Origin of the sequence: Microterricola pindariensis (assembly GCF_002936985.1) — a bacterium.
Lineage (GTDB): Bacteria > Actinomycetota > Actinomycetes > Actinomycetales > Microbacteriaceae > Microterricola > Microterricola pindariensis.
Genome location: NZ_MPZN01000004.1, coordinates 1 through 55,679 on the forward strand (window position 1 = coordinate 1; position 55,679 = coordinate 55,679).

The window sequence follows — 55,679 nt, forward strand, 5'->3', positions numbered from 1 at the left end:
CGACGCGCTGCTCGGCAGCGTGCGGGATGCCGAGGCCGCCAGGCAGCGCGCGCAGGCGGCGCTGGCGCAGACACTGCTGGCGGCGCGCAGCCAGCTCGGGGCGGCAGAGGACTTCATCACCGCGCGCCGCGGCGCCGTCGGGGCCGAGGCGCGCACTCGGCTGGCGGAGGCCGGACGGCTGATCGTGCAGGCCGAATCGCTCGGCGCCGCCGACCCCGCGCAGGCGCTCAGCCAGGCCCAGCGCGCCAACCAGCTCGCCGGGGAGGCGATCCGGCTGGCCCAGAACGACGTCGGCGGGTTCGGCGACATGGGCGGAATGGGCGGGATGGGCGCTGGCTCCGGCCGGGGCGGCAACGTCGCGGGCGCGGTGCTCGGCGGCATCCTGATCAACTCGATGCTCGGCGGCGGGGGCTCGCGCGGAGGAGGCGGCTTCGGCGGCGGCTTCGGCGGATCCTCCGGCGGATCCGGCGGTCGGCGCAGCCCCGGCAGCTTCGGCGGCAGCGGCACGCGCTCCCGGCGCGGCTCCGGCGGCCGCTTCTAGCTCAGCAGACCACAACACACCACACCGTAGAAACATTGGGAAGGGAAACACACTATGGCTAAGCAGTCCATCTTCGGTCGCATCGCCCAGCTCGCGAAGGCGAACATCAACGCTCTGATCGACTCCGCCGAGGACCCGAAGCTCATGCTCGACCAGATGGTGCGCGACTACACCAGCAGCATCGCCGACGCCGAGAGCGCCATCGCCGAGACCATCGGCAACCTGCGCCTGCTCGAGGACGACCACCGCGAGGACGTGGAGGCCGCCCGCGAGTGGGGCAACAAGGCCATCGCGGCCAGCCGCAAGGGCGACGAGTTGCGCGCCGCCGGCGACGCGGCCGGTGCCGACAAGTTCGACGCCCTCGCCAAGGTCGCGCTCGGCCGGCAGATCGCCTCCGAGAACGAGGCGAAGGCGGCCGAGCCGCAGATCGCCTCGCAGACCGAGATCGTCGCCAAGCTCAAGGCGGGCCTGAACTCGATGAAGGAGAAGCTGAACCAGCTCTCCTCCAAGCGGGACGAGCTGATCGCACGTTCGAAGACCGCCGCCGCGCAGGCGCAGGTGATGGATGCCGTCAAGAGCATCGACATCCTCGACCCCACCAGCGAGGTCTCCCGCTTCGAGCAGAAGATCCGCCGCGAAGAGGCCAAGGTGCGCGGGGCGAGCGAGCTCGCCGCATCGAGCCTGGACGCCCAGTTCAACGAGCTGGAGGACATCGGCGAGCTCACCGAGGTCGACGCGCGCCTGGCGGCGCTGAAGGCCGGCGGCTCCGCCGGGGCCATCGGTCAGTAGGCGAGTGCACGGGAGGGCGGCCGGTCGACCCGGCCGCCCTCACTGCGTTCTCCCCCCGTGTCTGCCGGCAGCGCACGCCCGCGTCGCGAACGCGCCGCGCAAACCCGCCGCCGGGCAAACTGCCATTGTGTGCGGCTGGAGAGGATACTGAGAGGGTGGCTGTCACCTTTGTTGTTGTGCCCCAGTGGCAAGGCTCCATGTCCGCGCGCGCCATGCGCCTGGCCGACGGGGCCGAGGCGATCCGCGGCGACCTGCCGGCCTCGGCGACGCGCATCGTCGATGTCCCCGCCGAGAGCGGCGACGCCCTCGGCACCGGGGTGCGGCGCTTCTCCGCCCTGCTCAATGTGCGGGACCGGCTGTTGCACAGCCTGGCGACCGTGCCCGACTGGGCGCTGACCATCGGTGGCGACTGCGGGGTCTCGCTCGGCGCCGTCGAGCACGCCATGCGGCGCACCGGCGGCGACCTGGCCGTCGTCTGGCTGGACGCCCACCCCGACCTCAACGTGCCGGACGACTCGCCCTCCGGCGCCTTCACCGGCATGGTGCTGCGCGCCCTCTGCGGCGACGGCGAGCTGCTGCCGGATGCCGCGCACCGGCTGCACCCGGACCGCCTGGTGCTGGGCGGCATCCGCGACGTCGACCCCGCCGAGTCGGCGTTCATCGACGAGAAGCAGATCTCCCGGGTCGGGGCCGAGCAGCTGGATCACCCCGGCCTCCTGCTGGACGCCGTGCGCGCGACCGGCGCGGGCAGCGTGTACGTGCACATCGACCTCGACGTGCTCGACCCCGCCGTCATCACCGGCCTCGCGAACCCACTGCCGTTCGGGCTCAGCCTGGAGCAGCTGACCGGCGCCGTCGCCGCGCTCCGCGCCGAGTTCCCCCTGGCCGGGGCCACGATCGCCGGGTTCTCCCCCGCCTCGCCGCTCGACGCGGAGGGCGACCTGCCGACAATCCTGCGCGTCATCGGCGCGCTCACCCGCTGAGCCGGCCCGGCGGGGCCAGCGAGGCCGGCCAGCGGCCTTAGCCCGCGTCCGCCAGCCGCTGCCGCAGGGCCGGGCGGTCGACGGGCAACGCGGCCAGCAGCGTCGCGGCGGGGTCGGGTTCGTTCCGGTCGAGCACCGCCAGCAGGAGGTGCCGCGAGGTGATCGCCCGTGCCCTCTCCGACACCGCGTGGGCGAGGGCGTGTGTGAGCACGGACTTCGCGCCGGAGGACATCGACCCGCTGGGCCGGGCGAGCACGGCGGGTGCGGTGTGCCGGAACTCGCCCAGCGTGATCCCCACCGCGGCGAGCGCGGATCGGTCGAGTCGGTCGACGGTGTCCTGTGCCGTGGGGGCGTCCACGCCGACGAGCCGCGCCATGTCGTCGTCGGCGAGCAGGGCGAGCAGCAGGTGGTCGGTGCCGATTCGCCGGTCACCGCGTCGTGCCGCCTCGGAGACGGCGTCCTCGACCGCCGCCCTGGCCGAACGGCTGAACCTCTCAAACATCGTTCTCCCGCCTTCCGTACTTCGCGTGCACCGACTGGCGCGTGACCCCGAGGGCATCGCCGATCTGCTCCCAGGACCAGCCTGCTCGTCGAGCCGCCGCGACATGGGTCGCCTCGATGCGCTCGGCGAGCCGGTGCAGCGCCGTGACGGCGCGCAGCCCGGTCGCCGGGTCGGCGGTGCGCAGCTGGTCTACATCAATCGGGTCCATGTCTGTCAGTGTGAACTGACAATCCCGATCTGTCAAGCCAAACTGACAGAGCAACCCGCGGGCGGCGCCAGCTCGCAGGCGGGCGACGCGGGGAGGCGCTGACGCTACGCTGAGACCGTGCGCGCCCTCCTCTTCGACTCCCCGCTCAGCCGCCTCGGCTACCTCTACGCGACCCTCGTCGGGCTGGTCTGGGGCTTCATCTGGAGCACCGGCCGGGTGGAGCGGCACAACGGCCTGTTCGTGTTCCGCGGCCTGCCGACGTGGGCCTTCGGCCGCGGCGGCTCCTGCGTCGGCGGCTGTTACCTCACCGACCAGAACGTGACCCCGGACGTCATGGAGCACGAGGCCGTGCACAAGCGCCAGTGGCAGCGCTACGGCATGCTGTTCCCGCTGCTGTACCTGCTGGCCGGCCGCAATCCACTGAAGAACCGCTTCGAGATCGAGGCCGGCCTGGAGAAGGGCGGCTACCTGCGCGCCCAGCGCTCCAGCCGCTGACCCGTCTCGCTCAGTCGAAGAACTCTGCGGCCTTGGGGATGCCGGCCAGCCGGCCGCCGTCGAGGTCAGGCTCGCCGCGCAGTTCGACGCGGGAGCCCGCGCGCTCCATCTCGAGCACCACGATCTCGTTCTCGCCCGTGCGCCAGAGCGGTGCCGGCGCGTACAGCGTCACCTGCGGCCCGCGCTCCCAGTAGCGGCCGAGCAGGAAGCCGTTGAGCCAGACAAACCCCTTGCCCCAGCCGGGGAGGGCGATGAAGCCGTCCGCCGGCTCGTCCACGGTCAGCGATGCGCGACCGAAGACCGGGCCTGCGCTGTCGGCGGACTCGCCGAAGTGGAGCGAGTCGATTGCGCCGTCCCGGCCGATCTGCAGGGCGGTGCTGGTCCAGCCGTGAATGAAGCGCGCGCCCTGGCGGACGCTGCGGAGCCCCTTGTGCTCGCCGAGCCCGCCCGCGAAGTTGATGCGGCCCTGGTTCTCGACGATGATGACGAGCTCGGTGGGCCGGCCGTCGGTGCGCGCCTGCACGACGAGGGTGTGCTCGGCGTCGTTGCGGTCGATGGTGCCGGCGACAACGCCGTCCAGCAGCACGGTGGCCCGGTCGGCGAGGCCGTCGATCCGCAGGGTGACCTCTCCGGCGTCCAGCAGCGGCGACGCCTGGTACCAGACGAGCCCCTGGTCCTGGCCGAGCTGCTCCATCTGCTTCGGCAGCGCCGACTGCTGGGGCGCGTCGAAGGCGCCGAGCGAGCCGCGCAGCGACACCCACTCGGTGACCGCGGCGTCCTGCGCGCCGAGGCGGGCGGGCAGCGCGGGCGGCTCCGGGAACTCGTGGGTCGCGTAGCGCCGCAGGATCTCGCGGAAGGCGTAGAACTTCTCGGACAGCTCGCCCGCCTCGCCGACGGCGGCGTCGTAGTCGTAGCTCGTGACGGTCGGCTGCAGCATGCCGTCCTCGGTGTTGCAGCCGTTCCACAGGCCGAAGTTGGTTCCACCGTGCGCCATGTAGAAGTTGACGCTGCCCCCGCCGCCGAGGATCTCCTCGAGCGTGGCCGCGGCATCCGCGGCGCCCCGCACGTGGTGCGGCTCGCCCCAGTGGTCGAACCAGCCGTTCCAAAACTCCATGCACATGTCCGGCCCCTGCGGCTGCACCGCGCGCAACGCCTCGAAGGCCTCTCCGGTGCGGGAGCCGAAGTTGACGGTCGCGTGGGCACCCTCCACCATGCCCGCGGCGAACATGCCGGCGATCGGGCCGTCGGAGGTCACCAGCAGCACGTCGATGCCGCGCGAGGTCAGCGCGTCCCGGCAGTAGCGCACGTACTCGGCGTCGTCGCCGAACGAGCCGTACTCGTTTTCCACCTGCACCGAGACGACGGGGCCGCCGTGCGTCGCCAACAGCGGGCGCATCACCTCACAGATGGCGTCGAACCAGCCGTCGACGGCGCCGATGAAGCGCGGGTCCATGGTGCGCAGTGCGATACCGGGCTCCGCCATGAGCCAGCCGGGCAGACCGCCGAAGTCCCACTCGGCGCAGATGTACGGGCCGGGGCGCAGGATCACGTCGAATCCGAGATCGCCGGCCTCCTGCACGAAGCGGGCGACGTCGCGGGGCCCGGTGAAGTCGATGTCGCCGCGGGTCTGCTCGTGCCAGTTCCAGGGGATGTACGTCTCGATCGTGTTCAGGCCGAGCGCGCGCAGCCGGAGCAGGCGGTCGCGCCAGAGCTCCGGACGCACCCGGAAGTAGTGGATAGCCCCGCTCAGGATGCGGTGCTCCTCGCCGCCCCGCCGGAATGCGCCATCCTGCACCGTCAGGATTCGGGAAGCGGATGTGGGGTCGGGCGTCGCGTTCATGGCCATCCTTTGATGCAGCTGGCACGCGCAGCACTGCGCGGCCACTCAAGTCCGATTAGTTCAATGCCAGAATTATTCCGACAGGCCGCGTCAAATGTCAACTCGCCGATCGCCGCGACGGGCTATTTGGACGCGGCGATCGTCGGGTCTTCGAAGACGTCCTCGAGCACCAGCTGCGCGCCACCCCGCGCCGCCGAGGTCAGTCCGAGCTTCGATCCGACGAGGATCGCCGAGCTGCCGAGGTCCATCCGGCGCGCCTCCAGCGCGGCCGTGATCGGCGCCAGGAGGAAGTCGCTGAAGGAGGGGAAGTAGCCGCCGAGCACGATCATCCGCGGGTTCAGCACGTCCACGAGCACGGAGAGCCCGATCGACAGATTCGCGGCGAGCGTCGACAGCGCCGCGAGCACGCGGCCGTCGCCGCTGTCGGCGCGGCCGCGCAGCGCGCGCAGGCGCTCCTCCAACGGCACGGAGCGGTCGTGCACGACGTCGCCCTGATCGGCCGCCAGGGCGAGGAAGGCGTTGAGGCCGACGTTGAGCTCCCAGCAGCCCGTGCGCCCGCACGGGCAGGCGACGCCCTGCGGCCCGATCGGCAGGTGCCCGACCTCCCCGGAGAAGCCGGACCAGCCGCGCATCAGGCGCCCGCCCGCGACGATTCCGGCACCGACGCCGACGTCGGCGGAGAGGTAGAGCAGGTCTTCGATGTCCTGGTTCTCGCGCACCGAGAACTCTGCGACGGCTCCGAGCTTCGAGTCGTTCTCCAGCCTGATCGGCGGGCCGGCCGGGCCGAGCCGGGCCGCGAGCTCCCGCGCAACGGCCACCCCGTGCCAGCCGAGGTTCGGCGCGAACCGCACCGAGCCGGACTCGAGGTCGACGATGCCGGGGGCGCCGATGCCGATGCCGACGATCTGGCCGTCGCGGGCGCGGGCCAGCCGCATCGCGTCCTCGATGAGCCGGGCGAGCTGGTCCAGGACCTCGGCGACCGGGGTGCTGGCGATGTCGAGGGCGGCGACCGCGCTGTGCACGGTCCGGCCGCGCAGGTCGACGACCGTCAGGGCGAGGTAGTCGACGTTGATCTCCATGCCGACGCCAAACACCCGGCCGCCGTCGATGGCGATGGCGGTGCCGGGGCGCCCGACCGCGCCGGTTCGCTCGCGCTCGTCCTCGCGGACGAGGCCGAGGCCGACCAGGTCGGCGATCAGCGTCGAGGTCGTACCCTTGGACAGCCCGGTCTCCGTCGCCAGCCTCGCACGAGAACGCGGGTCGCCGCTGCGGAGGCTGCGCAGCATCAGGCTCATGTTCGCGCGCCGCATCTCGGCCTGATCTACTCGCCCGCTCATCTCGGCCTGCCTCCAGTGGCGATCCGTCGGTGAATCACAATTGTTGAAACTCCATCTTGACAGTGAAGTAATTAGTTCGGGTATTATTCAAATGATTTAGCGATGCTTCGAGGATGAGGCCATTTGGATTCCTCAGAGCACACACCGAGAAAGTGAATCCACATGAAATCAGTTGCTCTTCGCACCATGGGAATCGCCGCAGCCGCGACAATGCTGTTCGGCGTCACCGCGTGTTCCACCGGCCCGGCCACCTCCGGAGAGGAGGCCGGTCCGAATGAGTCGATCACGATCGACTACCTGCACCGCCTTCCCGACGGCGAGGGCATGACCAAGGTCGCCGACATCATCGCCGAGTGGAACACCGCGCACCCCGACGTGCAGGTGACCGCGACCAAGTTCGACGGCAAGGCCGCCGAGATGCTCACCAAGCTCAAGGCCGATGTGAAGGCCGGAAGCGTCTCCTGCCTCGCACAGCTCGGCTACTCCGAGGTGCCCACCATGTACACAGAGGGCATGCTCGAGAACGTCACCGATCTCGCCCAGGGCTACGTCGACAACTTCTCGGCCGGTGCCGTTGCCCTCATGACCGTCAACGGCGAGACCGTCGGCCTGCCGCAGGACACGGGCCCCTTGGTCTACTACTACAACGCCGCCGAGTTCGAGCGCCTGGGCCTCACGGTTCCCACCACGGCCGACGAGCTCGCCGCCGCCACGACCGCTGCCGCGGCCGCCGGCAAGTACGCCGTCGCCTTCCAGCCCGACGAGGCGCAGTACTGGCTCTCCGGCCAGACCGCCGCAGCCGGCGCCGCCTGGTTCACGGCGGAGGACGGCAAGTGGAGCGTCGACGTCTCCGACGCCGGCACCGCGAAGGTCGCGTCGTTCTGGCAGGGCCTGATCGACACGAAGAGCACCCTCGTTGCCAACCGCTGGGGCGACGAGTTCAAGCAGGCGCTGGTCGACCAGACGCTGATCGGCACCATCGGCGCCGCGTGGGAGGCCCCGCTGCTCGCCGGTGACATGGCCGGCTCGGCCAACGAGGGCCAGTGGGCCGTCGTCGAGCTGCCGACCTTCGGCGCCACGCAGATGACGGGCCCCGATGGCGGCTCCGGCGTCGCCGTGATGAAGGGCTGCGCGCACCCGGCCGAGGCGATGGACTTCAACAACTGGTTCAACACGCAGATCGACCCGCTCGTCTCCCAGGGCCTCGTTGTCGCCGCCAAGGGCGCCATGACCACCCCCGACTCCATCAAGTCGTTCTACGGTGGCCAGGACGTGTTCTCGGTGCTCGCCGCTGCGAACGAGTCGCTCAGCCCGGACTTCATCTACATCCCGGGCTTCCCCGCCGTGAACGGTGACATGGTCAAGGCAGCGGATGCCGCCGGCCAGGGCACCGCTCCCGTGATGGACATCTTCACCGCCGCACAGACGTCCGCCATCGCCGCGCTCACCAGCGCCGGCCTGCCGGTCGCGAAGTAACACAGCACCACCTCTGAAACGTCGGCACGGCAGGCACACTCGTGCGTGCCGTGCCGACATCATCATTCCGGACGCACCATCATTCCGGAAGCAACGAGAAGAGCGAGTCGACGATGAGCACGCTAACGCGGCCGACAGCCCCAGAGCGCCTGGTGACCGAGCAACGCGCTCAGGCCAACAGAAGGCGCCGGCGGCGCGAGGGACGCATCGGCTGGGGCTTCTTCGCCCCGTTCGCGATCCTGTTCGTTCTGACCTTCGTGATCCCGATCCTCGTCTCGATCCGGTCCTCCTTCTTCACGGAGAAGGCGGCTGGCGATTCCCTCTACGGCGGCGGCGGGATGGTCGAGACCTTCGCGTTCCTCGACAACTACGCCCAGGTTCTCGGCAACGCCACCTTCTGGGAGGGCATGGGGCGCGTCCTGCTCTTCGGCGCCTTCCAGATTCCGGTCATGCTCGGCGGCGCGCTGATCCTCGCCCTGCTGCTCGATTCCTTCATCGTCAGGCGGGTCGCGTTCTTCCGCCTCAGCTACTTCCTGCCCTACGCCATCCCCGGCGTCATCGCGGCTCTGGTCTGGACGTACATCTTCAGCCCCGGGCTCTCCCCCATCAACCAGACCCTCGGCTCGATCTCCGAGTGGCTGACCGGGTTGCTCGGCAACAACGTCGACCTGACTATCGACTTCTTCGCCCCTGGCACCATCATCGCGTCGATGGCGACGATGACCACCTGGACCTTCATGGGCTACAACATGCTGATCTTCCTGGCCGCCCTGCAGGCCATCCCGCACGACCTGTACGAGGCCGCGCGCCTGGACGGCGCCGGCGAGTTCGACATCGTGCGCCGCATCAAGGTGCCCATGGTCGGCCAGGCCACGCTGCTCGCCGTGCTGCTCTCGATCATCGGAACCGTGCAGCTGTTCAACGAGCCGACCGTGCTCGCCGCGGTGAACCCGTGGATGGGCAATGACTACACGCCGATGATGCTGGCCTACAGCTCGATGATGGGCACGACCAGCCCGTCCGGCGCTGGCCCGGCATCCGCCGTCTCGATCTCGATGGCCGTCATCGCGGGAATCCTCGCCGCCATCTTCGCCCTCGTTCAGAAGCGGAGCACTCGCTGACATGGCCCCCACCACCCAGACTCCCCCGTCGCTGCGGCCCTCGCCGGCGACCCTCGCCATCACCCGCATCGTGCTCATCGCCGCCGCGGTGCTGTTCCTCGCCCCCGTGTACTGGCTGATCGTCTCGTCGACGAAGAGCAACCCGGACCTGATCTCCTCGAACGGGCTGCTGTTCGCCGGCAACAACATCGTCGAGAACTACACGGCGCTCATGTCGTGGACGCAGGGCAACTTCTGGCGCTGGGTCGGCAACTCGATGCTGTACTCGACCGTCGCCGGCGTGCTGGGCACGCTGGTGTCGGTCAGCGCGGGCTACGCCCTGGCGAAGTTCCGGATGCCGGGCAAGGCCGGCATCCAGCTGGCCATCCTCGGCGGCCTGCTGATGCCGATCGCGCTGCTCACCGTGCCGCTGTACATCTTCTTCAACGGCCTCGGCCTGACGAACACGATCTGGGCGGTGATCATCCCCTCCTGCGTGAGCCCGTTCGGGGTGTTCCTCGGCCGCATGTTCGTCGACGCCGGCGTGCCGGACGAGCTGTTGGAGGCCTCGCGCCTGGACGGCTCCGGCGAGGTGCGCACCTTCTTCACGCTCGTGCTGCGGCTGCTGGCGCCGGCGATGGTGACGATCTTCCTGTTCATCTTCGTTGCGACCTGGAACAACTTCCTGCTGCCGCTGATGATGCTCAACAGCGCCGAGCTGAAGCCGGTGACGCTCGGCCTGTACGGCATGATGAGCTACTTCAGCCCGCAGTACGGCGCCGTGCTGCAGGGCGCGCTGCTCAGCGTGATCCCGCTCGTGGTGCTGTTCTTCGTGCTGCAGCGCTACTGGCAGTCCGGGCTGACCGCCGGCGCGGTGAAGGGCTAGCGCGGGCGCGCCCCGTTGCACCCGGCCGGGACGTTGGCTGCATTTCCGCCGGGCGCGCTCCGCTCCGGTTGCAACCGTCGCGGCCCCCGAAAAGTCTCGTGGCACCCGACATACCGGGGGCCGCGAGATTTTTCGAATGCCGCGAGCGCGTGCGGCGTCCGCGGCTGGGCGTTGGAGTCGGCCGGGCGCTGGAGTCGGCCGGGCGCTGCTAGTTCTCGGAGCGGCCGAGCTTCCAGTAGCCCATGAAGGCGACCTGCTTGCGGTCGACGCCGCGCTCGCGCACGAGGTGGCGGCGGAGCCCGGTGATCGCGCCGGCCTCGCCGGCCAGCCAGGCATAGAGCTCGGCGGATGCCGGCCGCTCCGGCACGGCCGGCCCATCCTGCTCGTCCGGCCCTTCCTGCTCGTCCGGCACCTCCCAGAGGATCTCGTACTCCGCGTCTGGGCCGGCCTCCTGCGCCGGCTCCTCCGGCGCACGCTCCCCCGCCGGGGCGGCCTGCGCGCAGCTCTCCGCCCAGGCGTCCACCCAGGCGGTCACGGCCGGCACCAGCGCCCCGCCGAACGGAAGCGGCTCGGAACCGTTGGTGGCGCCGGCGTGCCCGGCGTCGCTATTTCCGGCGTCGGCGTGCCCGGCGTCGGTGCCGCGCGGCAGCCAGGTGATCGCCACCCCGGCAGGCGCGGTGAGCGGCAGGGCGTCGCCGGGGCTCGGCACCTCGAGGAACACGTGCCCGGTGGCATCCGCCGGCAGCCCCTCGAGGATGGTGGCGACGGCGGGCACGGCCGTCTCGTCCGCGGCGAGCAGCAGCGTGCGCGCGGCACCCGGCCGCCACACGTAGCCGTCCGGTTCGGCGCCGCTGGTCGCATCCGGCCCGATCAGGGCGAGGGCGTCACCGATCGCGGCGCCGTGCAGCCAGCGGGTGGCGGGGCCGGTGAGCCCGTGGGTGACGAAGTCGACGTCGACCTCGCGCTCCGCGGCGCGGGCCGCGCGGATCGTGTACGTGCGCCAGATCTCGCCGGGCAGCACCACCTTGATGCGCTGGTCGGCGCCGTACCAGCCCCACTCGTGCAGCTCGGGGCCGGTGAAGGTGACCCGGGTGAAGTTCGGGCTGAGCGGGCGGATGCCGGCGACGGTGACGTCGAACTGACGGTAGCTGGGCTTCATGATGTCCTTCGTGAGCGCCAGAGCAGCCATACGAAGTACGGTGCGCCGACGACGGCGGTGAGCAGCCCGGCCGGCAGCTGGCCGGGGGCGATGACGGTGCGGCCGAGGGTGTCGGCGACGCAGACGAGCAGGGCGCCGAGCAGCGCCGACATGGGCAGCACGAGGGCGTGCCGGCCGCCGACCAGGGCACGCGCGGCGTGCGGGGCGACGAGCCCGACGAAGCCGATCACGCCGACGGCGGCGACCGCGGCCGCGCTCAGGGCGACGGCGACGCTGAGCAGCCCTAAGCGGGTGCGGCCGAGCGGCACGCCGAGGATGCGCGGGGTGTCGTCGTCCTGTGCCAGCACGTCGAGATCGCGGCGGGCCCCGGCCAGGATCGGGGCGGCAATGACGAGCGCGATGAGCACGGGCAGCAGCTGCGGCAGAGTGCGGCCGTAGGTGGAGCCGGACATCCAGGTGAGCGCCTTGGCGGCGTTGTACGGGTCGGTGGCGATGATGAGCATGCTCACGATCGCCCCGGCGGCGGCCGAGACGCCGATGCCGATCAGGATCAGCCGGCTCTGCGCGAAGCCGCCGGCCGCGGCGAGGCCGAACACGATGACCGCGGCGGCGACCGCCCCGAGCAGGCCGCCGGCGCTGACCGCCCAGAAGCTCGCCAGCGGCGCGATGGTGATGACGAGCACGGCGCCGACCCCGGCGCCACCGGTGACGCCGAGCAGGGCGGGTTCGGCGAGCGGGTTGCGGGAGACGGCCTGCACGACGGCGCCCGCGACGGCCAGCGCCGCACCGGCCAGGATCGCGGCGAGCACACGCGGCATCCGCGTGTTGAGCACGAATTCGGTGACCGGGCCGGCCTGTCCGGTGGCCCAGTTGAGCAGGTCGCCGCCGAGCAGCTTGGCGTCGCCGAGCAGCAGGGAGGCGAACGCGACGGCCACGAGCAGCACGCCGGCGCCGACAATGAGGAGGCGCCGGGTGAGCGGCCGGGAGCTCGTGCCGAGGGCGAAGGCGCCCGCGGAGCCGGTGCCGCCGCCGTCGGTGAGCCGGCGGGCGAGGATGACGAGGAACACGGCGCCGAAGACGGTGGTGACGACGCCGGTCGGCACGGCGACGGCGGCCGAGCCGCCGAAGACGAGGCGCAGCAGCACGTCGGCGCCGAGCACGACGATGACGCCCATGATGGCGCCGGCCGGGATCAGGGCGCGGTGGCGCTGCAAGCCGGGGATGCGCGCGGCGAGAAGCCGCACGATGGCGGGGGCGGCGAGGCCGACGAAGCCGATCGGCCCTGCGACGGTGACGGCGGAGGCCGAGAGCAGCACCGCGAGCACGATGGCGGCCGTCTGGGTGCGGCGCACCCGGATGCCGAGCACGCTGGCCGTGTCGTCGCCGAGGGCGAGGATGTCGAGCTTGTGGCCGAGCAGCAGCAGCGCCAGGAAGGCGGCGAGCACGACGGGGCCGAGCTGGGCGACGCCGTCGATGCTGGTCTGGCCGAGGGTTCCGGCGCCCCAGGCGAAGAGCCCGGTGGTCTCCTCGGCGAAGAGCAGCAGCAGCATGGTGGTGAGCGCGGAGAAAGCGAGGGCGATGGCGGAGCCGGCGAGCACCAGCCGCACCGTGCCGCCGCCGTTGCCCCCACCGCCGCCGGCCGCGAGCCCGAGCACGAGGGCGGCGGCGGCCAGGCCGCCGAGGAAGGCGATCAGGCTGCCGGTGAGCAGCGGCACGCTCAGCCCGAACGCGGCGAAGGCGACGACGGCGAGGTAGGCGCCCGCGTTGACGGCCAGCGTGTCCGGTGAGGCGAGGATGTTGCGCGCCACCGTCTGCATGACGACGCCGGCGGTGCCGAGGGCGACGCCGACGAGCAGCCCGGCCAGCAGGCGGGGCACCCGGGAGGCGAGGAGCACGGCGGTCGCCTGCTCCTCGCCTCCGCCCGTGATGACGTGCCAGAGCTGCGCCACCGAGACGGGGGCGGAGCCCTGGCTGAGGTGGATGGCGGCGAGCACGGCGATGAGCACGAGGCCGGCGGCCAGCGTGGCGGCGAGGAGGCCGCGGCGCCCGGCCGGCCGGCCGGCCGGCGTGCCGACATCCGGCCCGAGGCGCGGTGCTGTGCCCTCCCCCGGCACGAGGTGGGCGTCGGGGCCCGCCAGGGGCCGCTGAATCGAGGAGAGCACCGGCGGGTTACTTCGAGACGACGGCGATGACGGCGTCGATGTAGTCGCTCATCGACGACGGGCCGCCGAACATCCAGATGCCGTCGGCGAGGCGGTGCACCTTGCCGCTCTGCACGAATGGCAGCGAGGTCCAGACGGCGTTCGTCGCGAGCTCGTTCTGGTAGACGTCGGCATCGCCGCTGGTGATGTAGAAGAAGTTCACGTCGCCGAGCACGGTGAGGCCCTCGACATCGGTGGAGCCGAGGCCGTAGTCGGCGTCGCCCTCCTCGGTCCAGGCGTTGACCATGCCGAGCTCCTCGGTGATCTCTGCGAGCAGCGCGCCCTGCGCGAACGGGCGGATCGAGACCTGGCCGCTGGAGGCCCAGGCGTCGTTCATGAAGAACTCGGTTCCGGCGAGGCCGGCTGCCTCGACGGCGGCCTTGCCCTCGGCGACCTTGGCCTCGAAGCCGTCCATGAGCACCTCGGCCTGCTCCTCTGTGCCGGTCGCCGTGGCGATGTTGTCGAGGTTTCGCTCCATCTGGCCGATCGCGTCCTCGGCGTTGGCGCCGCGCACGACGAGCACGGGGGCGAACTCCTCGATCTGGGCGATGGCGGCTTCGCTGAGGTCGGTGGTGGTGAGCACGAGGTCGGGGGCGAGGCCCGCGATGGCGTCGATGCTGGGCTCGCCGCGCTGGCCGACATCCGTGACTGACTCGTCGAGGTCCTCCGCCTTGACCCACGTGGAGTAGCCCTCGACGTCGGCGACGCCGATGGGCATCACGCCGAGCGCGACGAGGTTCTCCGCGGTGTTCCACTCGAGCGCGACGACGCGGCTGGCGGGGGCGTCGAGGGAGATGACCTGGCCGCGGTCGTCGGTGACGGTAATGGCCGCTTCGCCGGATGCGGCGGGCGCGGCGTCCTCGCTGGTGCCGCAGCCGACAAGCAGGACCGCGGTCGCGGCGGCGGCGATGGACAGGGCGATGGTGCGCTTGTTCATGGGTTCCTTGGGTGTTGTGGGGTCGGCGAACGGATTCGCCGGGGGATTTCGGGCATGCTGCTGCCCGGCCGGTGCGGGCCGTGCTGCTGCGGGGTGGTGGGAGGGGGCGGTTCCGGAGCGGTTGTGGCGCTAGGCGACCGCTCGTTCGGGGGCGCGCGCGGCGTTGTGCCGGCCGAGCGCGCGGGTGCGCAGCTGGCCGGAGCGCTCGTCCAGCTGCACCTCGACGCGGATGCCGTAGGCGGCGCTGAGCAGCTCGGTGGTGAGCACCCGCTCCGGGGATCCGGCGGCGCGGACCCGGCCGTCGGCCAGCAGCACGACGTGGTCGGCGATGGCGGCCGCCTGGTCGAGGTCGTGCAGCACGACGCCGATCGTGACGCCGTGCACCTCGGCGAGGTCGCGGACCAGGTCGAGCAGTTCGACCTGGTAGCGCAGGTCGAGGTAGGTGGTCGGCTCGTCCAGCAGCAGCACGCCGGTTCCCTGGGCCAGGCAGCTGGCCAGCCAGACGCGCTGCAACTGGCCGCCGGAGAGGCGGTCCACGGGGCGCTCGGCGAGGGAGTCGACGCCGGTGACGGCCATCGCGTGCTCGATGGCGGCCGCGCCATCGGCGTCGCCGCGGGTCCAGCGGCCGCGGTGCGGGTGCCGGCCGAACTCGACCACCTCGCGCACCGACAGCCCGGCCGGGGTCGGCCGGCTCTGTGCGAGCAGGGTCACCCGGCGGGCGAAGTCGCGCTGGCCGAGGCTCAGCGCGTCCAGTGGGTCTGCCCCCTCCGCCGGCAGCTCGATGCGGCCGGACTGCGGGGCGTGCAGGCGGGCCAGCGCGCGCAGCAGCGTGGACTTGCCGCTGCCGTTGGGGCCGACGAGCGCGGTGATTTGACCGGGCGCGAGGGTGATGTCTGCCCCGTGCACAACGGCGGTGCCGTTGTAGGCGAGCGTGAGGTCAATTCCGAGCATGTTTACATATTAGGTAAGCCTTAGCTAACATTGTCAAGCCGAAAGAGGGAATTCCTCAGCGCTGCCGCGAAACTCGCCCAGGCCGCCTGGAGCCCCTCCGGCGCGCCCTCCGTGCGCCCTTAGCACCTCACCGGCACCCCACCGGCGTCTCACCAGCTGGCCGGGTGGCGCCTCTCCCAGTGCACGCGGCGCTCCAGCTGTGCGCCGAGCGCGAGCAGCGTCGCCTCTCCCCCCGGCCGCCCGATCAGCTGCACGCCCATCGGCAGGCCGGCATCCGTCTCGGAGATCGGCAGCACGATCGCGGGCAGCCCGCTCACGTTGAGCATCGACGTGAACGGCGTGTACTGCACCTGCTGGGCGAAGTTGCGCTCGCCGTCGTCGGCGTCGTACCAGCCGATCGGGCGCGGGGTCAGAGCGAGCGCCGGCGTGAGCACGGCGTCGAAGCGTGAGAGCTGGCGGATCAGCGAGCGCTCGTAGCTGGCGAGCGCCTTGAGAGCCTCGGCGAGGGTGCGGGCGCTGAGGGCGCGGCCGCGGTGCATCAGCCAGCGGGTGAGCGGCTCCAGCAGCTCCTCCTGCTCGGGCGTCTCGGCGGGGATGCTTGCGGCCCCGGCCTGCCAAATGGTGCGGAAGGCGGGCGCGTAGGTCTCGTCGGGCTCTAGCGCGGTCTGCTCTATGCCGTGCCCCATGGCCGCGAACGCCGCCACGGCGGCATCCAGCGCCTGCATCGCCTCGGGTGCGATGGTGATCTCGTAGGCGTCATCCCAGGCGGATGTCGTCATCACCCCGAGCTGGAATCGCCCCTCCCCGCGCACCGCCGAGGCGAGGAACGGGCCGTCGCTGCCAGGCGCGCGGAGCGCGAAGTGGTGGTCGGCCGGGTATCCGTTCGGGGCGATCATGGCGTCCAGCAGCAGGGCGGCGTCGGAGACCGTACGGGCGAGCGGCCCCGGCACGGCGAGACCGGCCAGGGAGTCGAGGGCGGCGCCGCCGGGCACCCGCCCGCGGGAGGGCTTCAGCCCGACGAGGCCGCAGGCCGCCGCCGGGATGCGCACGGACCCACCACCGTCGCTGCCGGGGGCGAAGGGCAGCATGCCGGATGCCACGGCGACGGCCGCCCCGCCGCTCGACCCGCCGGAGCCCCGGCTGGTGTCCCACGGGTTCCGCGCGAGCGGGCCCGCCAGACTCTCGGTGTAGCTCGGCAGCCCGAACTCCGGTGTCGCCGTCTTGCCGAGGCTGACGCCGCCGGCCCCGTCCAGGGCCTCGACGATCTCGTCCGAGACCGGGGGCACGAACCCGGTGAAGAGCCGGGAGCCGAAGCCGGTCGGCACGCCCGCGCGCATCTCCAGGTCTTTGTCGGCGAAGGGCAGGCCCCAGATCGGCGCCGGGCCGGGGCCGGATTCCTGTAATTCGGCGGCGCGGCTGCGGGCGGCATCCGCCGTCACGGTGACGAAGGCGCCCAGCTCGGGGTTCAGCCGCTCGATGCGGGCAAGGTAGTGCTCGGTGAGCTCGAGCGGCGAGAAGTCGCCCCTCTGCAGCGCCTGCCACTGGTCGAGTGCGGTGAGATCGTGCAGTTCAGCCATGTCCAGAGCCTATTGCGGATGCCGAGGCGGTGAGCCCGCTCCGCCCACTACTGTTGGTCGCAGCGGGGAGGGGGGGCACTGTGCGACGACTCTTGGATGTCCGCATCACGCGGTGGTATTTCAAGCTCCTGTACGTGGTCGGCGCCTGGCTCCTCGGAATTCCGGTGCCCGCGCTGCTCAACGCACTCCATCTGCCGCCTGCCGCAGTCGATGCAGTGAGCTGGGCTGTTTCACTCGCGAGCGTCCTCCTCGGCGCACGGATCTTCCGCGGCCGCGGGGAGCCGGTCGCGCCCCCTCGACCATGGTGGAAGATGACGGCGCGGCCACGACTCAGCGGCACACTCGGCATCCTCTTCGCCGTGACCCCGGCATCGGCGGCGGCGGTCGCCATCGCCGCGGCGCTCGGCGTGGACGCTGCATTCGGTGCGCTGGACCGCTACACGGACGCCGGACTCTGGACGGGCATTCTCGAGATCACTGCGCTCGCGGCCTTGTACCTCAACTCTGCGGCACGGCTGCGGAGGCTCCCCGCTCTCCCCGCGGAACCGAAGTTCCGAACGCCGAGGGCCCTCCACTAGCTGCCGCTCGGACCCGGGCGGGGACTACTCGACGAGCACGGGCTGGCGTTCGCGCTGGTGCTCCCGCTGGCGCTCGAGGAGGTCGGCCAGTTGGGCGCGGGACTTCGTGGATCTTCGCCAGGGCGTCTCGGCGTCGGTGCGGCCGTTCCGGAGCCAGGGTGGCGGCTTCACGTGCGGGACGCCGTCGATCATCAGGATCCGCCAGCCGCTGGTCTCGATCGTGCGGTGGTGGAACCAGCACAACAGCACCCCGTTGCACGTCTCGGTTTCGCCGCCGTCCCGGTAGGCGATGACGTGGTGGATCTCCGACCACGCCGCCGGAATGCTGCAGCCGGGAATGATGCAGCCGCCGTCGCGGAGGCTGATCGCCCGCCGCTGCGCCGCGTTGAACACCCGGTCGGTGCTGCTCAGGCTGACCAGGCGCCCGTCGTCGCCGATCAGCACGTGCTGCTGCCCGCCGGCGCAGACGAACTGCTCCACGGCTCGCAGCGAGAGTGGCGCCTCGCAGCCCTCAATGAACCCGGACCCGGTTCCCGAGTCCAGGTCGGCCTGCCGCACGGAGACCAGCACGGTCGGGGCGGCCCCGCCCATCGTCGGGGCGTCCGCGCTGCGGGCGGCCCCGTCGATCAGGCTGGCGAAGACGTCGTGCCGGGCCTGCGCGGTGGCGCGCGGGTCTCTCGGGGCGGTCGGGTCGGTGTCGTTGAAGGTGGGCTTCGAGCGCGGGCTCAGGTAGGCGTTCAGCAGCGTCTCGAACTTGGCGTCGATCTCCGGCAGCAGCGCCATCTTGCGGTGCACCAGCCCGTCCCGGGTGAGCCCGCCGCTGATGCCGCGCGCGGCCATCGCCCGCTCCTCGGCCGGGACAGTGCCGTCCTCGTCGAGGACGCTCTCCCAGACGCGGGCCTGGCCGCGGACCTCGTCCGCGGCGAACGGCAGCGCGGACTCGATGGTGGGGCCGGTCGCCGCGGCGACGAGCGCGGTCTCGGCGAGTTCGACGTTGAGGTCGCCGACCCGGGGCCGGATCGGGTCGAGGGTGTCGACGATGGCCAGGGCACTGTCGTAGCCGAGGGTGCCGGACCGGAGTGCTGCGGCAGCTTCGGGGAACGCGGCGGGGAGTGTGTCACCGGTCAGGGCGGAGCGGGCCTTCGTGGCCGCCCCGAGCCGCATCCGTTGCGTGAGGGTGCGCTCGGAAGCGAGCGTCACTCGGGCGAGGAGCTCGACGGCGTTGCGGCAGCCCTTCTTCGCCGAGAGGCGGTCCTCGCCGAGCTCCCGGCGGGAGCGGAACGCGACCTCCCCGGCCGCCCGGATGCGGAGCGCGTCGGCGAGCCGGCCGACGGCTTCGGCCGTCGCGGTGAGCTCGAGCAGGGCGTCGTCGCGCAGCATCCGCTCATCGGAATCGGCGAGGGCGGCGGCGAGGGAGGACTGTGCATCTGCCAGTGCGTCCGTCGCGTTTCCCATGACACCATTTTACGGCGGAAAGCAAGGGTTCGACGAAGAAAATCCCTGATGTGGATAACTTTCCGCGCAGTGTCGGTGGGGTGCGGTAGCGTCGGAAGTGGCGCCGCGTTCGGGCGGGAAACCGGGCTTCGGTCGCTCGTTCCTCGCTCTCTCAGCCGACGCGGGGAGAGGAACGTGGAAGGCGGACGCGCGAGACGCGCGCCGACCGGAGGGAGATCCGGCGGGGCTTGACAAAAGCACGGCTAGCTAGTTGGTTAGTTACATGAGTAACGAACCAGCGGGGCGAATGCGCAGAGGGGGACGATCGTGATCACCGACGAACGACCAATCTTCATGCAGATCGCCGAGCGCGTCGAGAACGACATCATCGACGGCGCGCTGCCCGAGGAGGGCCAGGTTCCCTCGACGAACGAGTTCGCCGCGTTCTACCGCATCAACCCGGCCACCGCCCTCAAAGGCGTCAACCTACTCGTCGACGACGGCATCCTCTACAAGAAGCGGGGCATCGGCATGTTCGTCAGCAGCGGGGCCCGCGAGCGGCTCGTCTCCAAGCGGCGCGATCGCTTCGTGCACGAGTACCTGCACCCGCTGCTCGCCGAGGCGGCCAAGCTCGGCATCTCCCCCACTCAGCTCGGCGAGCTCCTCCGCGACGAGGCCTCCGCCACGGCATCCGCAGCAACACCGACATCCGCCTCCCGGAAGGAGCAGCTCTCATGACCGACACCTCCGCTGTCGTCTCCGTCACCGCGCTGAGCAAGCGCTTCGGCTCCGTCACCGCGGTCGACTCCGTCGACTTCGAGGTGCGCGAGAACACCATCTACGGCCTGCTCGGCCGCAACGGCGCGGGCAAGACGACACTCATGCAGCTGCTCACCGGGCAGGACTTCGCCAGCTCCGGCAGCATCAACGTGTTCGGCGCGAGCCCGGTCGAGAACCCGGACGTGCTCTCCCAGATCTGCTTCATCAAGGAGAGCCAGAAGTACCCGGACGAGTTCCGCGCCAAGCACGTCTTCAAGAGCGCCCCGTGGTTCTTCACCAACTGGGATGCCGCCTTCGCGGAGGAGCTGATCGAGGAGTTCAACGTTCCCCTCAACCGCCCGATCAAGAAGCTCTCCCGCGGCCAGCTCTCGGCGGTCGGCGTCATCGTCGGGCTCGCCTCCCGGGCGCCGCTCACCTTCTTCGACGAGCCCTACCTCGGCCTCGACGCCGTCGCCCGGCAGATCTTCTACGACCGCCTGCTGGCCGACTACTCCGAGCACCCGCGCACCGTCATCCTCTCCACCCACCTGATCGACGAGGTGAGCAACCTCCTCGAGCACGTGCTCGTCATCGACCAGGGCCGCATCATCATCGACGAGGAGGCGGACGCCCTGCGCGGCTCGGCCACCACCGTCGCCGGCACCCGCGCCGCGGTCGAGCGGTTCACCGCCGGCCGGACGCTGCTGCACAGCGAGAGCATCGGCGGGCTGGCATCCGTCACGATTCAGGGCCAGCTGAGCGCATTCGAACGGGCGGATGCCGCCGACTCCGGCCTCGAGCTGTTGCCCGTCTCCCTGCAGCAGCTGATCGTGCGCAGCACGAACACCTCCACCCATGACTTCCAGGCCTCGGCCTGAGCGCCGGAAAGGACATCCCATGACCCGCATCTGGAACGTCGTGCGCCTGCACCTCGTGAACCGCATGGCCTACGTCACGCTGCCCTGGATCATCCTCGGCTCCGCCTTCCTCATCACCATCGCCATCTGGATGATCCTGCGCTCCGTCGGCGTCACCAGCGGCTTCGACGGGTCGGCGAGCAGCCCGCAGTTCAGCGGCGCGCTGCTCTCGATCCTCATCTACCTGCTCGTGGCCGCCGTGATGGCCATCAACCTCACCTTCCCGTTCGCGCTCGGCTTCAGCGTGACGCGGCGCGAGTTCTACCTCGGCACCGCGCTCACCTTCGGCCTGGTCTCGGCCGCCAACGCCGTGGTGCTCACCGTTCTCGCCTCGATCGAGCAGGCCACGAACGGCTGGGGCCTGAACGGGCGGCTGTTCACCGTTCCGTGGGGCGGCGGGGGCACACCCATCGAGCACTGGTTCGGCTTCTTCGCACTGCAACTGCTGTTCAGCTTCGCGGGCGCCGCGATCGCCACGATCTACATGCGCTGGCGCATCAACGGCATGGTCGTGTTCTGGGTGGTCGGCGGAGCCGCCCTCGTCGGTCTGTTCGCCCTGATCGCGTACACGAACAGCTGGGCGGCAATCGGCTCGTGGATGACCGCCAACGGCACGACCGGGATGGCCGCGTGGTCGCTGCTCGTCTCCGCGCTGGCCGGGCTCGCCGGCTACGCGATGCTGCGCCGGGCGACGCCGAAGAACTAAGAGGGTGCCAGAATGCGGGCATGGACAACGACACCGTGCTCGCGCTGTACCCGCTGCTTCTCCCCGCCATCGGCTTCTGCATCGGGCTGTTGCTGCTCTACGGCGTGATCAGGGTCGCGGTCGCGCGGGGGCTGCGCGACCACTACAGGTGGGTCGAGCGCAGGCGCCAGAACTCCCGCGAGCACGTCGGACTCGCCGCCGAGGCCGTGCCGCCGCGCTTCTAGCCTTCGTCGGCGGGCCCGGCGTCGAGGTCGGACTCGCCGGCGAGTTCGGGCCAGAGCTCCGCCTCGATCTCGCTCAGCAACGCGTGGAAGCCGTAGGGCGCCTCGGCGAGCACGCGGCGCCCGGCGATCGGCCCGGCCCAATGCCAGCTTTGGGCGACGTTCACGATCTCGTACTCGAGCCGGGTGCCCGGTGCCGCGGCATCCGCACCCGCCTCAGTGCCGGCATCGGTGCCAGCATCCGCCGGCTCCGCCATCACCCGGTACTCGCCGCGATACCACCAGCCGCCCTGCTGCACGATCTCGTGCCCGGCGGCGTCGACCGTGACGCCGGGCGCGGCTCTCATCTTCTGCTGGATCGCCGAGAAGACGGCATCCGGAGCGGCATCCAGGTGCCCGGCGAAGGAGCGCAGCACGGTGTGGCGCGGGGGGCGGCCGGTCGGAAGCGCGGGGTGGGACTGAGACGAGGGCATCCCCCGATCCTAGTTTCCGAGGCCATGGCACCGGTGCGTGCCGATGGCCTAGTATCGCGATATGAGCGAACTCGGCGCTGCCCACAGGCTTGACCCCCGCCACCGCGCGTGGCTGCGGATCGGCGTGGTGCTCGCCGCGCTGCTCGTGCTCGCGGGCGTGGTGCTGCTGCTCCTGCCGACCGAGCAGACCACCGTCGGCTGGTTCGCCTATGCCCCGCTCCCCGAGACGGTGTTCGTGCCGGATGCCGGCGTGCTCCTGTCCCCGCGCGCGGTGCTCGGCCTGGTGCTCGCGACACTCGGCGCGCTCGCCCTGGCCGCCTGGGGCGGCTGGGCCTTCGCCCGGCGCGGCCTGGCGCGCAGCTAGTCCGGCCAGAGCAGCAGCAGCAGCCAGCCGCCGGGAAAAGCAGGAGGAGAGCACTGCGGCCCCGGCGGGCAGGCTCCGCGGCGCTCTCCTCCTGTTTTTTCGACGCGATCACGGTCGTGCGGGGCCCCGAGGTCTAGCCTGAAACCATGACTCGTTTCGTCTTCAACCCGATGGGCACGACGGTGCTCATCACCGGCGCGAGCAGCGGTCTCGGCGCCGCGTTCGCCCGGGAGTTCGCCTCCCGCGGCGCCGACCTCGTGCTGGTGGCCAGACGGCTGGAACGCCTGGAGGCCCTCGCCGTCGACCTCGCCGAGCGCTTCGGCACGGTCTCGACCGTCATCCCGCTCGACCTGACCGCCCCGGATGCGGTGAACACCCTCGTCGCCGACCTCCGCCAGCGTGACATCCAGGTCGCCACCCTCGTCAACAACGCCGGCTTCGGCAGCTACGGGCGCTTCGGCGCGCTCGAGCAGCAGCGGCTGCACAACGAGGTGCAGCTGAATGTGCTCGCGCTCACCCAGCTCACCCGGGCGCTCTGGCCGGAGCTGCTGCGGCATGCCCGCACCGCGCCGGCCACGGGCGCGCTGATCAACGTGGCGAGCACGGCCGCGTTCCAGCCGGTGCCGTTCATGTCGGTGTATGCGGCGACGAAGGCCTACGTGCTGAGCTTCTCTGAGGGACTCTGGTCCGAGGCGAAGGGCACCGGGCTCAAGGTGCTCGCGCTCTGCCCTGGCCCGACCGCCACCGAGTTCAAACAGGTTGCCGGCAGCGAGGGCGTCTCGTTCGGCGCCCCGCAGAGCGCCGCCGACGTGATCGAGACGGCGTTCCGCGCCCTCGACCGGCGCTCGACGCCACCGCGGGTGGTCAGCGGCCTGGGCAACGCGTTCTCGGCGCGGGCCGTTCGCCTGGTTCCGCAGCGCTCGCTCCTGACGACGCTCGGCCGGGTGACGAACCCGGGGCGACGGGCGGCGCGGTAGACGCGGCGCGCTAGCCGCGGCGCGCTAGCCGAGCGAGAGCTGCATCATGACGATGCCGAGCCAGCGCTCGAACTTGTAGCCGACGCGGCCCATCCGTCCGGTCTCCCGGAAGCCGAACTCCCGGTGCAGCGCGAGGGACGCCTCCGCGCCCTGGTCGGCGATGACGGCGACCATCTCCTTGAGGCCGGCATCCGCCGAGCGCTCGATGAGGTCGGCCAACAGCACCCGTCCGAGGCCCTTGCCCGTGGCGGCCGGGCCCAGGTAGATCGAGTTCTCCACGGTGAAGCGGTAGGCGCGCTTCTGCTTCCACGGCGCGACCAGCGCGTAGCCGAGGATCTGCTCCGTCGGCGAGATCGCGACGACGAACGGCATCCCGAGCTTCTGCAGGTAGGCGAACTTATCGCGCCACTCGGCCAGCGTCATGGCGTCCTCGTCGAAGGTGACCGTCGAGTTCGCCACGTAGTAGTTGTAAATCTCGCGGACGGCAGGCATGTCCGCTTCGACAGCCTCACGCAGGGTGAAGTCGAACGGCGCCTCCGGCGGCTCTGGCTTGCGCAGGCGGCGCGGCAGCGTGCGGCGCGGCTGGTATTCCTCTTCAAGCATGACGCCAGCGTAAACGAGCAGTATTAACGGAAGATTTCGAGCGTCTGCTGCTCGCTGGCAGGGCTTCCGCCGAGCGACCAATCGATCGCCTCCGCGCCCTGCTCGAGCAGCAGCGCGTTGGCCCGGCTGAACGGCCGGGAGCCGAAGAATCCGCGGCGGGCCGACAGCGGGCTCGGGTGCGCAGAGGCGATCACGGGGATGCCGCCGAGCACCGGTTCCAGCGCCTGCGCGTCGTTGCCCCAGAGGATGGCGACGAGCGGTTGCCCCGGCGAGCGCGCGGCGAGCGCCCGGATCAGCTGTTCGGTCACCGCCTCCCAGCCCTGCCTCCGGTGCGAGCCGGCCTCGCCGGGGCGCACGGTGAGCACCCGGTTCAGCAGCAGCACGCCCTGCTCGGCCCAGGCGCCGAGGTCGCCGTGCTCCGGCGTCGGGATGCCGAGGTCGCCCCGCAGCTCGGTGTAGATGTTGGCGAGGCTGCGCGGCAGCGGCCGCACGTGCGGCGCGACAGAGAAGGCGAGGCCCATGCTGTGCCCGGGCGTCGGGTACGGGTCCTGCCCGACGATCAGCACCCGCACGCTCTGTGGGTCGACGCGCAGCGCCCGCAGCACGGCATCCGGGGCCGGCAGGTAACCGGGCTCCCCCGCGAGAAAGCGCTCGAGCCCGGCCAATTCCTCGGCGACGGGCTCGAGCGCGCTCAGCCATCCCTCGTGCACCGCGGAGCGATCGAAGGTGACGGCCACGGGTCTAGACGGAGACGGGCGGCAGCGCCGACCAGGGGAAGACGATCCAGCCGGCCGTCTTGCGGTAGTAGAAGTTGGGCTCCAGCACCGTGTGCGGCTTGGTGTACAGCGTGGCGGTGCGCACCTCCGCGCCGTTCTCGGCCAGGATGCCGAGCACCTTGACCAGGGTGTGACCGGAGTCGGAGACGTCGTCGACGAGCAGCACGCGCTTGCCGGCGAGGGCCGGCGCGTCCAGCATCGGCGCGGCGAGCATCGGCTCGGGCAGGCGCTCGTTCACGCCGGTGTAGAACTCGACGTTGATCGAGCCACAGTTCTTGGTGCCGAGCGCGTACGAGATGGCGCCGGCCAGCAGCAGTCCGCCGCGTGCGACGGCGATGACCACCTCGGGCACGAAGCCGCTCTTCAGCACATCCTCGGCCAGACCGCGCGAGGCGTCGGCGAAATCGGACCATTCGAGAATCTCTTTCTCGATGGTGGTGTTGGATCCTGCGGAGTCGTCTGCATCAAAGGCCATGGAGTAAGGGTAATCGCACTTTCCTGCGCACAATCTTGTGGTGCAGCCCGGATGCCGCAGGCAGTAGCATCCGAGAATGACATCTGCAGCGACGGCGCGACGCGGCGCCCGCACCGCCGCGGGGGTGACGGCGGCCATCATCGGCTGGCTGTTCCTCGTGGAGATCACCAGTGGAATCCTGCAGGGGTACTACGTGCCGCTGATCCCCGACCTGGTCGATCACCTCGGCATCCACGACGCCGACTTCAACTGGTTCGAGGCCGCCCAGCTGCTGCTCTCCGCGCTCGTCGTGCCGATCCTCGCCAAGCTCGGCGACATGTACGGGCACAAGCGCATCCTGCTCGCCTCCACCGTGTTGACCGCCGCGGCCAGCTGGTGGCTCGCCTTCGCCGGCGACTTCTGGAGCTTCCTCGCAGCGTGGGCGTTGCAGGGCTTCTACGTCGTCTGGCTGCCACTGGAGGTGGCGCTGATCTTCGACAGGGGCCGCCGCTCCGGGCGCGGCCCGTCGCAGACGCGGCGCGCCGCCGGGCTGCTCGTCGTCGCGCTGGAGGCGGGTGCGATCATCGGCGCACTCAGCGCCGGCCGCGTGTTCGCCGCGCTCGGCGAGGACGTCACCCTCACCCTGTTCGTGCCGGCGATCGCCGTCACCCTCGTGTTCTTCGCCATCCTGTTCGGCGTGCCGGAGTCCGAGCCGGGCACCGAGAAGCGCTCGCTCGACGTCGTCGGCTTCTCGCTGCTCACGATCGGCCTGCTGCTGATCACCTCGGGTCTCACCTTCATGCGGATCAACGGCCCGGAGACGCTCTGGGTCTGGGCGCTCATCGCCGTCGGCGTGCTCGCCTTCTGGCCGTTCGGCAAGTGGGAGCTCAAGCAGGCAGACCCGGCCATCGACCTGCGCGTGATGCGCCAGCCGACCATGTGGCCGGTGCTGCTGACCGCCGGCCTCATCGGCATCAGCCTGCTCGGCGCGCAGGCGCCGCTGGCCACCTATGCGGGCACCGACACCGCCAACGGCTACGGACTCGGCCTGGACGCCTCCGACATCTCCACGCTCATCGGCGTCTACCTCATCTCGATGATCGTCGGCGCGCTGCTCTTCCCGCTCGTCTCCAAGCGGTTCAGCCCACGGGTCGCCCTCATCGCCGCCGCATTCCTCGTCGCCATCGGGTACCTGTTGTTCATCCCGTTCCACCTCGAGGTGTGGCAGGTGTTCCTCAACATGTGCATCGCCGGCATCGGCTCCGGAGCGCTCGTCGGCGCGCTGCCCGCGGCCGCCGCGGCCGCCGCCCCGCAGGGGCAGACCGGCGTCGCATCCGCCCTCACCAACACGACGAAGACCATCGGCGGCTCGTTCGCGTCCGCCGTCTTCGGCGTCGTGCTGCTGGCGGGGGCCGCCTCGGCTGTCACCTCGACGGCGGCCAGCCTGGCCGGCTACATGGTGGTCTGGGCGGTCTGCGGCCTCGGCGCACTCGCCGCCGCCGTGTTGCTGTTCTTCGTGCCGAAGCTGGCATTCGCCGACCCGGATGCCGCGGCGTCTTCGACCGGCGCAAGCAGCCCAGAGGGCGAACCCGTCCCCCTCCCGCTGGTCGAGTAGGCCCGCCAGAGCCGTATCGAGACCAGACAAGCACCGGTGACGGTTTCGCGGGATTCCTTGGAATCGGCTGCCGCCTTTCGCGACGCTGCGCGTCGCGCCCGCCGCCCTGCGCCAGTTCGTCGGGCTCCGCGCCACACAATGTGGCGCGCAACCGCACCAAGTGGCGCTGGCCAGGAGTCGGCAGGCTCAGCCGCGGGGGCGCAGCTCGCCCTTGGCGACGAGGTGCGGCGCCGACTGGGCGACCGGCTTGACCACGATCAGGTCGAGGTCCACGTGCGCCGGCCGGCCGAGCGCGTGCACGATCGTCTCGGCCACGTCGTCGGCGCTGAGCGGGTTCGGCACCTCGGCGTAGACGGCATCTGCCCTGGCCTGGTCGCCGCCGAAGCGCACCAGCGAGAACTCCTCGGTGTGCACCATGCCGGGGGCGATCTCGATCACCCGGATCGGCTCCCCGTTCAACTCCAGCCGCAGCACAGCCGTCAGGGCGTGCGCGGCGAACTTCGCCGCGTTGTAGCCGCCGCCGCCCACGTAGGCCACGTGCCCGGCGATCGAGGTGACGGTGACGATGTCGGCGCCGCCGCCCTCCGCGCGCACGGTGTCCCGCAGCAGCGGCAGCAGGGTGCTGACCACGCGCTTGACGGCAATGACGTTCACCTCGAACATCCACTGCCAGTCGGCGGCATCCGAGCCCTCGACGCTGTCGAGACCCTTCGCGCCGCCGGCGTTGTTCACCACGGCGTGCAACGGCCCGGTCTCGGCCAGGTGGGCGGCGAGGGCATCGACATCGGCCTGCTGGGTGAGGTCGGCGACGACGTAGCTCGCCCCCGTCTCCGCGGCGAGCGCCGCCAGGCGGTCCTCGCGTCGGGCCACCCCGACGACGTCCCAGCCCGCCGCGCGCAGCTGGCGCACGGTCGCCGCCCCGATCCCCGAACTCGCACCCGTCACCACTGCACGCCTCGTGCCACCACGCTTCATCGTCATTCCCCCATTCTGCCGCCCCCTGCCGAACTGCACAGAACCGAACTGCACAGAACCGAACTACGCAGACTCGAACCGCGCAGACCCGAGCTGGGCAGCGCAGGCGGGAGAGGGGAGAATGGGAGGCGATGACCTCCTCCACCACAGCCAAGGCCAAACGCCGCGTCCCGCTCTGGGACAACGCCCGCTGGATCGCCATCACCCTGATGGTGATCGGCCACGGCATTCTCAAACTGATCTCCGAATCGGATGCCGCCTACGCGGTGTACCTGTTCATCTACGCCTTCCACGTACCGATCTTCGTGACGGTGAGCGGCTACTTCGCAAAGTCGGCGACGCCGAACGGGCGCCAGATGAAGCGAATCATCACCGACATCCTGCTGCCCTACCTGATCTTCGAGACGATCTGGACGGTGATCCACTGGCTGGCCGGCGGCGCGTTCAAGCTCGACTACTCCAGCGCCAGCTGGACCCTGTGGTTCCTGCTCGCCCTCGCCGTCTGGCGGGTCGCCCTGCCCTACCTGGTGCTGCTGCGCTGGCCGCTGGCGATCGCCATCATCGGATCGATCGGGGTCGGCTACGTCGGCAACGTCGACTCCCTGTTCGCCCTCTCCCGCACGCTTGGGCTGTTCCCCTTCTTCGTGCTCGGCTGGAGCCTGCGCCAGTGGCAGGTGACCGGCCGCTGGCTGACCATGCGGCCCGCCGTGCTCTGGCGCTGGCGCGCGGGCGCCATCGCCCTGTTCGCGCTGCTCGCCGTGGTCTGCTGGGTGGGCGTCGACACCTGGCGGGATCTCAAGCTCCGCCGCTTCCTGCTCTACGACGAGTCGTACGCGGCCATCGGCTACCCGGAGTGGTGGGCCGGCGGCATCCGACTCGGCTTCATGCTGCTCGCCTTCGCCCTGGTCTTCGCCTTCCTGATGCTGATGCCGCGCCGCACCACCTGGTTCACCGGGCTGGGCGCCGCCACCATGTACATCTACCTGCTGCACTCCTTCGTGCTCTACCCGATCCGGGAGAGCGGGGTGCTGGCCGGCCCGCAGCCGTGGTGGGTGCTGCCCGGCATGATCGTGTTCTGCATCGCCCTGTCGGTCGTGCTCTCGATGCCGTTCATCCGGCGCGTGTTCCGGCCCCTCGTCGAGCCCCGGGCCGAGTGGTTGTTCCGGCGCTCGGAGGGCACGGCGACGGGCACGATCGTGCTGCCGAGGGGCGACAACCGCTAGGCCGGGCCGGCGCACTGTTACACCCGAATCCCTAGTGTTACGACGAGTTGCAGCCTCCATTGCTGCGCACAGGGCTCAGGCTTAGGCTCACACTCGAGCGGTGGATGGTCCGCACGCTCTATAGGAGACAAACCCTCATGAGCGACAACACAAGCAACTGGAAGTTCGAAACCAAGCAGGTCCACTCCGGTGCCCGCCCGGACCCGGTGACCAACGCCAGGGCCACCCCGATCTACCAGACCACCTCGTACGTGTTCAACAACTCCGACCACGCGAAGAACCTCTTCGCCCTGGCCGAGTTCGGCAACATCTACACCCGCATCCAGAACCCGACGCAGGATGTCGTCGAGCAGCGGCTCACCGCCCTCGAGGGCGGAACCGGCGCGCTGCTGCTCTCCTCCGGCCAGTCCGCGGCGACCATCGCCGTGCTGAACATCGCCGAGGCCGGCGACCACATCGTCTCGTCGAGCTCCATCTACGGCGGCACCTACAACCTGTTCAAGTACACGCTGGCCAAGCTCGGCATCGAGACCACCTTCGTCGAGAACCAGGACGACGCCGACGAGTGGCGCCGGGCTGTGCGCCCCAACACGAAGCTGTTCTTCGCGGAGACCATCGGCAACCCGAAGATCAACATCCTCGACATCGCCCTCGTCGCCGATGTCGCCCACGAGGGCGGCGTGCCGCTGATCGTGGACAACACCATCGCCACCCCGTACCTGATCCGCCCGTTCGAGCACGGCGCCGACATCATCATCCACTCCGCCACCAAGTTCCTCGGCGGCCACGGCACCGTCATTGGCGGCATCATCGTCGACGGCGGCAGCTTCGAGTGGTCCAAGAACGTCGAGCGCTTCCCCGGCCTGACCGTGCCAGACCCCAGCTACCACGGCGCCAGCTACACGGCCGCCGTCGGCGACGGCCTGGCCTACATCATCAAGGCCCGCGTGCAGCTGCTGCGCGACCTCGGAGCGGCCATCGCCCCGGCGAGCGCCTGGCAGCTGATCCAGGGCATCGAGACGCTGTCGCTGCGCATCGAGCGCCACGTGCAGAACGCCCAGGACGTCGCCGAGTGGCTCGACAACCACCCCGACGTGGCCTCGGTCAACTACTCGGGCCTGCCCTCCAGCCCCTGGTACGGCGCCGCCAACAAGTACGCCCCCAAGGGCGTCGGCGCGGTGCTCTCCTTCGAGCTCAAGGGCGGCGTCGACGCCGGCCGTGCCCTCGTCGACAGCCTCACGCTGTTCAGCCACCTCGCCAACATCGGCGACGTGCGCTCGCTCGTGATCCACCCGGCGTCCACCACCCACTCGCAGCTCTCGCCCGAGGCGCAGCTCTCCGCCGGCGTCACGCCCGGCCTGGTGCGCCTCTCGCTCGGCATCGAGAACATCGCCGACATCCTGGCCGACCTCGAGACCGGCTTCGCGGCCGCCCGCGCCGTCACCGACGCGGCCAACGCCAACGCCTAAACACCCCTGAAGAGCCGCCCGGGCTTGTTCAGCTGCGACACCGCAGCTGTAACAATGCCCGGGCTGCTCTGTTTCCACGCCACAATTGAGTCATGGATTGGCAGACTTCGGCGGATGTCGCGCCCTCGAGCTTCATCACGGAAGCCCAGGCGCGCACGCTGCTCGGCAAGGCGCCCGCAACGGGGGCCTGGCGCGAGGGAGACCCCGTCGGCAACCGCCGCTTCGTCGGCATCGGCGCCCGGCAGTTCGAGGCCGGCGGCACGCTTCCCTACGCCCGGATGGCGTACGAGAGCTGGGGCGTGCTGAACGAGGCGGCCGACAACGCCGTGCTCGTGCTGCACGCGCTCACCGGCGACAGCCACGTGGTCGGCGACTCCGGCCCCGGGCATGCCACCGCCGGCTGGTGGGGCGGCATCGTCGGCCCGGGCAAGGCCGTCGACACCGACCGCTGGTTCGTGGTCGCCCCCAACATGCTGGGCGGATGCCAGGGCTCCACCGGCCCGGCCTCGCTCGCCCCGGACGGCAGCGAGTGGGGCACCCGCTTCCCGTTCCTGACCATCCGCGACCAGGTCGACGCCCAGGTCTCCCTCGCCGACGCCCTCGGCATCGACCGCTGGGCCGCCGTCATCGGCGGCTCGATGGGCGGCATGCACGCCATCGAGTGGGCTGTCGGGCGGCCGGAGCGCGTCGAGCGGCTGGCCGTGCTCGCCGCTCCCCCGGTGACGACGGCCGACCAGATCGCGCTGAACTCGGTGCAGATCGAGGCCGTGCGCACCGACCCGCTGTTCCAGGGCGGCGAGTACTACGACGCCGTCGCCGGCGAGGGCCCGACCCGCGGCCTCGCCCTGGCCCGGCGGATGGCCATGCTCAACTACCGCAGCCACAGCGAGCTCAACGAGCGCTTCGACCGCAGCTGGCAGAGCGGCATCAGCCCGCTGGGCGACGGCGGCCGCTTCGCCGTCGAGTCCTACCTCGACTTCCACGGCAACAAGTTCACCCGCCGCTTCGATGCCAACAGCTACATCACCCTCGTCGAGGCGATGAACTCGCACGACATCGGCCGCGGCCGCGGCGGCATCCAGGCGGCGCTGGCCAGGGTCACCGCGACCAGCCTCGTGCTCGGCATCGACAGCGACCGGCTGTTCCCGCTGGACGGCCAGCAGGTGATCGCCGCAGGCCTGTCCGGCAACATCGACGGCGACGTCCCCGTCGAGCTCGTCTCTGAGTACGGCCACGACGGCTTCCTGATCGAGACGGAGTTCGTCGCACAGCAGCTGCTGCGCCTCCTGCGGCCGGAGCAAGCCGCAGGATAGTCTGGGGGACGACCCCCGTCCCCTCCACCGGCAGGATCCATGCAGCGCATTCTGAAAGAGCGTGACCGGCTGCTGCGCCGGACCGTGCGGTATTCCGGTCTGGCCTCCTGCTTCCTTGCCGCCGTGTGCATCGTGCTGCCCGGAGGGGTGGCGCCGCTGACGCTGATCTCGACGCTCGCCCTCGTGGCGATCACAGCGATCGCACACTACTTCATTGGCGAGCGGGGCGCCCCGCTCTGGATGGCGATCTGCCTGATCGCCGGCAACTTCGCGATCCTGCTGCTCGGCGTGGACCCCGGGGCGGTCCGCGATGCGGGCGAGGCGCTCGATCCGGCGCTCAACCACGACCCCAGCGTGGCGGCCGTCGCGGCGATCGCGGTGATCGGCTCCGGGGTGCTCGGGGCGCTGGCGCTCATGGCGACGATGAGCCGTTCCCGGCTGCTGCTGATCGCCGTCGGCTTCGCGTTGACCTGTCTCAGCGTCACCGTGGCATCCGCCCCGCGCGCGTTGCCCGGCTCGACCCCGCTGCTGCTCACCATCGCGGCGTGGGCGGCCATCGGCACGGCGGGCTGGTGGATCGCCCAGAGCGTTCCGCGGGTGATGCAGCGCATCGCCAGCATCGGCCGTGCCCACCGCGCGGAGCGGCTGGCCAGCGAGGCGGAGGCGCAGCGGCGCCAGGATGCTCGGCTGCTGCACGACACCGTGCTGGCCACCCTCACCCTGCTCGCGCACTCCGGGGTCGGGGTGAGCGCGGACGCGCTGCGGCACCAGGCGGCCAACGACGCGAAGCTGCTGCGGCAGCTTCGCCTCGGCGGGGTGCCCACCCCGCTCCGCTCCGGAACCTACAACCTCCAGCCCGTCGCCGAGTCGGCGCTCGGCAACACCCTCGAGTCGGTCAAGCAGCGCTTCGGCCGGATGGGCCTCGACGTCAAGTGGCACGGCAGCGGCCAGATCCTGCTGCCCAGCGCGGTGCTGGACGCCTTCCTCGGCGCCCTCGGCGAGTGCCTCGAGAATGTGCGCAGGCACGCCCAGGTCAGCGAGGCCGACGTCACCATCACCGACGACGAGCACACGCTGCGCGCCATGGTCACCGACGCCGGCGTCGGGTTCAACCTCGGCGACGTCGACCCGGCCCGGCTCGGCTTCGCCGAATCCGTCGTCGGCCGGCTCCGCGAGGTCGGCGGCAACGCCCGACTGTTCTCCTCCCCCGGCTCGGGCACCACCGTCGTCTTGGAGGTACCCAAGCACGACGAGGTGTTCGGCCACGACGAGGCGGCCGGGTACGACGAGCCGTACGGGCACGAGCGGCAGTTCGGCGGTGAGCGATGAGCAAGGCACGAGCGGGTTCCGGCATCGAGGAGAACACCCTCGGTGTGATCGTCGGGCGTGAGCGCAGGCAGCGCGAGCCGCAGCGCACCTTCCGGCGCTCCGAGCGCACCGTTTCCACCACCCGGGCCAACCAGCGCGGCCTCGGCGGGCGCGACCTGGCCGGCGGCATGATCGCCGGCAGTCTGGTCATGGCCCTGTTCCTGGTCTGGCGCACGATCGAGCAGTGGACCTCCTACCCGACGCCCACGCTCGCCATCTCCGCCTGGCTGCTGTTGCTCGTGACGGTGGCCGGCGCGCTCCTCGGCGTCCTGCTCCGCGGTGGCACCATGCCCACCTGGCTGTTCGCGCTGACCCTCGTCGGGCTGGCCGGCGTCGTGACGCTCGATCTCAGCGCCGTCGCCGCCGCCGACGGCCTGAGCGTCTACCCGACCGCCGCCCTCGCCGCCGGCGTCATGATGACGCCCCTGGTCAGCGTGCGCGAGACCCGGGAGGTGATGGCCGCCACGGTCGCGCTCGGCGCGGTACTTCTCGTCGCCGCGCTCGTCCAGGAGCGCAGCAGTCCGCTCACCCTCGGCCCCGAGCTGGTGGCGATCGCGATCGCCGTCTGGCTGCCCTTCATCGCGATCTCGGTGGTGCGCGCCTTCCGCCGGATGGTGCAGCTGGAGCTGGACCTCGTGCTGGTGCAGAGCACCGTCGACGCCCCGCGCCTGGCCGTGGGCATGCTGGCCTCCGAGGAGCTCGTGCGCCTCGACTTCGACGCCGAGCGGTTGCTCGACGACGTGGCAGAGGGCAGGACGGCGCTGCCGCTGCATCCGGATGCCGCCGGCGCCGCCTCGCAGCTGGCCACCCAACTGCGCCTGCACCTGGTGGAGGGGCGCAAGAAGACCTGGCTGCACAACGCCATTACCGAGTCGGAGTTCCTGGCACCCGCCGTCTCGCTGGACGACCCGGGGAGCCTGGCCGGTCTGCTCTCCCCCGCGCAGCGCGACGCCATGCTGACGGCGGTCTGGCTGCTGGTGAGCGACTCCAAACGACACGACGTGATGCTGCACATCGACATCGGCCCGCGCGCCCCGTCAACGGCCGGTTCGCCCAGAAAGATCCGGTTTCCGGTATTTCTTCATGCGACCGGTGTGCCACGGCGCAGGGTAGACGCCGCGGCATGGGAAGCTATCTCTAACGTTGGCCCGCATTCGGAATACACGCGCAAGGGAGACCTGCACGTGGAGATGGAGTGCATGGTCGACAACCCGGTGGATGCGTAGGGTATCAGGGGCATCGGAACGTGCATGTGCACAAGGAGGAATGCGTGGGAAACCAGGCTCATAAAATTCGCTTGGCCGTCGTCGACGACCACAAGATGCTGCTTGGCGCCCTGACCGAGTGGATCAGGGGTGCGGCGACCGACATTGATCTCGTCATCGCCGCGACGACCTGGCCGGAACTGCTCTCGCACCCGCAGTTCCCCGTCGACGTCGTGCTGCTCGACCTGGACCTCAAGGACAACATCCCGATCTCCCTGAAGATCTCCACCCTCAAGACCACCGGTGTGAAGACGGTGCTGATGAGCACCTACTCCGAGCCCACCGTCGTGCGCGAGGCCCTGGCCGCCGGCGCCCTCGGCTACCTGGTGAAGACCGAGGAAGCCGACATGATCGTCGAGGCGATCCGCGCCGCCCACAAGGGCGAGTCCTACATCTCCGAGGAGCTCGACCTGGCCCTGACCGCGGGGGGCCGCGGCGACACGCCCCGGTTGAGCGCGCAGGAGCGCCGCGTCATGGCCCTCTACGGTGCGGGCGAGCCGGTGAAGGCCGTCGCCTTCCAGCTCGGCATCTCCGAGGAGACGGCGAAGTCATACCTCAAGCGCATCCGCGAGAAGTACCGGGTGGCCGGTTTCGACGTGGGCACCAAGGTGGCCCTCCGCAAGCGCGCCATCCAGGACGGAATCCTGCTGCAGACCGACTAGGCGCAGCCGCCCGTCAACGCAGGAAACCCCGGGGATCCCGGGGTTTCCTGCGTTAACGGGCGTCGTGTCAGCGGGCGCGGACAACCTGAACCAGGTCGGTGCCGTAGCCGAGCGCCTCGCCGCGGCCGCGCCGCTTGCCGTCCCAGCTGAAGCTGACCAGCGCGATCAGCAGGCCGAGCACGCTGAGACCGAGCCCGATCCAGACCGGCGCGACGTAGCCGAGGCCGGCCGCGATCGCCAGGCCGCCGAGCAGGGCGCCGAGCGCGTTGCCGATGTTCAGCGCCGAGTGGTTGAGCGCGGCCGCGATCGACTGGCTGTCGCGGGCGACGTCCATCAGGCGGGTCTGGATGGTCGGCGAGAGCGCGGCCGCGGCCGCACCCACCAGGAAGATGAAGACCAGCAGGCCGACGACGTTCTCGGCCGTCAGGGCCAGGCCGACGAGCGCCACCAGCATCACCGCGAAGAAGCCGTACATGCTGCGCCGCACGCTCTTGTCTGCCGCCCACCCGCCGAGGAAGTTGCCCGCGGTCATGCCGAGGCCGATCACGACGAGCACGGCAGGCACGGCCGCCTCGCCGAGCCCGGTCACCTCGGTGACGAGCGGTGCCACGTAGCTGTAGACGGCGAACAGGCCGCCGAAGCCGATCGCGCCGATGCCGAGCGCGAACCAGACCTGCGCCCGGCCGAACGCCTTCAGCTCGTTGCGGATCGTCGCTGTGCGGTCACCCGGCTGCAGTGGCACCGACACCAGCACGGCGAGGAAGGTGAGCGCGAAGATCGCCGCGACGGCGATGTAGGCGACCCGCCAGCCCTGCACCTGGCCGAGCCAGGTGATGGCCGGCACGCCGATCACGTTGGAGACGGTGAGGCCGGAGAGCACGAGCGCCACGCCGCGGGCGCGCTTGCCCGGGCCCATCAGGCTGGCCGCGACGAGGGAGGCGATGCCGAAGTACGCCCCGTGCGGCAGCGCAGCGACGAAGCGGGCGACGAGCACGAGCTCGAAGCTCGGCAGCAGGGCGGATGCCACGGTGCCCAGCGTGAACGCGGTCAGCAGCACCAGCAGTAGCTGCTTGCGCGGCCAGCGGGCGGCGGCGGCCGCGATCGTGGGCGCACCGACGACGACGCCGAGCGCGTAGGCGCTGATCAGCCAGCCCGCCTGCGCGTTGGCCGCGGCCGGGTCGGCGGCGGCGAGGCCGGGCAGCAGGTCGGCGGCGAGGTTGGGCAGCAGGCCCATCGCGACGAATTCCGTCGCCCCGATTCCGAACCCGCCCAGGGCGAGGGCGAGCAGGGCGAAGCGGACTCGCGCGGGCGAGAGGGCGGGGATCTGTTCGGTCACTGCGCAATTCTACGACCGAATCGAATCGATTCGATGCACGCGTGACCCTGCGCGACATCTGCGCCGCGCGGCGGGCGCCTACTCGGCCGTTGCCCCGCGCTCGAGCGCCGCCTCGAGGCGCTGCACCTTGCCCTCGATCTCGCCGCTGTAGCCGGGGCGGATATCGGCCTTCAGCACGAGCGACACCCGCGAGCCGTAGGCGGCGACGGCATCCGTTGCCGCCTTGACGACGGCGAACACCTCGTCCCACTCCCCCTCGATCTCGGTGAACATGGAACCGGTGTGGTTCGGCAGCCCGGACTCGCGGACGATGCGCACGGCGGCGGCGACCGCGTCGTGCACCGAGCCGTCGGCCTGGCCGGTTCCGCTGGGGGCGACGGAGAATGCGACGAGCATGAGTGATCCTTAGGGGTTGAGCGCGCGGCGGTTGTGTGAGCTGGGGTTGAGTGCGCGGCGGTCTGGAGCGGATGCCGGAGCGCGCCCGGCACGGTGGACGGCGCGCACCGCCCAGCCGAGCAGCACGACCTCGAGCAGGTTGCGCAGCGTGATGACGAGCACCATCCACGGCTCGGCGGCCAGCAGTGCGCCGTACAGATAAGGGTAGATCAGCTGGGTGAGCCCGGCGAAGGCGAACGCAAGCACGGCCGGCGTGAGCCACTGCCTCCCCCGATAGACCAGCCCCAGGATGACGGGCGCCGCCAGCCAGGTCATGAACTGCGGCGAGCCCACCTTGTTGAACACGATGAACACCAGCACGAGGGCCAGGGCGAGCGGCGGCAGCAGCTGCACGACGTGCGCCCCCGCGCGCTGCCGCAGCACGCCGAGCAGCACGACGGATGCCGCGGCGAGCGCCATCAGCGGGGTCGCCAGTGTGCCGGCCAGCGCGGTGCCTTCGCCGAGCAGTTGGTAGGTGAGGATGTCGAAGTCGTAGTAGATGCCGGTGCCCGCAGCGCCGAGGGCCGTGAGCCACAGCCAGGGGGTGCCGATCGGCGCCTCGATCTGCAGCCCGCGCCCGGTCTGCTCGCCGACGAAGCCGAGCACATACGCCCCTCCGCCGAGGATCACGCTGACCAGGACGACGACCGCGCTGACGCCGAGGGCGCTCTGCACCACCCGGGCGCGCGAGCGCGCGACGACGAACAGGGCGGCGACCAGGGCGGCCGGCCACACCTTCACCCAGGCCCCCACGGTGAGCAGCGCCACCCCCAGCGCCGGGCGTCCGGCGGCCAACAGCAGCCCGACGATGGCCAACGGAACGGTGACGGCGTCGATGCGCGCGAGCGCGATCGGGCCGAGCAGGAGCAGGAAGGCCAGCCACCACCAGGCGGCGGTGAGCCGCCAGGGCGGCCGCGCGCGGCGGGCGCGCAGCCCGCCGGTGAGCACGGCGAACGCGGCCGCGTTCAGGGCGACGACGAGCCCCAGCCAGGTCTGCGCGTACAGCTCGGGGCCGAGCAGGTTCGCCAGCGCCATCGGCGGGTAGGCGAGGATCGGGTACACCCAGGGCAGGTCGATGCCCACTTGGCTGCCCCCGCCGGCGGCCTCCCCCACCCAGACCTTGTAGACGCCCTCGACATCGCCGAGCGGCCAGCCGGGCGCGTGCAGGCAGAGCAGCACGAGCACCGTGTGCACGAGTGCGAAGGCCGCCCAGAGGGCCAGCGGATGCCGCGGCAGCCGCCTGGAGGGCCGAGCCCGCGGCGCGGGGAGCGCGTCCCCGGCGAGCGGCGCGGACGGCTCTGGCATGCTGGCCATGCTACCGGCGCATGTCGGAATGCGTCGGCCCGGCTGGCCTCAGCGCGCATTCGCGCCAGAATGGGGGTACCCGCACATGTCTGGAGCCACCATGCCATCACGCCTCGCCCGCACCCTGTCGATCCTTGCCGCCTCGGCGACGATGCTCGCGCTCAGCGCGTGCGCGGCCGACGCCTCGGCCTCCGACACCCCGGGTTCCCCGTACGTGACGGAGGGCAGCTTCACGGTGGCCACCGGCGAGCCGGCCTACTTCCCCTGGGTGCTCGACGACGCCCCGGAGACGGGCCAGGGCTTCGAGGCCGCCGTCGCCTACGCCGTCGCGGAGGAGCTCGGCTTCGCCGCGGAGGACGTCGTCTGGGTGCGCAGCACCTTCGACCAGGCGATCGCGCCCGGGCCGAAGGACTTCGACATCAACCTGCAGCAGTTCTCCATCACCCCGGAGCGCGCGCAGGCGGTCGACTTCTCCAGCCCGTACTACGCGACCACGCAGGCCGTCATCACCGTTCCCGGCTCCCCCGCGGAGGGCGCGAGCTCCATCGCCGAGCTCAAGGGCCTCCTGATCGGCGCGCAGACCGGCACCACCAGCTTCCAGGCCGTCGAGAGCGCGATCGCCCCCGACAAGGGCGCGCAGGCCTTCAACACCAACGACGACGCGAAGCTCGCCCTGCAGAACGGCATCGTCGACGCCATCGTCGTCGACCTGCCCACCGCGTTCTACCTGACCGGCGTCGAGCTCGAGGGCGGGTCGATCATCGGCCAGCTGCCCGAGGCCGCGGGAACCGGCGACGAGTTCGGCCTGGTGCTGGCCAAGGACAGCCCGCTGACCGCGAAGGTCACGGCGGCCGTCGACGCGCTGCGCGAGAACGGCACCCTCGACGCCCTGGCGGACGAGTGGCTGGCCGCCGGCGCCTCCGCACCCGTGCTGAAGTAGCCGCCCGGGCAGAGCGTGGCGGGTCCCGGCCCGGCATCCGATAGCTTGATGCAGTGAGAACGACGTGACGAACAGCGCACCGGCCCTGCGGGTCCCGAGTGAGATCGAGCTGGACCGACGGCTCTACCGGCGGCGCCAGAACGGCAAGTCGGTCGCCATCGCCCTCGTCAGCACCCTGGTCTTCGCGGCGCTGGTCTGGCTGCTCGTCGTCAACACGCCCGGCTGGACCGCCGTGCAACAGAGCTTCTTCAACCTCGACGTCGCCATCTCGGCGTTCCCGCGCGTCATCGAGGGCCTCTGGCTGAACATCCGGGTGCTGTTCTTCGCGTCCATCGGCGTGCTCATCGTGAGCCTCCTGCTCGCGGTGATCCGCACCCTGCGCGGCCCCGTCTTCTTCCCGCTGCGCGCGCTCGCGACCGGCTACACCGACCTCTTCCGCGGCGTGCCGCTGCTCATCGTGCTCTACCTCGTCGGCTACGGGGTGCCGGGCCTCGGCCTGTTCCCGCGCATGCCCGCCGAGTTCTGGGGCACCGTCGCGCTGATCCTCACCTACTCCGCCTACGTTTCCGAGGTGTTTCGGGCCGGCATCGAGGCCGTGCACCCCTCCCAGCGCCTCGCGGCCCGCGCCCTCGGCCTCAGCCACGCCCAGACCATGCGCAAGGTCGTGCTGCCGCAGGCGGTGCGCAAGGTGACGCCGGCCCTGATGAACGACTTCGTCGCCATGCAGAAGGATGTCGGCCTCATCTCGGTGATCGGCGCCATCGACGCGGTGCGCGCCGCCCAGATCGAGACGGCCGCCAGCTACAATTTCACGCCCTATGTGCTGGCCGGCCTGCTCTTCGTGCTGCTGGCCTGGCCCACGATCCGGCTGACCGACTGGTACTCGGCCAGGATGCGCCGCCGCGAACAGATGGGAAGCATCGTATGAGTTCCCCCGACGCACGCCTCGCGGCCGGGCCGGACGGCCGCCCCGGCATGGCCCCCGACACGGGCATCGAGCCGCCCGTGCTCAGCCTGCGCGGCATCCGCAAGTCCTTCGGCGACGTCGAGGTGCTGCGCGGCATCGACCTGGATGTGCGCCGGCACGAGGTCGTTGCACTGATCGGCTCCAGCGGCTCCGGCAAGTCCACGCTGCTGCGCACGGCGAACCTGCTGGAGACGATCGACGACGGGCAGGTGTTCCTCTCCGGCACGGATGTCAGCGACCCACGCGTCAAGCTCGACGCGGTGCGCGCCCGCATCGGCGTCGTGTTCCAGCACTACAACCTGTTCCCGCACCTCAGCGTGCTCGGCAACGTGACGCTCGCCGGCCGCACGGTGCACCGGCGCGGCAAGGCGGCGGCCGAGAGGCAGGCGCTGGAGCTGCTCGACCAGGTCGGCCTGGCCGACAAGGCGCGCGAGTTTCCCGACCGGCTCTCCGGCGGGCAGCAGCAGCGCGTCGCCATCGTGCGCGCCATCGCCACCGATCCCGAGCTCTTGTTGCTCGACGAGATCACCAGCGCGCTGGACCCCGAACTCGTCGGCGAGGTGCTCGAGCTGGTGCGCACGCTCGCCCAGGGCGGCTCCACCATCCTGATGGCGACGCACGAGATGGCCTTCGCCCGCGACGTTGCCCACCGCGTCGTGTTCCTGGACGGCGGGCTGATCGTGGAGCAGGGCACGCCGGAGCGGCTGCTCAACCACCCGGAGCAGGAGCGCACCCGCAAGTTCCTCACCCGCTTCAGCGGCACCGGCCTCACGCCGCCCGCCTAGTCCCCCGTTGACTCGCGGGCGCGTGCCAGCGAAACCAGCGGGTCGACGCGCCCCGGCTACTTGCCGGTGAGCAGCGCCGCGATCGTCGCCGGCACGGCCTCGGCCACGTCGAGCGCGGTGATCGGCCCGCCCTGCGAGGCACGGCGCGCGGCGAGCGCGTGCAGAAGCGCGGCCGTCGCCGCGATCGGCGCGACCGCGCCAGGGTCCTGCGCGATGGTGCGGTGCCGCGTGGCCAGCAGCGCGCCCAGGATGCCGCCGAGCACGTCGCCGGTTCCGGCCGTGGCCAGCCAGCTCGGCGCCCCGGACACAGTGAAGCGCGCCCCGTCCGGGTGGGCGATGTAAGTCACCGCGCCCTTCAGCAACACGGTTGCGCCCAGCTGCTGCGCGGCCCGGCCGGCCCAGAGCGCCGGCTGAGCGGCGATCTGGTCGACGTGGGGCGGGCCGCCGTGGTCGGGACTGACCTTCACCGCGCCATGGCCGGCCCGGCGGGCGGTCTCCATCAGCAGCGTGGCCAGCTCACGGTAGTGCGGGGTGAGCACGACCGCGCCGCGGGCCTCGTGCACGAGGTCGAGCGCGCCGGCATCCAACACCGTCGGCACGCCCTCGGCCATCGCCTGGTCGAGCTCGCCGCCGAGGATCAGCGTGCGCCGGGCGGTCGTCATGCCCGAGCCGATCAGCCAGGCCTGCACGCGCCCGCCGACGCCGACGATCTCCGGCCGCCGCGCCATCACCAGCTGGCGCACGGCGCTCGGGCCGGTGTAGCGCACCATTCCGATGCCCGCCCGCATGGCCGCCTCGACGCCGAGCACGGCCGCACCCGGGTAGTCGTGCGAGCCGGTGATCACGCCGAGCACGCCGCGCGAGTACTTGTCATCGCCGTCGCGCGGCACCGCCAGCCATTCCCTGGCCCGTCTCTCGTCCCATTCCAGCCACTCCGCCGCGGTGTTCATATCTGAACGCTAGCTCCTCTGCGCGATGGCGATGATGTTTCCCTCGCTGTCGATGAACCAGGCGGTGTGCTCGCCGCCCAACTCGGCGACGCCGTTCTCGGTCTTCAGGCCGGGCATGTCGTACTCCTCGAACGCGACGCCCCGGCCGCGCATGTCGGCCATGGTGGCGGCGAGGTCACCGGTCTCCAGCGTCAGCGCGGTGTTCTTCGCCGTCCCGGCGAAGCTCGTCTGGTAGAGCATGAACATGCTGCCGCCGACCGAGTACAGCGAGCCGCCCTCGTCGTCCATGTCCTCCTCGGGCTCGAGGCCGAGCATGTCCTTGTAGTAGGTGCGGGCGCGAGCGAGGTCGCTCGCAGGAAGCACGCCAATGGAACGCTTGAAATCCATCATCAGGATTCCTCTTTTCTCCCCCGCCGTGAGCCTACGCCGCCGTGCCGGGGCACGGAATGGCGCGCACAGAAGCGGATCGACCACACCGTTTCCGGCCCCGGTGCGCGCCAGAGGTGCCGCTCCGCTTACGCCCGCCGGGTGGCGTCCTGCACCTCGCCGACGAGCTCCTCGATGATGTCCTCGAGGAACAAGACGCCAGTCGCCTGCCCCTCCGCGTCGAAGGCCCGCGCGAGGTGGGCCCCGGTGCGGCGCATCGAGGTCAGCGCGTCCTCGAGGTCGGTTCCCTCGAACACGGATGCCAGCTGCCTGATGCGCTTGGCCGGCACCGGCTCGTCCCAGGCCGGCGTCGTGGCGTCCGGCACCAGGTCCAGGTCGATGACGTCCTTGAGGTGCAGGTAGCCGCTCGGCTCGCCCTGCTCGTCGAGCATGACGTAGCGCGAGAACCCGTGCCGGGCGACGGCCCGCTCGAGGTCGGTCGGGGTGGCGTTGAACGGCAGGCTCACGAGCGAGGCCATGGGCACGGCGACGTCGCGCACCTTCTTGGTGGTGAACTCGAACGCCGCGGTCAGCGCGCCGGTGCTGTCGCGCAGCACGCCCTCCCGAGTGGACTGGTTGACGATTGTCGCCACCTCGTCGAGAGTGAACGCGCTCGTCGTCTCGCTCTTCGGCTCGACGCCGAACAGGCGCAGCACGCCGTTCGCCGTCGCGTTCAGGGCGACGATGACGGGCTTGAACACCCGCGCGACCAGCACCAGCGGCGGGGCCAGGATCAGCACCGCCCGGTCAGGGATGGAGAAGGAGAGGTTCTTCGGCACCATCTCGCCGAAGACGACGTGCAGGTAGGAGACCAGCAGGAGGGTGATCGCGAAGGCGACACCGCCGATCAGGGCCTCCGACCAGCCGGTCAGCGCCAGCGGGATCTCGAGCAGGTGGTGGATCGCCGGCTCGGAGACGTTGAGGATCAGCAGCGAGCACACGGTGATGCCCAGCTGGCTGGTCGCCAGCATGAGGGTGGCGTGTTCCATCGCCCAGAGCGCGGTCTTCGCGCTGGACTTGCCCGCCTCGGCGAGCGGCTCGATCTGCGAGCGGCGCGCGGAGATCACCGCGAACTCGGCGGCCACGAAGAAGGCGTTGCCGAGCAGCAACACGACCAGCCATGCCAGTCCGGCCCAGTCGTTCATCGGCTTCCCTCCGCACGGGCGGATGCCGGGGCATCCGTGCCGCCTGTGTCATCCGGCTGCGTCTCATCGGTGTCGGGCGTGAACCGGATCCGGTCGATCCGGCGCCCGTCGAGGCGTTCGACGCGCAGCTCGCCACCCTCGATGGCGACGGTGTCGCCGACGACGGGGAGGCGGCCGAGCTCGCTCATCACGAAGCCGGCGACGGTCTCGAACGGGCCCTCCTCCGGCACCTTGATGCCGGTGCGCTCCAGCAGCTCGTCCGGCCTCAGCATTCCGGGGAAGGTGAGGGAGTCGGCCTGGCGCACGATCCCGGCCCTGGCGCGGTCGTGCTCGTCGGCGACCTCGCCGACCAGCTCCTCGACCAGGTCCTCGAGCGTCGCAACGCCGGCTGTTCCGCCGTACTCGTCGACGACGACCGCCATCTGGAACCCGCGCCCGCGCAGCTCGCCCAGCAGGGTGTCGAGCTTCATGGTCTCCGGCACGCGCAGGGCGTCCGACTGCAGGGCAGAAACCGGCACGTCGGCGCGCTTGGCGCGCGGCACGGCGAGCGCCTGCTTGATGTGCACGACGCCGACGACGTCGTCCATGCTCTCGTCGATGACGGGGAAGCGCGAGTACCCGGTCTGCGCGGTGAGCTCGATCACGCTCTGCGCGGAGTCGGTGCGCGAGATGCTCGCGATGCGCGGGCGCGGGGTCATCACATCGGATGCCGTGTGCTCGGAGAAGCGCAGGGTGCGGTTCAGCAGCGTGGCCGTGTCGGCCTCGAGCATGCCCGCGCTGGCGGAGCGGCGCACGAGCGAGGAGAGCTCCTCTGCGGTGCGGGCACCGCTCAGCTCCTCCTTGGGCTCGATGCCGAAGGAGCGCAGGATTCCGTTGGCGCTGCCGTTCAGCAGGGTGATCGCCGGCTTGAACACCGCGGTGAACACGGTCTGGAACGGGATCACGAAGCGGGCTGTCGCCACCGGCAGGGCCAGGGCGAAGTTCTTCGGCACCAGCTCGCCGATGATCATCGACAGCAGCGTCGCGGTGACGATGGCGATGGTGACGGCGAGCGCCGGGACGACCGCCTCCGGCACGCCCCAGTCGGTGAGGGGGCCGCTGATCAGGCTGGAGATGGCCGGTTCCATCGTGTATCCGGTGAGCAGCGTCGTCAGCGTGATGCCGAGCTGCGCGCTCGAGAGGTGTGTCGAGGTGATCTTCAGCGCGGCAATGGTCATGCCGAGCTTGGTCTCACCCCTGTCGCGTCGGGCTTCGAGCTCCGCGCGATCGAGGTTCACCAGCGCGAACTCGCTGGCGACGAAGAGGCCCGTTCCCACGGTGAGGATGAGTCCGAGTCCAAGCAAGATCCACTCAGACACGCTGTTCACCCCCGTAGGTCACGGGCATGGGTTTATGGGCGGGCGAGTTTGCAGGGGGAGGGTCGTCCATCGTGTAGCCAGTATAAGTGACTCGCGCTACCAACTCACTGGGAGCGCCTTGCCCTCCTCGTAGCCGGCCGCGGACTGGATGCCGACCCTGGCGCGCTGCTGGAACTCGGCGATGTCCGTGGCCCCCGCGTAGGTGAAGGAGCTGCGCACCCCGGAGGTGATCATGTCGAGCAGGTCCTCGACGGAGGGGCGGAGCGGGTCCAGGTAGATCTTCGAGGAGGAGATCCCCTCGGCGAAGAGCATCTTGCGGGCCAGCTCGTAGGCGTCGAGCCGCTCGAAGCGCTCCTGGACGGCCTTGGTGGAGGCCATCCCCCAGCTCTCCTTGTACAGCCGGCCCGCGGCATCCGTCGCCAGCTGGCCCGGCGCCTCGATCGTGCCGGCGAACCAGGACCCGATCATGACGGATGCCGCGCCGGCCGCGAGGGTCAGGGCGACGTCGCGCGGGTAGCGCACCCCGCCGTCCGCCCAGACGTGCGCGCCCTGCGCGCCGGCCGCCTCCGCGGTCTCCAGCACGGCGGAGAACTGCGGCCGCCCGACGGCGGTCATCATGCGGGTCGTGCACATCGCGCCGGGGCCGACGCCGACCTTGATGATGCTCGCGCCCGCCGAGACGAGGTCGCCGACGGCGTCCGCGGTGACGACGTTGCCGGCCACCAGCGGGATGCCGAGGCCGAGGCTGCTGACGGCGGCGAGGGCGCGCAGCATGGCCTCCTGGTGCCCGTGCGCCGTGTCGAGCACGAGCACGTCGACGCCGGCCGCGGCCAGCGCCTGCGCCTTGGCTGCGACGTCGCCGTTCACGCCGATGGCCGCGGCGACGACGAGCCGCCCGTCCGCGTCGACCGCGGGCTGGTAGAGGGTGGAGCGCAGCGCGCTGGTACGGCTGAGCGTGCCGACCACGGCGCCGTGGTGCATGACGGGGGCGAAATCGAGCTCGGCGGCGGTCATCACGTCGAAGGCGCGCCGGGCCGTGTCGACGTCGTCGGCGTCCAGCGCGGTGAGCTCGCCGTGCAGCAGGTCGCCGAGCCGGGCGTCCGGCGGGGCGGTCGCCAGCCGGGCCGCCTGGATGCAGCCGCGGTAGGCGCCGCCCTCCTCGTGCAGCACGATGCCGTGCCCGGCGACGGCCGGCACCTGCGCCAGCGCGTCGGCGACGGTGGCGTCCGGCGAGAAGGAGAAGGGGGTGTCGAAGCGCACCGACTGCGACTTCACCCAGCGGATGGATGCATCCAGCTGCTGCAGGGGCGTGTCCTGCGGCAGCACGCCGAGGCCGCCGCGACGCGCCAGCGATGCGGCCAGCCGCGGCCCGGTCACCGAGTTCATGTTCGAGGCGACGATCGGGATGGTGGCGCCGGTGCCGTCGTTCGGCGCGAGGGAGACGTCGAGGCGGCTGCCGATGGCGGAGCGACTGGGCACCAGGAACACATCGGAGTAGGTGAGATCGTGGCTCGGCGTTGTGCTGTAGAACTCCATGTGGCCCACGCTAGCCCCGAACCGGGCCGACGCGCGAGGCGCACAGACAACGACGGCCGGAAAAGGGGATTAGGCTTGGAAGCCGCGGCATGTGCTCACGCGAGCCCATCCGCATCCCTGTTCCAAATCAACGAAGAGAGTGGGCGATCGGCTGTGTCGAGCCAGTTGACCGGGTCGGGTTCCGACGAAACAACGTCGGAAGAATTTGGAGCCAATGAATGGCTCGTCGACGAAATGTACGAGAGATTCCTCGTTGACAAGAATTCTGTCGACCAGTCGTGGTGGCCGATTCTGCAGAATTACACCCCGAGCAGCCCGGATGCCGAAGCGGCCCAGGGCGCGGTCACGCACCCGATCACCGCGCCGATCCCCGTGATCGGCACCCAGCCTGCGGCCAAGACCACCTCGGTCGCGCCCAAGCCGGAGCCGGTTCCCGCGGACGCGCCGGTCACCAACTCGCAGCCGGTGATCCCCGCCGAGCAGGTGGAGACCGCGCCGGACGAGGTCACCCCGCTGCGCGGCATGGCCAAGACGCTCGCCGTCAACATGGACGCCAGCCTGAGCATGCCCACCGCCACCAGCGTGCGCACCATCCCGGCGAAGCTGATGATCGACAACCGCATCGTCATCAACAACCACCTCAAGCGCGCCCGCGGCGGCAAGATCTCCTTCACCCACATGATCGGCTGGGCTCTGATCCAGGCGCTCAAGGTGTTCCCCAGCCAGAACGTCTACTACACCGAGGTCGACGGCAAGCCCTCCGTCGTCAAGCCCGCCCACGTGGGCCTCGGCATCGCCATCGACATCCCCAAGCCCGACGGATCGCGCGCCCTGCTGGTGCCCGCCATCAAGCGCGCAGACACGATGACCTTCAGCGAGTACCTCGCGGCCTACGAGGACCTGGTCCGTCGCGCCCGCGGCAACAAGCTGACCGCCGACGACTTCAGCGGCGCCTCCATCTCGCTCACCAACCCGGGCGGCATCGGCACCGTGCACTCCGTGCCCCGCCTGATGAAGGGTGCCGGCTGCATCATCGGCGCCGGCGCGCTCGAGTACCCGGCCGAGTTCCAGGGCTCCAGCGAGAAGACGCTGGCCGGTCTGGCCATCGGCAAGACCATCACGCTCACCAGCACCTACGACCACCGCGTCATCCAGGGTGCCGGCTCCGGCGAGTTCCTGAAGATCGTGCACGAGCTGCTCACCGGCCAGCGCACCTTCTACTCCGACATCTTCTCGGCGCTGCGCATCCCGTACGCCCCGATCGAGTGGGCGCCCGACATCAGCGTCGACCTCGCCAGCGCCGTCGACAAGACGGCCCGCGTGCAGGAGCTCATCAACTCCTTCCGCGTGCGCGGCCACCTGATGGCCGACATCGACCCGCTCGAGTACGTGCAGCGCTCGCACCCCGACCTCGACATCGCCTCCCACGGCCTCACCTTCTGGGACCTGGACCGCGAGTTCGTCACCGGCGGCTTCGGCGAGCGGCGCTCCGCGCCGCTGCGCGACATCCTCGGCGTGCTGCGCGACTCCTACTGCCGCACCACCGGCATCGAGTACATGCACATCCAGGACCCGGTCCAGCGCCGCTGGGTGCAGTCCAAGGTGGAGCGCAAGTACGAGAAGCCCACCCACGACGAGCAGATGCGCATCCTCGGCAAGCTCAACGAGGCCGAGGCCTTCGAGACCTTCCTGCAGACCAAGTACGTCGGCCAGAAGCGCTTCAGCCTCGAGGGCGGCGAGTCCACCATCGCCCTGCTGGACGCCATCCTCGCCGGCGCGGCGGAGACCGGCCTCGACGAGGCCGCGATCGGCATGGCCCACCGCGGCCGCCTCAACGTGCTCACCAACATCGCCGGCAAGACCTACGGCCAGGTGTTCCAGGAGTTCGAGGGCACCGCGAACAACAAGAACGTGCAGGGCTCCGGCGACGTCAAGTACCACCTCGGCACCGAGGGCGTCTTCCGCAGCAGCACCGGCGCGCAGATCCCCGTCTACCTCGCCGCGAACCCCTCGCACCTCGAGGCCGTCGACGGCGTGCTCGAGGGCATCGTCCGCGCCAAGCAGGACCGCAAGCCGATCGGCACCTTCTCCACGCTGCCGATCCTGATCCACGGTGACGCGGCCATGGCCGGCCAGGGCGTCGTGCTCGAGACGCTGCAGATGTCGCAGCTGCGCGCCTACCGCACCGGCGGCACCATCCACGTCGTCGTGAACAACCAGGTCGGCTTCACCACTCCCCCCGGAGAGGCGCGCAGCTCGGTCTACTCGACGGATGTCGCCAAGACCATCCAGGCCCCGATCTTCCACGTGAACGGCGACGACCCAGAGGCCGTCGTCCGGGTGGCGGAGCTCGCCTTCGCCTACCGCCAGGAGTTCAAGCGCGACGTCGTCATCGACCTCATCTGCTACCGCCGCCGCGGGCACAACGAGGGCGACGACCCCTCGATGACCCAGCCGCTGATGTACAACCTGATCGAGGCCAAGCGCTCGGTGCGCAAGCTCTACACCGAGGCCCTCGTCGGCCGCGGCGACATCACCGAGGAGGAGTACGAGGCGTCGCACCGCGACTTCCAGGACCGCCTCGAGCGCGCCTTCATGGAGACGCACGCGGCGCAGACCGGCTCGATGACCGTCGTCAACCCGCTGGGCACCGGCGAGGCCGAGAGCGACGACGCGATCGGCGTACCGGAGACCACTGGCGTCAGCGAGGCCGTCGTGCAGCTGATCGGCGATGCATTCAACAACAAGCCGGCCGGCTTCACCGTGCACAACAAGCTGCAGCAGCTGCTGCAGAAGCGCCTCGACATGAGCCGCAACGGCAACATCGACTGGGCGTTCGGCGAGCTGCTCGCGCTCGGTTCGCTGCTGCTGGAGGGCACCCCGGTGCGCTTCGCCGGCCAGGATGCCCGCCGCGGCACCTTCGTGCAGCGCCACGCCGTGCTGCACGACCGCGTGAACGGCCAGGAATGGCTGCCACTGGCGAACCTGAGCGACAGCCAGGCCCGCTTCTGGATCTACGACACGCTGCTCAGCGAGTACGCCGCGATGGGCTTCGAGTACGGCTACTCGGTGGAGCGCGCGGACGCCCTCGTGCTCTGGGAGGCCCAGTTCGGCGACTTCGCCAACGGCGCCCAGACCATCATCGACGAGTTCATCGCCTCGGCCGAGCAGAAGTGGGGCCAGCGCTCGAGCGTCGTGCTGCTGCTGCCGCACGGCTATGAGGGTCAGGGCCCCGACCACTCCTCCGCCCGCATCGAGCGCTTCCTGCAGCTGTGCGCGGAGAACAACATGACGGTGGCCCGCCCGTCGACGCCCGCGTCGTACTTCCACCTGCTGCGCCGCCAGGCGTACCAGCGCCCGCGCCGCCCGCTCGTCGTCTTCACGCCGAAGGCGATGCTGCGCCTCCGCGGGGCGTCCAGCGATGTCGCCGACTTCACCAGCGGTGCGTTCGAGCCGGTGATCGACGATGTGCGGATCACCGACAAGGCCGCCGTCAAGCGCGTGCTGTTCATGGCCGGGAAGGTCTTCTACGACCTGCGCAGCGAGCTGGAGAAGAACCCGAACCCCGAGATCGCCCTGGTGCGCCTCGAGCAGTTCTACCCGCTGCCCGCCGTCGAGCTGAAGGCGGTCGTCGACCAGTACCCGAACGCCGAGCTGTACTGGGTGCAGGACGAGCCGGAGAATCAGGGCGCCTGGCCGTTCTTCTGCCTCGAGACGGCGAAGCTGGGCCACCGCCCGGTCGGCGTCGTGTCGCGCCCGGCATCCGCCTCGCCGGCCGCCGGATCGGCCAAGCGCCACGCCGCAGAGCAGTCCGAGCTGCTGCGCACCGCGCTGACGCTCGACTAACCGCGCACGCCGGAAGGCCCGCCCCGACCACCCGGTCGCGGCGGGCCTTCTGCGTTCCCGGTCGGCGAGCCTAGGCTGGGCGCATGAGCGAGCAGAGCAACGCGAGGCGGGCCGGCGCCGCCGTCGGGCGGGCGGCCAGCAGCGCCGCCCGCGGCACCCGTTCGGCGATCCGCAAGAACCCGACGGCCGACAAGGTGTACCGGACGGGCGTCGGCGTGGTGGGCGGCAGCACGCTCGCCCTCGGCGTCGTGCTGATGCCGCTGCCCGGCCCGGGCACCCTGATCGTGCTGGGCGGCCTCGGCATCCTCGCCACCGAGTTCGAGGGCGCGCGGAGGGTCAGCGGCAGGGCCAACGCGGCCGCGCAGAAGGTCGCACGGAAGGCCAGCGAGGCGGCGAGGGCAGCCAGGGCGCGTCGGGACGCGGCCCGGACGGCCGCGCCCACTCCTGCGCCCCCGGCCGCGCCCACGCCCCGGTAGCGGCCCACAGACAACGAGCGGGGGCTCCCGCACAGTGCGCGCGCTGCGCACTGTGCGGGAGCCCCCGCTCGACTCTGCCCTGCCTGCCGCTAGCGGGCGTCGACGGAGCGGGGCTCCTCCGGCATCCGGGACAGCTTCGACGGCCACCAGATGGCGCGGCCGATGTCGTAGCTGAGCGCCGGGATCAGCAGCGAGCGCACCAGGAAGGTGTCCAGCAGCACGCCGAAGGCGACGATGAACGCGAGCTGGGCCAGGAACAGGATGGGCAGCACACCGAGCGCGGCGAACGTGGCCGCCAGAACCAGACCGGCCGAGGTGATGACCCCGCCGGTCACGACGAGCCCGCGCAGCACGCCCTCCCGGCTGCCGTGCACCAGCGCCTCCTCGCGCACCCTCGTCATCAGGAAGATGTTGTAGTCCACGCCGAGCGCGACCAGGAACACGAAGCCGAACAACGGCACGACGGGGTCGGCTCCCGCGAAGTCGAACACGTTGTTGAAGACGACCGCCGAGACGCCGAGCGCGGAGGCGAACGACAGCACCACGCTGGCGATCAGCAGCAGCGGCGCGACGATCGCGCGCAGCAGCAGCATCAGGATCAGCATGATGACGATGAGCACGAGCGGGATGATCAGGTTGCGGTCGTGGATCGCGGCCGTGTTGGTGTCCAGCGCAACGGCGGTCGTGCCGCCGACCAGCACCGGGTCCTCCGCCGTTCCGACGCCGGCGAGCTCGGTGCGCAGCTCGGTGACGAGTGCCTCCGCCTCGAGCGAGTCGCCCGGGTAGTTGAGGGTGGCCTGCAGCAGCACCTGCCCGTCGATCACGGTGGGCGCCGTCGGGGCGGCTCCGGGGGCGCCGATGGCCTGGATGCCGTCGGAGGTCACCGGCAGGCTGCCGCTCGGCGAGTCGGCGGAGAGCACGGTGACGGAGGCCACCCCGTCGGTGGCCAAGGCCACGTCGGCGGCGTCCTGCAGCGCGCCCTCCGGCGCGACGATCACGGCCGGGGTCCCGGAACCGCCCGGGAAGTGCTCGCTGATCAGCGCCTGGCCGTCGCGGGACTGCGACTCCCCCAGCACGAACTCGCTGGAGGGCACCCCGTCGGCCTTGAGGCCGAGCATGCCGAGCGCCATCACGCCGAGGACCAGGGTGGAGGTGATCCAGATGGTGCGCGGGCGGCGGCGGATGAAGCGCGCCACTGCGGGCCATGCACCCTTCTCGGTGAGGCTCTTCTCGCTCGGGCCGACCTCGCCGAGCTTGGGCCGGCGCGGCCAGAAGGCGGTGCGCCCGGCCCAGAGCATCAGCGCCGGCAGCAGGGTCAGCGAGGCGAGGAGGGCGAAGACGATTCCGATCGCGGCGACCGGGCCGAGGATCTTGTTGGAGTTGAGGTCGCTGAACAAGAGCAGCAGCAGGGCGGCGATCACCGTTCCGCCGGCGGCCAGGATCGGCTCCCAGGAGCCGCGCAGCGCGGCCCAGGTGGCGGCCCATTTGCTCTCGTGCACGTGCAGCGCCTCGCGGTAGCGGGCGATGTAGAGCAGCGAGTAGTCGGTGGCGGCGCCGATCACGAGGATGAAGAGGATGCCCTGGGTCTGGCCGTTGATGAGCAGGATGTCGGCCGCGGCCAGCTGCACGACGACGAAGACGGCCGCGCAGAGCGCGGCCATGCTGGAGCCGAGCATGATCAGCGGCAGCAGCGGGGAGCGGTAGACGATGACGAGGATGAGGAAGACGGCCGAGAGGGCGACGGCCAGCAGCAGCCCGTCGATGCCGGCGAAGGCGCCGGAGAGGTCGGCGGTGAACCCGGCCGGGCCGGCGAGGATGCTGGTGAGGCCCGGGGTGTCGAGCTCGGCCAGTTCGGCGCGCAGCTCCACGACGGTGTCCTTGACCTCGCCGGTGGCGTCGATCTGCACGAACACCTCCGCGGCCTCGCCGTCCTCGGAGGGGATGGCCGGGGAGACGCCGTCGGCCAGCACGCCCGGTGTGCCCTGGAACGCGGTGGCCGCGTCCGCGATGACGGCGCGGTCGGCATCGGTCAGGCCGCCGTCGCGCTGGAAGATGACGATCGCGGGGATCGCGTCGGTTCCACGGAACTCGGACTGGATCTGCTGCACCTGGGTGGCCTCGGAGCTGGCCGGCAGGAACTGGACAGCGTCGTTGGTGGCGACGTCGCCGATCTTGCCGAAGGAGGCCCCGCCGATGCCGAACAGGGCGAACCAGACGAGGATCAGGACGGCGGGGATGGTGGCGCGCAGCCAGCGCGGAACGCGCGTCGACGGGCGGGGCGGCGCGGTGGCCGGATCGAGTGCAGTTTTGTTCACGCAACCAAGGCTATCGATTTACCTAGCCAGGCGAAACAATCAAAAGTTTGACGCTGCCGGGCGCGCCGTCACTGCCGTCGCCGCTCAGGCGTGCTGCTGGGAGAGGCGCAGGCGCGAGAGCACCATGTCGCGCAGGTCTTCCGGCGCGGTCTCCTTGCAGGCGCGCTGGACCGTCTCGGTCAGCACGACGCCGATCAGGTGCTCCGTCGTGCACTCCGCGCAGTTCGCGAGGTGCTCGCGGATGTCCGCCGCGTCAGAGCTGCACAGTTCGTTGTGCAGATACTCCTCGAGTTCTGCCTTGGCTTTCTCACATCCGCAATCGCTCATTTTTTGCTCCTAGGTGCGCGCGCACCGGTGTCCGGGTTGAGGCCGATGCCCTGCTCTTGGGCATATCCGGCCAGCATTTCTCTCAGCATCCGGCGGCCGCGGTGCAGGCGGCTCATGACGGTGCCGATGGGGGTCTTCATCATGTCGGCGATCTCCTGGTAGGAGAAGCCCTCGACGTCGGCGAAGTAGACGGCCAGCCGGAAGTCCTCCGGCAGCGACTGCAGCGCGTCCTTGACGGTGCTGTCGGGCAGGTGGTCGATCGCCTCCGCCTCCGCCGAGCGGGTCGAGCTGGCGGTGCGCGACTCCGCGCCGCCGAGCTGCCAGTCCTCGAGCTCGTCGATGGTGCCCTGATACGGCTCGCGCTGCTTCTTGCGGTACGTGTTGATGAACGTGTTGGTGAGGATCCGGTAGAGCCACGCCTTGAGGTTCGTGCCCTGCTCAAACTGCTTGAACGCGGCGAAGGCCTTGACGAAGGTCTCCTGCACGAGGTCTTGCGCATCGGAGGGGTTCTTCGTCATCCGCAACGCAGCGCCGTAGAGCTGGTCGATGAAGGGGAGCGCTTGCTCCTCGAACAGCGCACTCAAATCTGGCTGGTCTGCGTGAGGCGTTTCCGCTTCTGGTGATTCGTTGCTCATCACCGGCAAGCTTAGGGCGTCGGATGCCGTGAACGCCTGGGTCGGGCGTTCCAGTAGTGCGGCCTCTGGCATTGTTCTCCTCACGCTCCGGTGTCATCTTCGGGTGCCGCGCACCCGTACCGACTATCCTGATAACCAATGCTGATCTCGAGATATTCCAAGCCCGACTTCGACCCCTACGGCGAAAACAGCCCTGAGCCCGAAGAAACGCTGTGGCCGGCGCCAACCGCGACCGCACCGGTGAGCGCCGTTCTCTCACTTCCGGGGTCGAAATCGCTCACCAACCGGGAGCTCGTGCTCTCGGCCCTGGCCGACGGGCCGTCGCTGCTGCGCTCGCCGCTGCACTCCCGCGACAGCGCGCTGATGGTTGAGGCGCTCCGCGAGCTCGGCACCGTGATCGAGGCCGTCCCCGGCCACGGCGAGTACGGCGACGACCTGCTGATCACCCCGGCGGAGGAGCTCTCCGGCAGCACCACGATCGACTGCGGGCTGGCCGGCACCGTCATGCGCTTCCTGCCGCCGCTGGCGGGCCTCGCGCTCGGCCCCACCACCTTCGACGGCGATGAGGCCGCCCGCCGCCGCCCGATGGCCACCACGATCAGCTCGCTGCGCGCCCTCGGCGTCGACATCAACGACGACGGCCGCCCCGTGCTCCCGTTCACCGTGCACGGCACCGGCCACATCACGGGCGGCGAGGTCACCATCAACGCCTCCCTCTCCAGCCAGTTCGTCTCCGGCCTGCTGCTGGCCGCCTCCCGCTTCGACGAGGGCCTCTCCCTCACGCACGACGGCGAGCGCCTGCCGAGCCTGCCCCACATCGAGATGACGATCGCGACCCTCGCCGCCCGCGGCGTCACCGTCGAGAACCCCGCCACCGGCCAGTGGGTCGTCGCGCCCGGGCCGATCGCCGCCGCGGAGGTCGACATCGAGCCCGACCTCTCCAACGCCGCCCCCTTCCTGGCCGCCGCGCTCGTCACCGGCGGCACGGTCACCATCACCGGCTGGCCGAGCGAGACCACCCAGATCGGCGCCAGGCTGGCCGACCTCCTGCCCCTGTTCGGCGCGACGGTCAGCCGCGACGGCGACCGCCTCACCGTGACCGGCGGCGAGAGCATCCGCGGCGTCACCCTCGACCTGCCGGAGGGCGGCGAGCTCGTGCCCAACCTGGTCGCGCTGGCCGCGCTCGCCTCCGAGCCGAGCACGATCACCGGCATCGGCCACATCCGCCACCACGAGACCGACCGGCTGGCCGCGCTCGTCACCGAGATCAACAAGCTCGGCGGCCGGGTCACCGAGCTGGAAGACGGCCTGCACATCGAGCCGGCCGAGCTGCACGGCGGCACCTGGCTGAGCTACGAGGACCACCGCATGGCCACGACGGGCGCCATCATCGGACTCGCCGTTCCCGGCGTCGCCATCGAGGATGTCGGCACCACGGCCAAGACGCTGCCGCAGTTCACGGCGCTCTGGCACGGCATGCTGGGCGGCCACGGCGCATGAGCTGGTGGGCGGGAGCCGACGATGACGACGATGAGCAGGAGCTCGACGAAACGGCCGTGCGGGTGCGGCCGAACCGCAAGGGCAACCGGCCGCGCACCAAGACCAGGCCGGAGCACAGCGACGCGCTGACCGGCCGGGTGCTCGGCGTCGACCGCGGCCGCTACACGGTGCTGCTCGACGAGAACACTCCAGAGGAGCGCCAGGTCACCTCCGCGCGCGCCAGCGAGCTGCGCAAGAAGGCCGTCGTCACCGGCGACCGGGTC

General features: G+C 70.8%; 53 protein-coding genes and 1 pseudogene (1 of these 54 running past the window's edge). 28 read left to right on the plus strand and 26 right to left on the minus strand.

From position 1 onward, the window contains the following. From GY24_RS01980 to GY24_RS01990, 3 genes and pseudogenes are all read left to right on the plus strand, one after another. Window positions 1-541 (plus strand): annotated as a pseudogene (locus tag GY24_RS01980) (TPM domain-containing protein); the annotation flags it as partial. Window positions 542-595: 54 nt separating this feature from the next. Beyond that, a complete protein-coding gene (locus tag GY24_RS01985; protein WP_083363312.1) occupies window positions 596-1,330 on the plus strand; it encodes a PspA/IM30 family protein in 735 nt (244 codons plus the stop codon). 197 nt (window positions 1,331-1,527) lie between these two features. Then, complete coding sequence (locus GY24_RS01990; protein WP_104474140.1) at window positions 1,528-2,313, plus strand: arginase family protein; 786 nt, start codon at window positions 1,528-1,530, stop codon at window positions 2,311-2,313. 37 nt (window positions 2,314-2,350) lie between these two features. On the opposite strand, the gene GY24_RS01995 is transcribed toward GY24_RS01990, so the two are convergent. Next, a complete protein-coding gene (locus tag GY24_RS01995) occupies window positions 2,351-2,815 on the minus strand; it encodes a Clp protease N-terminal domain-containing protein (protein ID WP_104474141.1) in 465 nt (154 codons plus the stop codon). After that, complete coding sequence (locus tag GY24_RS02000; RefSeq protein ID WP_104474142.1) at window positions 2,808-3,023, minus strand: RNA polymerase subunit sigma-70; 216 nt, start codon at window positions 3,021-3,023, stop codon at window positions 2,808-2,810. Before GY24_RS02000 ends, GY24_RS01995 begins: the two co-directional genes overlap by 8 nt. Window positions 3,024-3,140: 117 nt before the next feature. Here GY24_RS02000 and GY24_RS02005 point away from each other — a divergent pair, with 117 nt between their 5' ends. Next, window positions 3,141-3,518, plus strand: a complete 378-nt coding sequence (locus GY24_RS02005; protein WP_104474143.1) for a Fe-S oxidoreductase — start codon at window positions 3,141-3,143, stop codon at window positions 3,516-3,518. A 10-nt stretch (window positions 3,519-3,528) separates the two neighbouring features. Here the strand turns inward: GY24_RS02005 and GY24_RS02010 are convergent, their stop codons facing one another. Together GY24_RS02010 and GY24_RS02015 are read right to left on the minus strand one after the other, a co-directional pair. Next, the gene (locus tag GY24_RS02010; protein WP_104474144.1) at window positions 3,529-5,358 is read right to left on the minus strand and encodes a glycoside hydrolase family 35 protein; all 1,830 of its coding nucleotides are present in this window, start codon (window positions 5,356-5,358) and stop codon (window positions 3,529-3,531) included. Between the two features lie 122 nt (window positions 5,359-5,480). Then, the gene (locus GY24_RS02015) at window positions 5,481-6,695 is read right to left on the minus strand and encodes an ROK family transcriptional regulator (protein WP_104474145.1); all 1,215 of its coding nucleotides are present in this window, start codon (window positions 6,693-6,695) and stop codon (window positions 5,481-5,483) included. Window positions 6,696-6,857: 162 nt separating this feature from the next. Here GY24_RS02015 and GY24_RS02020 point away from each other — a divergent pair, with 162 nt between their 5' ends. The 3 genes from GY24_RS02020 to GY24_RS02030 all read left to right on the plus strand — a co-directional run bounded on the left by GY24_RS02020 (window position 6,858) and on the right by GY24_RS02030 (window position 10,157). Beyond that, window positions 6,858-8,171: an ABC transporter substrate-binding protein gene (locus tag GY24_RS02020; protein ID WP_104474146.1), complete on the plus strand. Its 1,314-nt coding sequence runs from the start codon at window positions 6,858-6,860 to the stop codon at window positions 8,169-8,171. Window positions 8,172-8,284: 113 nt separating this feature from the next. Next, window positions 8,285-9,292: a carbohydrate ABC transporter permease gene (locus tag GY24_RS02025; protein WP_104474147.1), complete on the plus strand. Its 1,008-nt coding sequence runs from the start codon at window positions 8,285-8,287 to the stop codon at window positions 9,290-9,292. Window position 9,293: 1 nt separating this feature from the next. Further along, window positions 9,294-10,157 carry a carbohydrate ABC transporter permease gene (locus GY24_RS02030; protein ID WP_104474148.1) on the plus strand — a complete coding sequence of 288 codons (864 nt, stop codon included), beginning with the start codon at window positions 9,294-9,296 and terminating at the stop codon, window positions 10,155-10,157. Window positions 10,158-10,365: 208 nt separating this feature from the next. Here the strand turns inward: GY24_RS02030 and GY24_RS02035 are convergent, their stop codons facing one another. The 5 genes from GY24_RS02035 to GY24_RS02055 form a co-directional block, all read right to left on the minus strand. Further along, the gene (locus GY24_RS02035) at window positions 10,366-11,346 is read right to left on the minus strand and encodes a siderophore-interacting protein (protein ID WP_202972899.1); all 981 of its coding nucleotides are present in this window, start codon (window positions 11,344-11,346) and stop codon (window positions 10,366-10,368) included. Continuing rightward, window positions 11,313-13,478 carry an iron ABC transporter permease gene (locus tag GY24_RS02040; protein ID WP_233279145.1) on the minus strand — a complete coding sequence of 722 codons (2,166 nt, stop codon included), beginning with the start codon at window positions 13,476-13,478 and terminating at the stop codon, window positions 11,313-11,315. Before GY24_RS02040 ends, GY24_RS02035 begins: the two co-directional genes overlap by 34 nt. A 7-nt stretch (window positions 13,479-13,485) precedes the next feature. Then, window positions 13,486-14,454, minus strand: coding sequence for an iron-siderophore ABC transporter substrate-binding protein (locus GY24_RS02045; RefSeq protein ID WP_104474150.1), 969 nt, complete (start codon window positions 14,452-14,454; stop codon window positions 13,486-13,488). 129 nt (window positions 14,455-14,583) lie between these two features. Then, window positions 14,584-15,405, minus strand: a complete 822-nt coding sequence (locus GY24_RS02050; protein ID WP_104474151.1) for an ABC transporter ATP-binding protein — start codon at window positions 15,403-15,405, stop codon at window positions 14,584-14,586. A 149-nt stretch (window positions 15,406-15,554) separates the two neighbouring features. Next, window positions 15,555-16,982: an amidase gene (locus GY24_RS02055; RefSeq protein ID WP_104474152.1), complete on the minus strand. Its 1,428-nt coding sequence runs from the start codon at window positions 16,980-16,982 to the stop codon at window positions 15,555-15,557. Window positions 16,983-17,074: 92 nt separating this feature from the next. Here GY24_RS02055 and GY24_RS17405 point away from each other — a divergent pair, with 92 nt between their 5' ends. Continuing rightward, complete coding sequence (locus tag GY24_RS17405; RefSeq protein ID WP_133161086.1) at window positions 17,075-17,560, plus strand: hypothetical protein; 486 nt, start codon at window positions 17,075-17,077, stop codon at window positions 17,558-17,560. Between the two features lie 24 nt (window positions 17,561-17,584). Here the strand turns inward: GY24_RS17405 and GY24_RS02065 are convergent, their stop codons facing one another. Next, window positions 17,585-19,015 (minus strand): HNH endonuclease signature motif containing protein, encoded by a 1,431-nt coding sequence (locus tag GY24_RS02065; RefSeq protein WP_104474154.1) that lies wholly within the window; start codon window positions 19,013-19,015, stop codon window positions 17,585-17,587. A 306-nt stretch (window positions 19,016-19,321) separates the two neighbouring features. Here GY24_RS02065 and GY24_RS02070 point away from each other — a divergent pair, with 306 nt between their 5' ends. From GY24_RS02070 to GY24_RS02085, 4 genes are read left to right on the plus strand one after another with little or no spacing between them, the layout of a single operon-like run. Continuing rightward, on the plus strand, window positions 19,322-19,732 hold the full coding sequence (locus GY24_RS02070) for a GntR family transcriptional regulator (protein WP_104474155.1): 411 nt from the start codon (window positions 19,322-19,324) through the stop codon (window positions 19,730-19,732). Further along, complete coding sequence (locus tag GY24_RS02075) at window positions 19,729-20,631, plus strand: ABC transporter ATP-binding protein (RefSeq protein WP_104474156.1); 903 nt, start codon at window positions 19,729-19,731, stop codon at window positions 20,629-20,631. Before GY24_RS02070 ends, GY24_RS02075 begins: the two co-directional genes overlap by 4 nt. Window positions 20,632-20,650: 19 nt before the next feature. After that, entirely contained in the window at window positions 20,651-21,376 is a 726-nt protein-coding gene (locus tag GY24_RS02080) for an ABC transporter permease (RefSeq protein WP_104474157.1), read from the plus strand. Window positions 21,377-21,396: 20 nt separating this feature from the next. Beyond that, entirely contained in the window at window positions 21,397-21,600 is a 204-nt protein-coding gene (locus tag GY24_RS02085; RefSeq protein WP_104474158.1) for a hypothetical protein, read from the plus strand. On the opposite strand, the gene GY24_RS02090 is transcribed toward GY24_RS02085, so the two are convergent. Then, window positions 21,597-22,070: a hypothetical protein gene (locus GY24_RS02090; RefSeq protein WP_104474159.1), complete on the minus strand. Its 474-nt coding sequence runs from the start codon at window positions 22,068-22,070 to the stop codon at window positions 21,597-21,599. The two genes, GY24_RS02085 and GY24_RS02090, sit on opposite strands and share 4 nt — an antisense overlap. Before the next feature lie 61 nt (window positions 22,071-22,131). Between GY24_RS02090 and GY24_RS02095 the strand changes: the two genes are divergently transcribed. Next, window positions 22,132-22,434, plus strand: a complete 303-nt coding sequence (locus tag GY24_RS02095; RefSeq protein ID WP_104474160.1) for a hypothetical protein — start codon at window positions 22,132-22,134, stop codon at window positions 22,432-22,434. Window positions 22,435-22,580: 146 nt separating this feature from the next. Further along, window positions 22,581-23,411 carry an SDR family NAD(P)-dependent oxidoreductase gene (locus tag GY24_RS02100; RefSeq protein ID WP_233279146.1) on the plus strand — a complete coding sequence of 277 codons (831 nt, stop codon included), beginning with the start codon at window positions 22,581-22,583 and terminating at the stop codon, window positions 23,409-23,411. A 24-nt stretch (window positions 23,412-23,435) separates the two neighbouring features. Here GY24_RS02100 and GY24_RS02105 read toward each other — a convergent pair whose 3' ends face one another. From GY24_RS02105 to GY24_RS02115, 3 genes are read right to left on the minus strand one after another with little or no spacing between them, the layout of a single operon-like run. Next, window positions 23,436-24,014, minus strand: a complete 579-nt coding sequence (locus GY24_RS02105) for a GNAT family N-acetyltransferase (RefSeq protein ID WP_104474161.1) — start codon at window positions 24,012-24,014, stop codon at window positions 23,436-23,438. 23 nt (window positions 24,015-24,037) lie between these two features. Further along, window positions 24,038-24,751 (minus strand): uracil-DNA glycosylase, encoded by a 714-nt coding sequence (locus tag GY24_RS02110; protein ID WP_104474162.1) that lies wholly within the window; start codon window positions 24,749-24,751, stop codon window positions 24,038-24,040. Between the two features lie 4 nt (window positions 24,752-24,755). Beyond that, window positions 24,756-25,265, minus strand: coding sequence for a phosphoribosyltransferase (locus GY24_RS02115; RefSeq protein ID WP_083363287.1), 510 nt, complete (start codon window positions 25,263-25,265; stop codon window positions 24,756-24,758). Window positions 25,266-25,341: 76 nt separating this feature from the next. Between GY24_RS02115 and GY24_RS02120 the strand changes: the two genes are divergently transcribed. Further along, the gene (locus tag GY24_RS02120; RefSeq protein ID WP_104474163.1) at window positions 25,342-26,859 is read left to right on the plus strand and encodes an MFS transporter; all 1,518 of its coding nucleotides are present in this window, start codon (window positions 25,342-25,344) and stop codon (window positions 26,857-26,859) included. Between the two features lie 186 nt (window positions 26,860-27,045). Here the strand turns inward: GY24_RS02120 and GY24_RS02125 are convergent, their stop codons facing one another. Then, window positions 27,046-27,840, minus strand: a complete 795-nt coding sequence (locus tag GY24_RS02125) for an SDR family oxidoreductase (RefSeq protein WP_233279147.1) — start codon at window positions 27,838-27,840, stop codon at window positions 27,046-27,048. Window positions 27,841-27,965: 125 nt separating this feature from the next. On the opposite strand from GY24_RS02125, the gene GY24_RS02130 reads away from it, so the two are divergent. The 6 genes from GY24_RS02130 to GY24_RS02155 all read left to right on the plus strand — a co-directional run bounded on the left by GY24_RS02130 (window position 27,966) and on the right by GY24_RS02155 (window position 35,134). After that, the gene (locus tag GY24_RS02130) at window positions 27,966-29,057 is read left to right on the plus strand and encodes an acyltransferase family protein (RefSeq protein ID WP_104474164.1); all 1,092 of its coding nucleotides are present in this window, start codon (window positions 27,966-27,968) and stop codon (window positions 29,055-29,057) included. A gap of 137 nt (window positions 29,058-29,194) precedes the next feature. After that, on the plus strand, window positions 29,195-30,526 hold the full coding sequence (locus GY24_RS02135; protein WP_104474165.1) for a bifunctional o-acetylhomoserine/o-acetylserine sulfhydrylase: 1,332 nt from the start codon (window positions 29,195-29,197) through the stop codon (window positions 30,524-30,526). Window positions 30,527-30,618: 92 nt separating this feature from the next. After that, window positions 30,619-31,839, plus strand: a complete 1,221-nt coding sequence (gene metX, locus GY24_RS02140; RefSeq protein WP_104474166.1) for a homoserine O-acetyltransferase MetX — start codon at window positions 30,619-30,621, stop codon at window positions 31,837-31,839. A 39-nt stretch (window positions 31,840-31,878) separates the two neighbouring features. Beyond that, window positions 31,879-33,168: a sensor histidine kinase gene (locus tag GY24_RS02145; protein ID WP_233279148.1), complete on the plus strand. Its 1,290-nt coding sequence runs from the start codon at window positions 31,879-31,881 to the stop codon at window positions 33,166-33,168. Continuing rightward, window positions 33,165-34,433, plus strand: coding sequence for a hypothetical protein (locus tag GY24_RS02150; RefSeq protein ID WP_104474167.1), 1,269 nt, complete (start codon window positions 33,165-33,167; stop codon window positions 34,431-34,433). The genes GY24_RS02145 and GY24_RS02150 overlap by 4 nt, the downstream gene beginning before the upstream one ends. A 44-nt stretch (window positions 34,434-34,477) precedes the next feature. Then, entirely contained in the window at window positions 34,478-35,134 is a 657-nt protein-coding gene (locus GY24_RS02155; protein WP_267892601.1) for a response regulator transcription factor, read from the plus strand. 67 nt (window positions 35,135-35,201) lie between these two features. Here the strand turns inward: GY24_RS02155 and GY24_RS02160 are convergent, their stop codons facing one another. From GY24_RS02160 to GY24_RS02170, 3 genes are all read right to left on the minus strand, one after another. After that, window positions 35,202-36,470: an MFS transporter gene (locus tag GY24_RS02160; protein WP_233279149.1), complete on the minus strand. Its 1,269-nt coding sequence runs from the start codon at window positions 36,468-36,470 to the stop codon at window positions 35,202-35,204. Window positions 36,471-36,548: 78 nt separating this feature from the next. Continuing rightward, window positions 36,549-36,866, minus strand: a complete 318-nt coding sequence (locus GY24_RS02165; RefSeq protein WP_083363280.1) for a thiamine-binding protein — start codon at window positions 36,864-36,866, stop codon at window positions 36,549-36,551. 9 nt (window positions 36,867-36,875) lie between these two features. Beyond that, entirely contained in the window at window positions 36,876-38,210 is a 1,335-nt protein-coding gene (locus tag GY24_RS02170) for a glycosyltransferase 87 family protein (protein WP_104474228.1), read from the minus strand. A 100-nt stretch (window positions 38,211-38,310) separates the two neighbouring features. Between GY24_RS02170 and GY24_RS02175 the strand changes: the two genes are divergently transcribed. The 3 genes from GY24_RS02175 (at window position 38,311) to GY24_RS02185 (ending at window position 40,902) form a co-directional block, all read left to right on the plus strand. Further along, on the plus strand, window positions 38,311-39,150 hold the full coding sequence (locus GY24_RS02175) for an ABC transporter substrate-binding protein (RefSeq protein WP_104474168.1): 840 nt from the start codon (window positions 38,311-38,313) through the stop codon (window positions 39,148-39,150). Between the two features lie 64 nt (window positions 39,151-39,214). After that, window positions 39,215-40,078 (plus strand): amino acid ABC transporter permease, encoded by an 864-nt coding sequence (locus tag GY24_RS02180; RefSeq protein WP_104474169.1) that lies wholly within the window; start codon window positions 39,215-39,217, stop codon window positions 40,076-40,078. A 47-nt stretch (window positions 40,079-40,125) separates the two neighbouring features. After that, on the plus strand, window positions 40,126-40,902 hold the full coding sequence (locus GY24_RS02185) for an amino acid ABC transporter ATP-binding protein (RefSeq protein ID WP_104474229.1): 777 nt from the start codon (window positions 40,126-40,128) through the stop codon (window positions 40,900-40,902). 56 nt (window positions 40,903-40,958) lie between these two features. Here the strand turns inward: GY24_RS02185 and GY24_RS02190 are convergent, their stop codons facing one another. The 5 genes from GY24_RS02190 to guaB1 form a co-directional block, all read right to left on the minus strand. Then, window positions 40,959-41,852 (minus strand): ADP-dependent NAD(P)H-hydrate dehydratase, encoded by an 894-nt coding sequence (locus GY24_RS02190; RefSeq protein ID WP_104474170.1) that lies wholly within the window; start codon window positions 41,850-41,852, stop codon window positions 40,959-40,961. 9 nt (window positions 41,853-41,861) lie between these two features. Then, entirely contained in the window at window positions 41,862-42,242 is a 381-nt protein-coding gene (locus tag GY24_RS02195; RefSeq protein ID WP_104474171.1) for a VOC family protein, read from the minus strand. Between the two features lie 125 nt (window positions 42,243-42,367). Next, on the minus strand, window positions 42,368-43,423 hold the full coding sequence (locus GY24_RS02200; RefSeq protein WP_104474172.1) for a hemolysin family protein: 1,056 nt from the start codon (window positions 43,421-43,423) through the stop codon (window positions 42,368-42,370). Next, window positions 43,420-44,781 carry a hemolysin family protein gene (locus GY24_RS02205; protein WP_193953485.1) on the minus strand — a complete coding sequence of 454 codons (1,362 nt, stop codon included), beginning with the start codon at window positions 44,779-44,781 and terminating at the stop codon, window positions 43,420-43,422. The genes GY24_RS02200 and GY24_RS02205 overlap by 4 nt, the downstream gene beginning before the upstream one ends. Window positions 44,782-44,877: 96 nt before the next feature. Beyond that, window positions 44,878-46,317 carry a GMP reductase gene (gene guaB1 / locus GY24_RS02210; protein ID WP_104474173.1) on the minus strand — a complete coding sequence of 480 codons (1,440 nt, stop codon included), beginning with the start codon at window positions 46,315-46,317 and terminating at the stop codon, window positions 44,878-44,880. 153 nt (window positions 46,318-46,470) lie between these two features. Here guaB1 and GY24_RS02215 point away from each other — a divergent pair, with 153 nt between their 5' ends. Further along, on the plus strand, window positions 46,471-50,163 hold the full coding sequence (locus GY24_RS02215) for a multifunctional oxoglutarate decarboxylase/oxoglutarate dehydrogenase thiamine pyrophosphate-binding subunit/dihydrolipoyllysine-residue succinyltransferase subunit (RefSeq protein ID WP_104474174.1): 3,693 nt from the start codon (window positions 46,471-46,473) through the stop codon (window positions 50,161-50,163). Between the two features lie 83 nt (window positions 50,164-50,246). Further along, the gene (locus tag GY24_RS02220; protein WP_104474175.1) at window positions 50,247-50,639 is read left to right on the plus strand and encodes a PGPGW domain-containing protein; all 393 of its coding nucleotides are present in this window, start codon (window positions 50,247-50,249) and stop codon (window positions 50,637-50,639) included. Between the two features lie 89 nt (window positions 50,640-50,728). Here the strand turns inward: GY24_RS02220 and GY24_RS02225 are convergent, their stop codons facing one another. From GY24_RS02225 to GY24_RS02235, 3 genes are all read right to left on the minus strand, one after another. Continuing rightward, window positions 50,729-52,954: an MMPL family transporter gene (locus GY24_RS02225; RefSeq protein WP_233279150.1), complete on the minus strand. Its 2,226-nt coding sequence runs from the start codon at window positions 52,952-52,954 to the stop codon at window positions 50,729-50,731. Window positions 52,955-53,038: 84 nt separating this feature from the next. Then, window positions 53,039-53,281, minus strand: coding sequence for a zf-HC2 domain-containing protein (locus GY24_RS02230; RefSeq protein ID WP_083363269.1), 243 nt, complete (start codon window positions 53,279-53,281; stop codon window positions 53,039-53,041). Further along, a complete protein-coding gene (locus GY24_RS02235; RefSeq protein WP_104474176.1) occupies window positions 53,278-53,916 on the minus strand; it encodes a sigma-70 family RNA polymerase sigma factor in 639 nt (212 codons plus the stop codon). The genes GY24_RS02230 and GY24_RS02235 overlap by 4 nt, the downstream gene beginning before the upstream one ends. 138 nt (window positions 53,917-54,054) lie before the next feature. On the opposite strand from GY24_RS02235, the gene aroA reads away from it, so the two are divergent. Together aroA and rsgA are read left to right on the plus strand one after the other, a co-directional pair. Beyond that, window positions 54,055-55,416 carry a 3-phosphoshikimate 1-carboxyvinyltransferase gene (gene aroA, locus GY24_RS02240; protein WP_104474177.1) on the plus strand — a complete coding sequence of 454 codons (1,362 nt, stop codon included), beginning with the start codon at window positions 54,055-54,057 and terminating at the stop codon, window positions 55,414-55,416. Then, window positions 55,413-55,679 carry the beginning of a ribosome small subunit-dependent GTPase A gene (gene rsgA / locus GY24_RS02245; protein ID WP_104474178.1) on the plus strand. It continues 804 nt past the right edge of the window, so only the first 267 of its 1,071 coding nucleotides appear in the window; its start codon is at window positions 55,413-55,415; its stop codon lies beyond the right edge, outside the window. The genes aroA and rsgA overlap by 4 nt, the downstream gene beginning before the upstream one ends.

Excerpts from the sequence above, each read along its gene's own strand:
- GY24_RS01985 (WP_083363312.1), top strand. The coding sequence starts at position 596 with ATGGCTAAGCAGTCCATCTTCGGTCGCATCGCCCAGCTCGCGAAGGCG.
- GY24_RS01990 (WP_104474140.1), top strand. The coding sequence starts at position 1,528 with ATGTCCGCGCGCGCCATGCGCCTGGCCGACGGGGCCGAGGCGATCCGC.
- GY24_RS01995 (WP_104474141.1), bottom strand. The coding sequence starts at position 2,815 with ATGTTTGAGAGGTTCAGCCGTTCGGCCAGGGCGGCGGTCGAGGACGCC.
- GY24_RS02000 (WP_104474142.1), bottom strand. The coding sequence starts at position 3,023 with ATGGACCCGATTGATGTAGACCAGCTGCGCACCGCCGACCCGGCGACC.
- GY24_RS02010 (WP_104474144.1), bottom strand. The coding sequence starts at position 5,358 with ATGAACGCGACGCCCGACCCCACATCCGCTTCCCGAATCCTGACGGTG.
- GY24_RS02015 (WP_104474145.1), bottom strand. The coding sequence starts at position 6,695 with ATGAGCGGGCGAGTAGATCAGGCCGAGATGCGGCGCGCGAACATGAGC.
- GY24_RS02020 (WP_104474146.1), top strand. The coding sequence starts at position 6,858 with ATGAAATCAGTTGCTCTTCGCACCATGGGAATCGCCGCAGCCGCGACA.
- GY24_RS02025 (WP_104474147.1), top strand. The coding sequence starts at position 8,285 with ATGAGCACGCTAACGCGGCCGACAGCCCCAGAGCGCCTGGTGACCGAG.
- GY24_RS02030 (WP_104474148.1), top strand. The coding sequence starts at position 9,294 with ATGGCCCCCACCACCCAGACTCCCCCGTCGCTGCGGCCCTCGCCGGCG.
- GY24_RS02035 (WP_202972899.1), bottom strand. The coding sequence starts at position 11,346 with ATGGCTGCTCTGGCGCTCACGAAGGACATCATGAAGCCCAGCTACCGT.
- GY24_RS02045 (WP_104474150.1), bottom strand. The coding sequence starts at position 14,454 with ATGAACAAGCGCACCATCGCCCTGTCCATCGCCGCCGCCGCGACCGCG.
- GY24_RS02050 (WP_104474151.1), bottom strand. The coding sequence starts at position 15,405 with ATGCTCGGAATTGACCTCACGCTCGCCTACAACGGCACCGCCGTTGTG.
- GY24_RS02055 (WP_104474152.1), bottom strand. The coding sequence starts at position 16,982 with ATGGCTGAACTGCACGATCTCACCGCACTCGACCAGTGGCAGGCGCTG.
- GY24_RS02065 (WP_104474154.1), bottom strand. The coding sequence starts at position 19,015 with ATGGGAAACGCGACGGACGCACTGGCAGATGCACAGTCCTCCCTCGCC.
- GY24_RS02075 (WP_104474156.1), top strand. The coding sequence starts at position 19,729 with ATGACCGACACCTCCGCTGTCGTCTCCGTCACCGCGCTGAGCAAGCGC.
- GY24_RS02080 (WP_104474157.1), top strand. The coding sequence starts at position 20,651 with ATGACCCGCATCTGGAACGTCGTGCGCCTGCACCTCGTGAACCGCATG.
- GY24_RS02085 (WP_104474158.1), top strand. The coding sequence starts at position 21,397 with ATGGACAACGACACCGTGCTCGCGCTGTACCCGCTGCTTCTCCCCGCC.
- GY24_RS02090 (WP_104474159.1), bottom strand. The coding sequence starts at position 22,070 with ATGCCCTCGTCTCAGTCCCACCCCGCGCTTCCGACCGGCCGCCCCCCG.
- GY24_RS02095 (WP_104474160.1), top strand. The coding sequence starts at position 22,132 with ATGAGCGAACTCGGCGCTGCCCACAGGCTTGACCCCCGCCACCGCGCG.
- GY24_RS02100 (WP_233279146.1), top strand. The coding sequence starts at position 22,581 with ATGACTCGTTTCGTCTTCAACCCGATGGGCACGACGGTGCTCATCACC.
- GY24_RS02105 (WP_104474161.1), bottom strand. The coding sequence starts at position 24,014 with ATGCTTGAAGAGGAATACCAGCCGCGCCGCACGCTGCCGCGCCGCCTG.
- GY24_RS02115 (WP_083363287.1), bottom strand. The coding sequence starts at position 25,265 with ATGGCCTTTGATGCAGACGACTCCGCAGGATCCAACACCACCATCGAG.
- GY24_RS02120 (WP_104474163.1), top strand. The coding sequence starts at position 25,342 with ATGACATCTGCAGCGACGGCGCGACGCGGCGCCCGCACCGCCGCGGGG.
- GY24_RS02125 (WP_233279147.1), bottom strand. The coding sequence starts at position 27,840 with ATGACGATGAAGCGTGGTGGCACGAGGCGTGCAGTGGTGACGGGTGCG.
- GY24_RS02130 (WP_104474164.1), top strand. The coding sequence starts at position 27,966 with ATGACCTCCTCCACCACAGCCAAGGCCAAACGCCGCGTCCCGCTCTGG.
- GY24_RS02135 (WP_104474165.1), top strand. The coding sequence starts at position 29,195 with ATGAGCGACAACACAAGCAACTGGAAGTTCGAAACCAAGCAGGTCCAC.
- metX (WP_104474166.1), top strand. The coding sequence starts at position 30,619 with ATGGATTGGCAGACTTCGGCGGATGTCGCGCCCTCGAGCTTCATCACG.
- GY24_RS02145 (WP_233279148.1), top strand. The coding sequence starts at position 31,879 with ATGCAGCGCATTCTGAAAGAGCGTGACCGGCTGCTGCGCCGGACCGTG.
- GY24_RS02150 (WP_104474167.1), top strand. The coding sequence starts at position 33,165 with ATGAGCAAGGCACGAGCGGGTTCCGGCATCGAGGAGAACACCCTCGGT.
- GY24_RS02165 (WP_083363280.1), bottom strand. The coding sequence starts at position 36,866 with ATGCTCGTCGCATTCTCCGTCGCCCCCAGCGGAACCGGCCAGGCCGAC.
- GY24_RS02170 (WP_104474228.1), bottom strand. The coding sequence starts at position 38,210 with ATGCCAGAGCCGTCCGCGCCGCTCGCCGGGGACGCGCTCCCCGCGCCG.
- GY24_RS02175 (WP_104474168.1), top strand. The coding sequence starts at position 38,311 with ATGCCATCACGCCTCGCCCGCACCCTGTCGATCCTTGCCGCCTCGGCG.
- GY24_RS02185 (WP_104474229.1), top strand. The coding sequence starts at position 40,126 with ATGGCCCCCGACACGGGCATCGAGCCGCCCGTGCTCAGCCTGCGCGGC.
- GY24_RS02190 (WP_104474170.1), bottom strand. The coding sequence starts at position 41,852 with ATGAACACCGCGGCGGAGTGGCTGGAATGGGACGAGAGACGGGCCAGG.
- GY24_RS02195 (WP_104474171.1), bottom strand. The coding sequence starts at position 42,242 with ATGATGGATTTCAAGCGTTCCATTGGCGTGCTTCCTGCGAGCGACCTC.
- GY24_RS02200 (WP_104474172.1), bottom strand. The coding sequence starts at position 43,423 with ATGAACGACTGGGCCGGACTGGCATGGCTGGTCGTGTTGCTGCTCGGC.
- guaB1 (WP_104474173.1), bottom strand. The coding sequence starts at position 46,317 with ATGGAGTTCTACAGCACAACGCCGAGCCACGATCTCACCTACTCCGAT.
- GY24_RS02220 (WP_104474175.1), top strand. The coding sequence starts at position 50,247 with ATGAGCGAGCAGAGCAACGCGAGGCGGGCCGGCGCCGCCGTCGGGCGG.
- GY24_RS02230 (WP_083363269.1), bottom strand. The coding sequence starts at position 53,281 with ATGAGCGATTGCGGATGTGAGAAAGCCAAGGCAGAACTCGAGGAGTAT.
- GY24_RS02235 (WP_104474176.1), bottom strand. The coding sequence starts at position 53,916 with ATGAGCAACGAATCACCAGAAGCGGAAACGCCTCACGCAGACCAGCCA.
- aroA (WP_104474177.1), top strand. The coding sequence starts at position 54,055 with ATGCTGATCTCGAGATATTCCAAGCCCGACTTCGACCCCTACGGCGAA.